Below are 57671 nucleotides of genomic sequence, written 5' to 3' on the forward strand. Positions count from 1 at the left end.
AGGGCTTTAAAACTACCGAAAAATCAAAAGGGGTTCGGAATAAGACTATTCCGAACCCCTTTTGTCGACAAACTGAGGGCTGTCTCTTTGCAGAGACAGCCCTTTTCTAATTAATCTAATAAACGATTATTTTCATCAACAGACATGATTCTGGCGGAATCATAGCTGTTCTCTGCGCTAATGTGTCCTGTTCCTCGACAAACACTGCAATTATATTGCCACCCTTCATCATCGGAAAGCATGCCAGTTCCCTCGCATGCTCTGCATGTATTTTCTCTGTCTACCATTTTCATCCCTCCATAGAGTTTCTAGACGCTGATTTATTCTGACAGAAGCTATACACTTTTCCTCTGCCTTGCTTTCACCCAGTTAATCATTCCGCCTTTCAGCATCACTTCAACCTGGCGCTCAGACAGCGAATGTTTCACATGTATAAGCTGAGTGTTGCCTTTTACATTAATAGTAAACTCATTCCCTTGCTGAATTTTGTTCCTTAACTCTGAAAGCTGTAAAACATCTCCCTGGTTGAGACTGTCGTAGTCTTCTTCATGTATGAACGTAAGTGGCAAAATGCCAAAGTTTACAAGGTTTTGCCAGTGTATTCTGGCGAAGTCTTTCACTAGGGCAACCCTTAAGCCGAGATATCTCGGGGCAAGGGCCGCATGTTCACGGCTTGACCCCTGGCCATAGTTCATTCCACCTACAATGGCATGCCCGCCGCTTGCAATCGTTTCCTTCCCGCGCGTGTAATATGTTTTATCGATAATCTCAAAAGAAAACTTGCTGATTTCCGGAAGGTTGCTTCTATAAGGGAGAACACGAGCTCCTCCAGCTAAAATTTCATCTGTGGAAATATTGTCACCCATCTTTAAGAGAATAGGTAGTTCCATCTCGTCAGGCATCTCATCCATTTCTGGAATAGAGGCAATATTCGGCCCCTTGTGCAGCTGTATATTCCTTGCTTCTTCATACGGCAGCGGTTGCTCCAGCAAATTAATATCTACCGTTGGCTTTTCTGGCTCTTTTATCTTCGGGTACGGAAAATCAAGCGTGCGCGGATCGGTAATTTCTCCTGTTAAGGCAGATGCCGCAGCAGTTTCGGGACTACATAAATAAACGCTGTCTTCTCTCGTTCCGGAGCGACCAGGAAAGTTACGGGGCGTTGTGCGCAAGCTGTTGCGTCCTGTTGCCGGGGCCTGTCCCATTCCAATACAACCGTTGCAGCCTGCCTGATGCAGACGTGCTCCTGATTGTAAAAGACTGGCGATATGGCTTTCCTTCACTAGATCTGTTAGCATTTGTCTTGAGGTCGGGTTGACGTCAAAGGAAATCCCTTCTGCTACTTCCTTTCCTTTAACAATTTCAGCGGCGATCGCAAAGTCCCGAAAACCCGGATTGGCTGATGAGCCGATATAAGACTGATAAATAGGCGTACCGGCGACTTCTGATACAGGCACAACATTGCCCGGACTTGAAGGCTTAGCGATGAGCGGTTCCACTTGTGCTAGATCCATTTCTTCATCTATGTCATAAGCAGCGCTCTCATCAGCCATTAACTCGATCCAATCTTCTCCCCGTCCCTGCTCTTTTAAAAATCGTTTAATTTCTTCATCCGATGGAAAAACCGTCCCGGTAGCCCCTAGTTCTGCTCCCATATTCGCAATCACGTGACGATCCATGGCACTGAGCGTTGCGACTCCCGGTCCATAATACTCAATGACTCTTCCGACGCCGCCCTTCACGCCATGTCGGCGCAGCAACTCTAAAATGACGTCCTTAGCGCTCACCCAGTCATTTAACTTTCCAGTCAGCTTAATTCCCCACACTTGAGGCATTTTCACGTAAAAAGGCTCGCCTGCAATCGCTAAAGCGACATCAAGTCCACCGGCTCCCATCGCTAGCATTCCCATACATCCGTTCGCACACGTATGGCTGTCCGATCCTAGAAGGGTCTTTCCCGGTTTAGCAAGCCGCTGCATATGCACAGGATGACTCACTCCGTTCCCCGGGCGGCTGTAATATAATCCGAAGCGCCGAGTAGCGCTTTGTAAAAACAAGTGGTCGTCTGGATTTTTGCTATCTACTTGAATTAAATTGTGGTCCACATACTGAGCGGATGCTTCAGTTTTTGCCCGCTCAAGCCCCATAGCCTCTAACTCCAGCATAACCATTGTTCCAGTCGCATCCTGAGTCAATGTTTGATCAATTTTCAATCCAATTTCTGTTCCTGGAATCATTTCACCAGAAAGAAGATGCCCTTTTATCAGCTTTTGAGTAATATTTAGTGGCATGTCACTCTCTCCTGTCCATAGATTTCCTTGCTTTTATGTACCTTCCTTTACTTTTATATAGCGTGGTCCGCCCGAGAAAAAATATACATATGATTTGCTCAATAAAAGGGAATGAATAAGGCCTTTGAAGAGACAAAAAAAGCAACAAAAAAAGACCGCTAGGAATTTCGCAGTCTTTCATGCTCTCCTTCAGCGATTCGTTAAATGAGGGGAGCTGATGGAAAAGTGATCATTTGGCAGATTATGTTCCTCTAGTTTTCTATATAAAGTGGCAAGACTGATGTTTAACCGGGCAGCGATTTGCTTTTTTGCTTTGACTGAATAGCCGTGTTTGTTAAGCATGTTTTGTAAAATATTCTTTTCATGAAGGCTGAGCATCGCCTTCAAGGAAGGATGCTCGGAGGTGTAATCTCTTTGTTCAAGCATCCGCACGGGAAGGCTTTGAACAGTAATACGATTGGTCTGTTCCATATTCACTGCATATTCCACTGCATTTTCTAATTCACGTACATTTCCAGGCCAGTGATAATTTTGAAACAACTCAATCACCTTTGGTTCAAACTCATGTATTTCCTTATTTAGAGAAGCGGTATGTTTAGATAAGAAATGATTCATTAAAATAGGAATGTCCACTTGTCTTTCCCTTAGCGGCGGCAAATAAAGCGGGATGACATTTAAGCGGAAATACAGGTCAGCTCGGAACTCACCCTCCTGCACCATTTTCTCCAAGCTTTGATTGGTCGCAGCAATCACTTTAATATCAATGGGGATAGGACTGCTCCCGCCCACCCGTTCTACTTTTTTATGCTGCAATACGTGCAAAAGCTTCACTTGCAAATGCAAGGGCATGTCCCCAATTTCATCAAGAAATATTGTTCCTCCATCTGCCATTTCAAACTTGCCAATCTTTCCCTCTTTATTGGCGCCTGTGAATGCTCCTTTAGCGTAGCCGAACAACTCACTCTCCAACAAAGTTTCTGGGATGGATCCGCAATTAACAGAAATAAAAGGGCCTGAAGCTCGATTGCTGGCATTGTGAATAGCCATGGCAAATACCCCTTTCCCTGTTCCGCTCTCCCCGGTAATTAAAATATTAGAATGACTATTGCTCACTTTCATCGCTTGTTGTTTTAAGCTCTTAATAATATTGCTTTTTCCTTTTACTTCAGCGAACGACAAATCCAGCTCACCTGACGTTAAAGAATAAGCGAGTTTTCTTACATCAGACATTTTGCGTATGGAGGCAACAACTCCGTAGACTTGATTTTGATTGAAAATAGGGGTGGCTGTTACAATAAAGTGGAAGTGTTGTTTAGGTGTTTGATAGATTTCTTCTTTTTCCGAATACCCTTTTCCTGTTTTAAAAACAGACAGCATCGGCGATTCCGGTAAAATATGCTCGAGCTGTTTCCCAATGATCTGCTCTTTATGCATATCTAGCAGCATTTCAACTGTGTAATTACAATGAGTAATGACTCCCTGGCGATCAATAGCCAAAATTCCGTCCTGAATGGATTCCAAGATCGTATTTAATTTATTTTTCGTTAGCAGCAATTGATTTGTCGTTTCCATTTCAGCTACTTTTCCAGTGATTAACTCTGCCATTCGCCACAGAAAATTCAACATTTGCTTTTTGTTCTTAATAAGCCTGCTATGTTGTTCCTGGTCAAATGCTAAAAGTCCGATTACGCCAATGGCTTTCTCTTTGTATATGATTGGACAGCAAATCTCTGCCACTTCTTCTAGCTCTCCCGTATTAACAAGCGGATCATACATTGGATCGTTGCGGGCGTCTTCTACTACGAATGCCTGTTTAGTTATAAGAACCCGTCCATACACATAACCCGCCTCTTTTTTTCCGCCCTCTTCTATCGTATTGATTCTTTTCCTGCACTCTCCTGTTCCAGCCATGACGGTCATTGTTTCATCTATTATTTCTGTTTCGACTTTCAGCGCTGCCGATATCGCATCTGCAATCTGTTGTACAAGCTCCTGTATCCCCTGTAAAAATGTCACGACCTCACTCCTATTCCTCTCAGATTTATCTACTCACTTACTTCTATTTTCCAATTTAAAAACCCTCTTATTTATGGAAGAGCTTACTATGTACGGCTTCTTAGTTCAGCCTTTTAAGGCCAAAAAAGCCCTCTACATTAGCAAAAGACAGGGATTCTCTGTGCAAGTCTAATATAAAAGGCTTTCTTGACTATTATGGACTTATAAACCATTTGTGTGAGAAAAGGTTATACCCGCTCAGTTTCAACCTGGTCTAGTTTTTTACTTTCCGTATGATAAAATTCCATTCTTCTATCTTTTAACGGTGTAACCGTTCCGATATTTCGGCTTCTTCTTAAAGTTTCTAAATCTACTTCCCCAACGATGATCGTTTCAATGTTTGAATTGCACTCACCAACAATTCCTTTTTCCGGAAAAGTAAAGTCACACGGTGAAAAAATACCTGATTGTGCGTATTGGACATCCATATGCGGAACATGTGTTAAATTCCCGGCAGTTCCAGCAATAACCGTATAAACTTGATTTTCAATCGCCCGGGCCTGTGAACAATACCGAATTCTCAAGTACCCTTGTTGGTCCTCTGTTGAAAATGGCGTAAAAATGATTTGTGCTCCCTTATCAACAGCGAGGCGAGCAAGCTCTGGAAATAAAATATCATAGCTAACTAACATGGCGATTTTCCCACAGTCTGTATCAAACACATGAATATTATTGCCCGGCTGTATCCCCCACCATTTTTGGTCATCCGCCGGGATATGAATTTGACGCTGCCTGTCAACCGTCCCATCCCGTCTGAATAGGTAGGCAATATTGTATATAGAATGATTTTCCTCGACAAAGTGAGAGCCGCCGATAATATTTACGTTATACTTGATCGCCAAGTCAGTAAATGTTTTTATATATTGTTCAGTAAAGCTAGTTAATTTTTTCACCTGCAAGCTAGGAATATCTTCTCCAAGAAAAGATAGAAGCTGCATTGTAAAGGTTTCTGGAAATACCACAAAGTCCGATCTGAAATTAGCGCTCGCATCGATAAAGTACTCGCATTGATTCGCAAAGTCAGTAAAGGAGTGGATCTGCTTCATCATGTATTGCACGACTGAAATTCTCACGGGAAAAGCCCTTTTATAATGATGTTGGGCTTTTGGCAAGTAATCGACGTTATACCATTCCATTAGTGTTGCATGTTTAAGAGACGCTTGATCATCTGATAAATAATCGGAATTTACTCGCTTTAATACGAAGCCATTCATCATTTGAAAAGTTAATACCGGGTCATATAGATTTTGCTTCATTACCTCATCAACGTATTCCCTTGCTGATAGCCGATGAGCATGCTTACTGTAGTTAGGAATTCTTCCGCCTATAATAATACTCTTTAAATTTCTTTCTCTGCAAAGCTGCTTTCTAGCTTCGTAGAGCCGCTGACCTATTTTCATACCGCGAAAATCTGGATGGACAGCCACATCAATTCCATAAAGATTCAATCCTTTCGGATCATGGTTTCTAATAAAGCCGTCGTCCGTAATCTCATCAAAGCTGTGGTCATCATCATATTCTTCAAAATCAACAATCAAACTTGAACATGACCCAATAATTCTTCCGCCGTATTCCACACAAAATTGCCCTTCAGGGAAGACCTTTAAGTGGCTTTCCAAATGTTGAGCTTCCCACGGCTCCATTTGCGGGAAAGCAATTTTGGATAACTCAATGATCTCATGAAAATCATCTGTTCGAATCGTACGGACAATGATCTTTTTATCAAAGTTTGATGGTTTTTTAACCGGCATAAAAACCGCCCTTTCCTCATTACATCGAAGATCATGCTAATTTATTGCTTTACCTCTGCCCACACACGGTCATAGATTGCTGTTGCTTCTCCTACATCCTTTGCATATATGCCTCTTTTCAGCTCATCTGTAGGCAGCTCGATCAAGCTTCGGAGATCCTCCGGCAGTAGCTTTAAAGCTTCCTTGTTCGGATTTCCATACGGGTAGCTCATAGTAATCTCCTTACTGATTTCAGGCTGCAGTAAAAAGTCAATAAATTTTTCAACGTTTTCTTTGTGTGGCGCTCCTTTTGGGATCACTAAATTTTCCTGCCATAAAAGAAGGTATTCTTTGGGCAGTACAAGCTTAATATCAGGGTTTTCCCTTTGTGCCAGGATAGCTTCACCCCCATATAAAATCCCTGCCTTCACCTCGTTATTTGCCAGAACGGTTTTAGGACTTTCGTTGTCAAACAGTTTAATATTGGGCAGCAGCTCTTTCATTCGCTTGCCCGCTTCTTCAATTTGTTTTTCGTCCTGTGTGTTTGGATCATTCCCTTCCATAGCGAGCATGGCACCTAAAACAAAGCGCATATCATCGGAAGCAACAATACTGTTTTTAAACTGCGGATCAAATAAATCCTTGTATCCTGTCACTTCCTTATCAATGAGCTTTTCATTGACGGCAATAATGCCTGTCCCCCACATAAAAGGAACAGAGTAGTCATTCTTGGGATCGACGTACAGACCCATAAAATCCTGGTCAATATTCTTCAGGTGAGGAAGATTGTCTTTATTGATCTTTTCGAGCATCCCCTGTTTCTCCATAATTTCCAGGTAATATAAAGTAGGAACCACAACATCATACCCTGATTGACCAGCGCTTAATTTTGCATACATTTCCTCATTAGATGCGTACGTATCATAGTTCACTTTTATTCCCGTCTCTTCTTCAAATTTTTCGATGACGTGATCCGGAATATACTGTGACCAGTTAAAAATATTTACAGCTTTTTCATCTTCTTTTGATTTCCCCTCTTGGTTGCAGCCGCCTAGAATGAACCCAGCCAATAGTATAAGTGAACTGATGCTAAACCAATATATGATCCCCCGCTTGCCTCTTTTCATCTTCTTTTCATCCTCCCGAAGAGTTGCTAAATGTAGAAGACTTTATTGAATAGCTAATTTTCCAGACAATGCCTGTTCATAAACAACAGCTCCGTCCATAATTGTCAGTTTTACTTTCGCCCGCAGGATTTCTTTTGCAGGCAAATTGAACAAATTCCGGTCTAAAACAGCAATGTCGGCCAGCTTTCCTTTTTCCAGCGTGCCAAGTTCATCCTCTGCAAAAACTCCGTAAGCAGAACCGGAAGTGTAGCATCTTATTGCATCAGCCAATTGAATTTTCTCTTCCGGGTTCCATCCTCCATTTGGTTCACCGCTATCATTCACTCTTGTAACCGCCCGATAAATTCCCGGGAGCGGGTTAATTTCAACGATGGGATAATCACTTCCAAAAGCCAGCTTGGCTCCGGAATCTTGTAAACTTTTAATCGGCCATGTCCGCTTGGAACGTTCTTCTCCAAGACGAGACAAATAAACGTTGTTCGCAAATTCTTCTGTGTTCATATGCTCCGGCTGCATGGATGCCATTACACCTAATTCAGAAAAACGGGGAATATCTGCCGGATCAATAACTTCAATATGTTCAATTGTATGTCGGGCATCCCGGCTGCCGTTGGCTTTCATCGCCTCTTCATAGATATCGAGCCCTAACCGTACGGCCCCGTCCCCACAAGCATGCAGACGAATTCTAAAGCCCTCTCGATCGGCTTCAGTAACCCACGATTTAATTGTTTCCGGAGGTAAGAAAGGCTCACCTTTGGTTGGGAAGTCTGTATAGTTCTCCAGCAGAAGAGCTGTATAAGTAGCCGGTACGCCATCCAGAAACTGCTTTAAGCCGGAAAACTTCAATTTACTGGAATTAAACAACTGGCGAACTTGTTTAGCATAATCCAGGTTTCCGTTCAACACAGTCAAAAAATTAATTCTTGCCGTTAACTTTTCTTCTTCTTCAAATTGTTTATATAAGTGGATATCGCCTAATTCATACCCTGTAAGCGGCAGCATGTCACTAACACTGGTGATCCCGAAGCTGGCCGCTTTTCTTAAAAACCTCTCCAGCAACCTCTTTTCTTTTTCTTTTGGCAATTGAAAAGCAGCCTGAGCTAAACTGATCGCCGTTTCATAGAGAACACCCGTCGGCTCCCCCGTCTCGTCTTTAAATATTTTTCCAAAAGCCGGTTCTGCAGTATGTCTGTCGATGCCTAGCATTTGCATGGCTCTCGTATTCAACCAGACACCATGGCCTTCTTCATTGACTAAAAGAACAGGCCGATCCGGAATCAACTCATCAAGGGTTTGACGGCTTGGGAGTGTATGATTATCCCAATGGACGTGATACCACCTAAAACCGAACACCCAGGGATCTTCCGGCCGCTGATCGGCAAACTCTTTCACTTTTATGGCGGCTTCCAGCTCCGACTTGGCATCGATGAGTGACACGCTGTCCGCATATAAACTTCCCAAGAATAAATGAAGGTGGAAATCGTGAAACCCCGGCATGATCAGCTCGTCATCAAAGCTATATACTTTCGTGTCGCTGCCAATATAATCTTTGCTTTTTTCTTTTGAACAAATGTCACTAATTCTATTGTCCTTAATAATGACTGCCCCCGAGACGGGTTCATCATTTACTCCTGTAAAAATAGCATTTCCTTTTAAAACGATATCTGCTTTAGCCACTGAGCCTTTTCCCCCGATCTTTTCTTAATTGGATACTATAGGAACCTTGCTATAATTAACTGTTTGTCAGATATGTCGTTGACTTCTCCCTTACATACCACTGCATTCCTCGCTCCTTTAATTTCTTCATAAATACCTTCGGCTCAATTAACTCAGGCGGAATGCAGCCTTTGGCAGCAAGTGTCCCTTCAGCAATCATATCGACGGCCACTACTGGCGGGATACCTGTCTGCCAAACTGTAGCCTGGAAGCCCGACTGTTTATAGACTTCATCATGATTGGCTAGCGTATAAATAAACAGCTCTTTATCTTTTCCATCTTTGGTTCCTTTAACAAGAGCCCCAATACAAGAAAAACCATGAATTTTACCAGCCAATTCTGCTGGTTTTGGCATTAAGGCAACGACCATATCAATCGGCGCTACCTTTACACCTTTGACTTCTATCTCCTCTTCGCTGTTCAGCCCCAGGTCTCGGATGACTTTCAAAGCATTTACCGTGTCATCAGGCAAGGCATATTTAAAATCAACATATTTACAACCTTTTTTTCTACCTATTGTTTCTCCAAGCGTTGTTTGTTCCTCGTGGTCGACGTTATACACATTCATCCGTCCAACCGGCTCCGGAAATTCAAATTCTTCCTTGTTTGCGAATGGAACAGGGTAAACCCGCTCGCCTTCTTCTATTGTCCAGTAGTTAGGCAGAGCGAGGCATTCTTCAATTGCTGTTTTAGGACTAAAGTACATGCAGAACCCTTCGTAATCCACATTTGAGCAGTCGCCGTCTCTAATGGAAATTTCAGTAACTGTATCCAGTTCATCCACACCGTAACGGGCAGCGATGTTGGCAAATCCCGGATCGCATCCCAGACCCATAATTCCGAGAATGCCTGCTTGTTTAAATTTCTTATCCCATGATAGCTGCTTCCACAATGAATCGTTCGATACTGAAGCCATATCAATGTAATTGGATTGGGCATTTATGCAAGCCTGCATGACATAAAAGTTATTTTCAGGCAATCCAGTGTGAAGAACTACATCAACCTCCTTAAAAGCAAGAGTCATTTCCTTTACGTTGCGGGCATCTAATTCTTTCACAAGAATTTCGCTCCTTGTCTGTGTCTGCAATTTCTCCCCAATGCTCATTGCAGCTTCTATACAAATGTCCGCTAGCACTAACTTTTCAAGAGACTCTTGCTTGACTAGTTCCGAAGCGCACACCTGGCCTACACCGCCTACGCCAACAATTGCTACCTTCACAGAAGAACCCTCCCTATTGATCAGACCAAAATAAAGTGGCTATTTGCCTTTATTGCTTTAACTCCGCCCACACTCTATCGTAAATAACCGTTGCTTCTCCTACATCCTTCATATATGTGCCTTTCTTTGCCTCTTCTGCTGGAATATCAATTTCTTTTTGAATATCTTCAGGCAAGAGCTTTACGGCTTCTGTATTTGGATTGGCATACGGATAATCCATTACTACCTCTTTGCTTACTTCTGGGCGAAGAATGTAATCAATAAATTTCAAGGCGTTCTCTTTATGCTTCGCTCCTTTTGGGATAACAAAGTTGTCCTGCCACAAACTTAAAAATTCTTCCGGATATATTTTTTCTATCGCCTTATTTTCTCGAATAGCGAGGCTCGCCTCAGCTCCGTAGACAATGCCGCCTTTCACTTCTCCGCTCGCCAATAGTGCTTTGGCGTTATCGCTATCAAACACTTTAATATTCGGCTTTAATTTCTCGAGCCATTTTCCAGCCTCTTCTATTTCTTTTTCATCTGTACTGTTTGGGGAATAACCTAGAACAGCCAGGGCGGCTCCAATGACTGTACGCGGGTCATCCAACATGACAAGACTATTTTTAAATTGCGGGTCCAGCAAATCTTTAATAGAAGTCACCTTTTTATCTACGAGCTCTGTATTCATGACGATCAGTTCCTCTCCCCATAAATAAGGGATGGAATACTTGTCATCGGGATCTGCATCCTTTCCTAAAAACTCTTTTCCAATATTTTCAATGTTAGGGATTTTCTCTTTATCTACTTCTTCAACAAGCCCTTCCTTTATAAGCACGTCAACATAATAAAGCGAGGCAACGGCCAAATCATACTGGCCTTGACCGGTATTTAATTTAGCAAACATCTCCTCATTGGAAGAGTAAGTCCCGTAATTGACTTTAATCCCTGTTTCTTTTTCAAAATCTTTAATAACTTTTTTCGGTAAATATTCGGCCCAGTTAAAGACGTTGAGCACTTTTTCGTCTGAGCTGTCAGTTGCTTCACTTCCACAGCCTCCCACAACGAGAGAAGTTAATAGCAGCAACACAAGCAGTAAACGACCCTTCTTTCTCGCTTTCACATTCCATTCCCCCCGATTCAGTAATTTTCCTTATAATCAACCACTCTTATCTTTTTTTCGTTTGTAACCTTTGAGCCACAATAACAAAGGTAAGAGTGACAACAAGCATTAAAGTCGATAAAGCATTAATTTCCGGCGTTACCCCGTGGCGGACCATCGAGAAAATTTGCAGCGGCAGCGTGGTGCTATCTGGGCCAGCCACAAAAAAGCTGACAATAACATCATCAATTGAAATGGTAAATGCCAGCATGGCACTTGCCGCAATAGCCGGGCCTAAAAGCGGAAAAGTAATTAAACGAAATGTCTGCCATTCGTTTGCTCCTAAATCTTTGGATGCTTCTTCGATGGATTGGTCGAACCCTTTTAACCTTGCATTAATGACAACCACTACAAACGGGATCGAGAAAGTTACATGCGCCACAAGCAGCGTGCCCATTCCTAATGGGATTTGTACCATCGAAAAGAACGCTAATAATGCAATGCCCATGACTATTTCAGACATTACAAGAGGAACATAGAGCATGGCATCTATTATTCCTTTTCCTCTAAATTGATATCGGTACATCCCTACAGCTACCAACGTTCCTAACATAGTGGAAATAGCAGTGGAGAAAAATCCGACGGTGAGGCTGATCTTCGCTGCTTCTAAAATGCTGGTATTGGTCCATAGCTTGGCATACCACTCAAATGTGAATCCTTTCCAAACTGCGTTGAGCTTAGAATCATTAAATGAGTAAGCAACTAATATAACAATAGGGACATACAGGAATGAGTATATAAACGCGGCATAAGCAACAGAAGGCAAACGAGTAAGTTTGCTCATATTACAACAACTCCGTATCATCAGTTTTTCCGCCAGATACTTTCAAATAGAAGAGGATCATCACCAAGGTAAGAACCATTAAAATAATCGAGGCTGCTGAACCAAATGGCCAGTCTCTAGCAGTAAGAAATTGATTTTTAATTAGGTTGCCAATGATCATCGTCTTAGCTCCGCCCATTAAATCCGAGATAAAAAACAGCCCTAAAGTTGGGATAAAGACAAGCAGAGAGGCGGCAACTACTCCGGGAAAGGTAAGCGGCAAAGTGACGTTTAAAAATGTTTGCCATGGCCTCCCTCCAAGATCGCTCGACGCCTCCAGAAATGTTCGATCCAGCTTTTCAATAGAAGCATATAAAGGTAAAACGGCAAAAGGAAACAATGTGTATACAAAACCAATCAAAGTTGCTCCACTGTTATAAAGCAAAGTAAGCGGCTCAGCAATCAGTCCAATTTTTAATAAAAGAGTGTTGATAACGCCCTCTGTTCTTAACAAAACGATCCATGCGTACGTACGGATTAAAGAATTCGTCCAGAAAGGAACAATAACAAGCAATAGCAGCAAGGTCCGGTATTTAACAGGTGACTTGGCGATTATATAAGCAAATGGATAGCCGAAGACAACACAGATGAAGGTAGTCGCCGCTGCCATAACAATAGAGACAACAATAATTCGAAGATACAGAGGTTCAAAGAACCGAGCGTAATTCTCAAGAGTAAATGTATACTCAATTCCTCCGTAAGTCCCTCTTGACATCACACTGACAATGAGTATGAAAAAGAGCGGTACAAATAAAAACAACAGCAGCCAAATCGTAACGGGGGAAAGTGTCCAAATCGCAGCAAAGTTAATTTTTTTTTTCGAGGTTTTAACTTTGGGCTTGATAGGAAGATCGGTAGCAATAGTCACATTTTCTTTTTTCAATCGTTCTCACCTGCTTTTCCGTAAATTTTAATGAGGGGCTGTTCCCGGCAGATACACACTCTGCTCTCCAGCCCCATCCATGTATAAAAGTATTTACATATCGAAAAATACGACAGAATATTCAGTTAATTAAGCGTTTGTTAGCTCTTTATTCTTTGCTTTATAGATCGGTGCCGTCTTCTCGATGATGTCCCAATTCATCCCTCTGGCCTTTATTTTTTCTAAGATAGGAGTGGGTTCAATTAACTCGGGCGGGATGCAACCTGTTTGATTCATCAAGCCGGCTGCCATCATATCAACTGCTGCCACTGGCGGAACCCCCGTCTGCCAAACCGTTGCCTGAAACCCGCTTTGTTCATATACCTCGTCATGGTTAGCCATTGTATAGATGAACAATTCCTTCTTCTTCCCGCCTTTTGTTCCTGTTACAAGAGCGCCAATTGCTGAGTACCCATGGATTTTGCCGGCTAAGTCTGCTGGCTTAGGCATGGTTTTCACCACTACATCGATGGGTGCAACGGTTGCTCCTTTCACATTAATTTCTTCCCTGCTATCCAGCCCCAGATAGCTTAGAACTTGAAGCGTGTTTACAAAGTCTGGATGAAGAGCATATTTAAAATCAACATATTTACAGCCTTTTTGCTTGCCGATTGTATCTCCAATCGTTACCGGTTCTTCATGTTCTACGTTGTAACAATCCATCCAACCGACTGGCTCGGGAAACTCAAATTCATCTTTATTAGCAAACGGTGTCGAATAATATTGAATTCCCTCTTTGTCTGTCCAGTAATTTGGCTTTGCCAAGCATTCCTCAATTGCCGTTTGCGGACTAAAGTAAGCACAAAATCCGTCATAATCAACCTTTGAATTATCCCCATCCCGAATGGAAATGGACTCTACTGTATCTAATTCATCAACGCCGTAACGAGCGGCGATATTTGCAAATCCAGGGTCACAGCCCAGTCCCATAATTCCCAATATTCCAGCTTGCTTGAAACGATCATTCCATGATAATTGCTCTTTCAAGCCGGCTGGGCTGGCTGCAGCCATATCTATATAATTGGTTTTAGTGTTTAGACAGGCTTCCATCACAACAAGGTTGTTATCTGGAAGTCCTGAGTGAATAACAACATCTACATCTTGAAAGGAGGCTTCGACTTCCTTTAAGTTACTTGCATTTACTTGCTTAACAATAATTTCAGCGTTGGTTTTTTTGCCGTACTCCTTTGCAAGCTCACCTGCATGATCTGTAACAATATCAGCTAATACTAATTTCTTAAGATAATCTGATTTAACTAATTCCGACGCTACCACCTGTCCAACTCCGCCTACTCCCATAACAATCGCTCTCATGAATATTCCTCTCCCTTTTGGTATTTAATGAAATACAAGTATTTGCCCAACAGATACATCTCTGCATTTACATAGTTTTCCGATTTTCCCACCTCCTTTAAAGCTGCTAGGACGTTAGCAATACAGCATCCTGCGGATGCCAGCCAACATAGAATTGCTCTCCTGTCGCCATTGCTTTTCTGCTTTCTTCTGTCTCATTAACCGTTACATGCTGTCCATTCGGCAGTGCAAAGATTAATTTCGTCACCGAACCAACATAAATCTTTTCTTGAAACAGGCCCTTTATAACCGTCATTTCTTTTTCCGGAGCAGCAAGGACTTTAATCTTCTCAGGACGAACCGCCACATAGGCTTCATCTGATATATGGCTGCTGAATTCGTGACAAACTTTCATTTCGTGGCTGTCGCAGTTAAGAAAGACATATTGATCGTCCGCTCGGACTATAGTGCCTTGGAATAGATTCGTTTCACCGATAAAATCTGCAATAAATCTAGTCTTCGGACGTTCATAAATTTCAGTCGGTGAACCAACTTGCTCAATAACTCCCTCATTCATGATGATAATTCGGTCTGACATCGTTAATGCTTCTTCTTGATCATGGGTAACGTAAACGAATGTAATTTGAAGTTCTTGCTGAAGATGTTTTAACTCTACCTGCATCTGTTTTCTCAACTTTAAATCAAGCGCTCCTAACGGCTCATCAAGCAGCAGCACCTTCGGGTTATTCACTAAAGCCCGTGCAATAGCGACCCGTTGCTTTTGGCCGCCGCTCAGCTGATCAGGCTTTCTTGAAGCGAACTTTTCCAGCTGTACGAGCTTAAGTATTTTCTCTACCCGTTCTTTAATTTCATTTTTAGGTACTTTCTTCATGCGCAGCCCGTACGCAATGTTATTGAATACATTCATATGAGGGAAGAGAGCATAGTTCTGGAAAACGGTATTTACATCTCGTTTATATGGCTCCACGTGATTGACCATCTGTCCATTCACCCATACCTCACCCTCTGATGGCTGCTCAAATCCCGCAATCATCCTCAAGGTTGTGGTTTTCCCACAGCCTGAAGGCCCAAGCAGCGTGAGAAACTCTCCAGGCTTTACAGAAATGTTAATATCTTCTGCAGCGACAAAATCTTTAAATCTTTTCGCTACCCTTTTCAATTCAACCATGGGCACACTCAAGTTATCCCCTCCCATTCCTCTTTTTGAAAGTGGTCAATCCGCGAACCACCCTGTCGGCTCTACCTTTAATGTATTAATAATTTGTTTCACTTCTGTATACTCATCAAATCCGTAGGTTCCAAGCTCTCTTCCAATCCCGCTCTCTTTATAACCGCCCCAAGGCCCCTCTACTAAATTTTGTTCATACGTATTAATCCACGTCACTCCCGCTCGGATATATTTGGCCATTCGTTCTGCTTTCGCCGTATTTGATGTGAAAATCCCTGCTGCTAGTCCATAAGGAGAGTCATTGGCGATTTCAAGCGCTTCTTCTTCTGTATCAAATGGAATCACACAAAGAACTGGGCCAAAGATTTCTTCCCGGGCAATTGTCGCTTGCGGATCCACATCGATAAAGATGGTCGGCTCAATAAAGTAGCCATATTCACGGCCTTGGTCAAGCAAGCGGCGGCCTCCGCAGAGGAGTGTTGCTTTTTCCTGCTTACCTACTGCAATATATCTTTCTATCTTTTCCATGTGCTGCTTACTGATAACTGGCCCCATCTGTGAAGAAGGATCGGCTCCGTTGCCTACACGGATTTTCTTAGTCGCCTCAGCTAAATCACTAGTAAAGCGATCATAGATTTTCCTTTCAACTAACAGCCGCGAGCCTGCCGAACACACTTGTCCCGAGTTGTTAAAAATAGCGAAGGCCGCATAATCTAAAGCGTTTTCATAATCAGCGTCAGCAAAAATGATATTTGGAGATTTCCCCCCTAATTCAAGCGATACTTTTTTTAAGTTTCCTACTGCTTCCTTCATAATCCTCTTTCCAGTGACAGTGCCGCCTGTAAAAGCGATCTTATCAACGAGAGAGCTAGTAACTAACGGCTGCCCCGCATCCGGACCTGTGCCGTTTATTAAATTGACCACTCCTTTTGGAAAATCAATTTCATCAATTAGTTCAAAGAGACGGATAGCTGTTAATGGTGTTAATTCTGAGGGTTTTAAAATACATGTATTGCCTGCTGCTAGTGCTGGTGCCAGCTTCCAGGCAGCCATAAGAAGAGGATAATTCCATGGGATGATTTGGCCGCACACGCCGATTGGTTCTCTTACTACACGCGAAACGAGAGGCTCGTCTGTCTCGAAGGTTTCACCTGATGGCTTCGTCGCTAATCCTGCGTAATAACGAAACGTTTTTGCTGCCTCCGCAACGTCTGCTTGTGCTTCTCTCAAAGTTTTTCCATTGTTAGCTGTTTCGATTTCGGCCAGTTCTTCCTGATGTTCTTCAATTTTTGCTGCCAATTCCATGAGCATGTTCGCCCGCTCGTGAGCTGACATGGTACGCCACTGGCCTTTATCAAATGCGGATCGTGCTGCGTGTATGGCTCTTTCTGCATCTTGCGCGTTAGCAGAGGCTACTTTAGCAAGCTCTTCACCTGTAGCCGGATTAATAACAGACAGGATCTCCTTGCTAATTGGCTCAATCCATTCACCGTTTATATAGAATTTCTGTAGATTTGTGGCATCTGTCCACTCACCAATTACTGATAACTTTTCTGCCTGGCTCATTCACTATCTATCTCCTTCTTCTTTATTTGAACAGGGCCTTCCACAGCCCTGTTATTAACTAGTTACAGCCGGTTTTTTTGCCAGATTGGCTACATGTTTGTCAATCGCACCAATAACCGTATCAATCTGCTCATACGTAATAACAGCAGGCGGCTCAATGCGGATCACCGTAGCATTATTCAATGTCCCTCCTATGAGGATTTGATCGTTAAATAATCGTTTGGCCAGCTCAAAGCCAATCTCATTCGTGGCGAACTCCATGCCAATTAACAATCCCTTTCCGCGCACGGCGACCATGACTTCCGGATAACTCTTTTGGATTTCAGCTAACTTCTCCACAATATAATCGCCTTTTTCTTTCGCTTGCTCGACGATATTTTCTTCTAGTATCGTTTTGATTCCCGCAATGGCTCCTGCACAACAGAGCGGGTTTCCGCCAAATGTAGAGGAACCGAGCAAGAAAGGATTTTCCTCCATCTTTTTCCATAAATGAGGGCGGGCAACCATAGCAGTGATCGGCATGACTCCGCCGCCAAACGCTTTGCCGAGTGTCATGATATCCGGAACCACATTCCAATGGTCTATACCAAACAAAGTTCCAGTTCTGCCCATGCCAGTTTGTATCTCATCAACGATCAGGACACAGTTATGCTCGTCGCAAATTTCTCTTAATCTTGGAAAATAATCAGCGGATGGAATGTTAATGCCGCCTTCTCCCTGGATCGGCTCAACAATAATCCCCGCCACTTTCTCTCCAGTCGCTTCAAGCTGGTTAATCATGTTCTCCATAGCATCGGCATCGCCGAACGGCACGTGGTGGAATCCAGGGACGAGCGGTAAATATGGCTCTCTGAATACTGCCTTTCCTGACGAAGATAGAGCCCCAAATGTTTTGCCGTGAAACCCATTTACAGTGGAAATAAAATGAGTTTTTCCTGTGGCGAGCCGCGCCAGTTTAAGTGCCATTTCATTAGCCTCGGCGCCTGAATTCGTGAAGTAAGTATACTGCATATCCCCCGGTGTAATAGCAGCTACAAGCTTAGATAAATATCCGCGCAGCGGATCAACTAACTCCTGGCTGTGCAAAGCATACCGCTTTAATTGCGCTTCTACTGCTTTTACCACTTTCGGATGACGATGCCCCAGCAAGTAAACGCCATAACCGCCAAGACAGTCGATAAACTCCCGATTCTTCGTGTCACGGAAAATAGCTTTCTCATCTTCCCACTCTACAAATGAAAAGTCGGTAGAAGCCGATTTACGGTGATCAAGAATTGCCTTATTTACAAAGTTAGTAAAGTTATAAATCGAATCTTCAATAATTTGATCTTTCTGCTTCTCACTAAGTGAATCGCTTTCAATTAACTCCAATATCTCAGTCGCTATTTGGAGTGCTTCTTCATTAGATTTCCTCATATTTTTCTTCCTCTCCTTTTATGTGTATAGCTACATTTCTATATAATGCAACTGCTATGCCAACTTCTAAAACAAGTGAAATCAGCATCAAACAGATGTGTCTTTCTCATTTATGAGAAGAGAAATACCCACCTTAAAAAATATTCTGAATATTCGCAGGCTTTTCTTTACCTTTTGCTTTTTTCTCATTTATGAGAAGTTATTATCAAAATTGATAAATTATTTATCAAGCTTACACTAACAATAAAAGCTGTCCGGAAAACCAGCTATTTACTGGCTTTCAGACAGCTATGTTAAAAAGCTTACTCAGAAAATGAATTAGAAAAATTTATCTAAAAGCTGATAATAATATTTCATGACACTAACGATCTTGGCGTGCTGACGGTAAAAAGGAATAGGGGTTAAGGTTGTTTTCTCTAGTGGGTTTTTCCCTTCTTCCAGTTGAAGGACGTTCGCTGCGAGTAGTTTCCCCATCAGCGTTGACATGGCTGCTCCATGGCCTGCATATCCAAAAGCAAAATGAGTTCCATCTTCAAGCTGCCCCATGTACGGGATTTTCTCTCTTGTAAAGCCTACCTTCCCGCTCCATTCATATTCAATACGGGCGGTTTCCAAGTCAGGAAATACCCGGTTCATCCCTTCACGAAGTTGGAAGAATAAGCGTCCAGCATCACGCCGGCTCGTTGTTCTCCCCGACCCGCCAAAGGCAAGACGATGATCAGCTGTTTTTCTAAAGTAATACAGCAAATTTTTCGTGTCGTAGACCCCTCGGTTTTTCTTGATTAATCCTTTTAATGTATCAGGTGGCAGCGGCTCCGTTGCAATCATAATACTTTCAATAGGAATAACAGATCTGCCAATGGCTTCATGGAGGCTTCCTGAGTAAGCATTCGTAACGATCACGATCTGATCCGCTGTGATTTTGCCTTCATTTGTTGTCACGGTTACTTTTCCATTCGGGATTCTGTCAATTTTAAGGGCCTCTGTTTTTTCATAAATCGTCCCTCCCAGCTCTTCCACCCGATTCGCCAGCGCCAGTGCATAGTTAAGCGGATGAAAAATAGCGCTGTTTCTATCAATGCATCCCCCAGCATAAAGCGGAGTATTCAACTCCTGCTGCATCTCCGCTTTTTCGACCACTTGCACTTCATAGCTAAAATCCTTCATCAATCTCTCCTGTTCACGCTTCAGTGTTTCTAAATGTGCTGGTTTATAAGCTGCATGCAGATGCCCCTCACGATAAAAGTCACATTTAATGTTATTTTCCTGAATAATCTCTTCAATAAGATCAATGGAATCCAACGTTAATTGCAGCATTTGCTTTGCTGCTGACAGCCCGTATTTTTTGGTAAGCTGGCTTATAGACAGCACATACCCGGTCAAGATCTGGCCCCCATTTCTTCCACTTGCCCCGCTGCCGACCTTTTCTTTCTCAAGGATAACTGTTTGGCAGTTATTTTTTTGTAAATGATACGCTGTTGATAAACCGGAAAAGCCCCCGCCGATAATCACTACCTCACACGTTCTGTCTCCCTGTAAATTCCCCCTATGTGTTCTCTCTCTTTCCGTCGCTTCCCATAATGATATTTGCTTCACACTTTCTCCGCCCTCCTTCCGCTAGCTCTTCTAGCTACATTTCCACGTATGGACCTTGCGAAGGTTTTCCAACGCAAACAAGCATTTTCTTCCCTGAGAGATTCATAATGATAGAAAAGATAGTTTCCATTCTTCTATGAGGAGGTAGCTTGTCGTTGATAAAATGATTGATTGAATCGGGAAAGTTATATTGATCTGAAAGCCATTGTTTAAAACTGGCTTCCCCCGCTTTTTTATTTTGAGCCGCCTGTCCCCTGATTAACTGTCTTGCCCGGTTCATTCTGACCAGTGAGTCTGTTTCAATGTATTCATTTTTATCTGCTATATGAGATTTAATAAATGAGGAACAAATATGGTTCGTATGAACAACATAGCCATCCACGCTTTCTTCAATATCAATGCCGGCTGGGCTCACTTCTACATTCATAACTATGCCGTTTTGATTTTCTGCTGAACCGATTAAAAAATTAGCAGCGGATGCCATGAGACCTTCATCTATTCTCAAAATAGCTTCTGAATAGGTAAAAGAATTTAATACACTTCTTAGCCCTAAATGTATAGGTATACGATTAGACTTCTTGTCTGTTAGCAAGGCATTTAAACAAACACCCAGCCCAGCGGAATTGCAACCGATCTTTCCAATGATCCCTCCCTCTGTCATCATTTTTATATTTGGCTTTCCTGTCTGCTCAATTTCTACATACAGAAGGCTCTCTGACTGTGCTGATTTCCAATCCCAATTCTGTCCAATGATGACACCCGAAGACATAGGGGGCATGACACCAATTGCTGTGCATCCATCAGAAAATTGGCTGTATTTACCGGATAAAGCTATTTCACTTCGTGTATTTAATGCCAAAATATCCTCAAAATCAACGCCAGCTCCAGCAGCGACTCCTTCCATTTCTTTAATTAAATCATCATCATACTTAGAAATGGCTTCCGCGTGCTTCAAAGCCATCTCCCTCGCTTCATTCCAACGAATTTGACTATAATCATAAAAGAGAGTTTCATAAGTTTCCAAACTTTTCAGCACTTCTCTTTTCCCTTCTGAACCATGCCCTTTTCCTATTTCTTTATAGGAACCTTTTAAGCGCAATTTTTTTATCATCCCATCACCATTTATTAAATATTCTGATTATTTTCCTCACTTTAGAACAAAGTTTATTAACGAAAAGATAAAGCTCTATACTCGGATAAATTATGGAGTAATTTTGTCTATGTTTCTTACAAGTTCTTCTTTCGCGAGTTCTTCTCTAATCGGAATCCGATCTATCTTAATGTTTAGATAGGCGTATACAATAGCGATCAGTGGACTGATCCAGGCAAGAAAAGCATATGGCGCATACTCAAAAGCGCTAACTCCGAGAACACCGAGCATAAAGACGCCGCATGTCGTCCAAGGAATTAATGGTGAACTCATCGTTCCTGCATCTTCTAATGTTCGTGCTAAGACTTTAGGATGAAGTCCTCTTTTTTTGTATTCCGCTAAGTACATACGACCTGGTATGATGATCGACATGTATTGTTCACATCCGACTGCATTGGCTGAAAAGCATGTGACAACTGTAGTGGCAATTAAGCTGCCCGTTCTCTTTACTTTCCTTACTAATACTTCCACAATTGTTTCAAGAATTTGCGCTTTTTCAAGCACTCCCCCAAAGCTCATGGCAATCAAAACTAAGGCAATCATGCTCATCATATTTTCAATTCCGCCCTGATTCAACAATTCATCTGTAATCGTATTTCCCGTGTCCGCTGTAAATCCAGTGTGCATGGCAGCAATAACATCCTGCATACCTGCTCCCTGTACAAACAAAGCACATAAAGCGCCAACAATGGACCCAATGGTCAGTCCCGGTATGGCAGGGATTTTTAAAACTAATATGACGATAATAAGGAGAGGCGGGATAAGCAAAAATGGAGAAATAACAAACTGGTCTGTAAGGATGTTTTGAATCAATTCTACATCATTCACACGGGAACCCTCGCCAAAATATTTGATGCCAAGAATGCCGTATAGAATGAGAGCGATGATTAATGCCGGCCCTGTCGTATAAATCATATTCCGTATATGTTCAAACAGACCAATTCCCACAACAGCTGGCGCTAAATTAGTCGTTTCCGATAAAGGAGACATTTTATCCCCAAAGTAAACGCCCGAGACAATGGCACCCGCTACCATTGGCAAAGGGATACCTAAGCCTTGTCCGATTCCCATCAATGCAATGCCAACTGTTCCTGCCGCTGACCATGCATTACCGGCTGCCATGCTCACAATACAACAAATGACACAAGCAGCAAGCAAATAATAGGCGGGAGAAATAATTTCTAATCCATAATAAATCATCGTTGGAACGATGCCCCCCGCCAGCCATGTACCCATGAGCGAGCCGATGATCATTAAAATTAATATGGCCTGAAGTGACAACATAATGGTCTTAAAAATACTTTTCTCAATATCTGACCAGCTATGGCCTAATTTTACAGCAATCACCGCAGCGACAATTGTACTAAGAAACAGTGGAATATGTGGATCAGCTTCAAATTTAATGACTGAAATGGATAAAGAAACAATCATAAATAAAACTGGTACTAAAGCTAGCCATATAGATGGCTTTTTTACTTCTCTCCTGGCTTTTTCCTTCATATTTTGACTCCTCTCTCCCCTTATTTTCTCCATCTGCTGTTTTACCAGATCGGCATTTTTCCTCAAAAATAAAACGCTTACAAAATTAATGCAAATTGCATACCAAAAAAACACAGCGCCTCTCTTTAAAAACTTTGCCGATTATTTCTCATTTTTAAGAAGAGAAAACAACCAGCCAACCTATTAGTAGATACTTTTGGTTGTTTTATAGGCTGTTACTAGCAAGAAGCTGCATTTCGCAATTTTTATAATCATTTCTTAATAATGAGAACTCAAGAAGCGATCATGCTCATTCGCTAGCTAATTTCTTTATAACGTATACTCACCGGCAGATTGCTGCAATTTCTTTTTACTCTTATTCTTCTTTACTCCTTATCTACACATCAAAAGAAAGAATGTATCATGCTTTATAAATGAAGAATCCGCGCCTCTTAACCTCCTCTTTCAAACTCCCAGCGCTATATTTTAGGTTTTGTTTCTACCTACATGGTTAGATAGGAAAGCTGCAATTAAAATTTCATCGTCACTCTAAGTGTGTTTTAGCCAGACTTTGTCTATACTCACATTAAGATGAGTTTGTATTTGGATTCACTCTTTGACTGCTCAAGTCACCATCACAGGCCTTTTTCTTTTCCTATGCTAAAATAAAAGATATTCAATTTATGAAAGGCTGATTTAAAATGAATAAATTTGATTCCATAAAACTAACTACTTTGTCTTCAAAAGGCGGCTGTGGATGTAAAATAGGCCCTGCCGACTTGGCTCAGGTTTTGCATACACTGCCGCCTGCTGTATCTGATCCCAATTTGCTTGTTGGACTTGATACGAGCGATGATGCAGGAGTATATCGCTTAAATGATACGACAGCTATCGTTCAGACTGTCGATTTTTTCACACCGATCGTTGACAGGCCCTATGACTTCGGACAAGTGGCGGCTGCCAATGCCATCAGCGACGTGTACGCAATGGGAGGAACACCCATAACAGCATTGAATATCGTTGCCTTTCCTATCGCTACACTAGATAAAGGCATCCTTACTGAAATTTTGCGCGGAGCGGGTGATAAACTACAAGAAGCGGGTGTTACATTGGTAGGCGGTCACTCTATTGATGACAAGGAGCCTAAATTCGGCCTTGCCGTTACAGGAGTCGTTCACCCAGAGAAGGTAAGAACCAATGCTGGAGCAAAGCCAGGAGATCGGCTCATCTTAACAAAACCGATCGGCGTCGGCATCCTAACGACCTCTCTAAAGAAAGATTTATTATCTGAAGAAGAAATCGCACGCGTAACCAAAGTAATGGCTACTCTTAATAAAACAGCCGCTGAAGTAATGGCAGACTATGACGTTCACGCTGCTACTGATGTCACTGGCTTCGGCCTTTTAGGGCATGCTTCGGAAATGGCAAAAGGAAGCGATGTCGGACTGCGAATTTATTCTGATCAAGTTCCTGTACTTCCAAGAGTGAAAGAACTGGCTGAAGCAGGTTCTGTGCCAGGTGGAACAAAAAATAACTTCGAACATGTAAAAGAGATCGTTACTTATCCTGAGTCGCTTGATCAAGTGGATCGTTGGATTTTATGTGATGCTGTAACGTCTGGCGGGCTGTTAATTTCAGTAGCGGGCCATGAAGCGGAGCAGCTTGCTAAGGAGCTTCAAGAGCGAGGCGTAGAGGCGAAAATTATTGGAGAAGTAACGGAAGAAAATAAAGGCCGTATTGTTGTACAACCGCTTAATTAACTATAGAAGGTGAACTAGATGTTTCAAGATATCTCGCTGCCTGATTTATTGGCCTCAAAGGAAAAAGAGACACATACACTGGTTGATGTTCGTTCTCCAAAAGAATTTAATGAAGCCACCATCCCGGGCAGCATCAACATTCCTATTTTTAACGATGAGGAACGCGCAGAAGTTGGAACCATATATAAACAGCAAGGGGTGGAAGCAGCAAAAGAAAGAGGACTGCAAATTTTTTCACAAAAGCTCCCCGCATTTATTGCTGAATTTAAACAAATTGAAACGCCTATGACTGTATTTTGCTGGCGCGGAGGAATGCGCAGCAAAACGGCCGCCACTGTTCTTGAATTAATGGGCATCCGTGCTAACCGTTTGATGGGAGGTATCCGCACCTATCGTCAATGGGTCGTCCAGGAACTAGAAAACCAGCAATTCAAACCGAAGCTATTCGTGCTAAATGGATACACTGGCTCGGGGAAAACTGCTATCTTGCAACGGTTATCGAAACATGGTTATCCTGTCATTGATCTTGAAAAAATGGCCGGTCATCGCGGGTCAATTTTTGGACAAATCGGCCTTGAGCCAAGCAACCAGAAAAAATTCGACTCCCTTCTTATCAGTGAAATCCGGCGTTATCAGGATGAACCCTTTGTTTTCATTGAAGGAGAAAGCAAACGAATTGGAAAAGTATATTTGCCTCCTTTTTTGAATGAGAAAAAAGAAAACAGCCTTCAGCTGTTTCTTCATCTGCCTGTCGAAGAAAGAGTACGAAATATTTTAGAAGATTATCAGCCCTGGGAATATCCACATCATTTCGAGGAAGCCTTTCAACTAATTAAAAAGCGCATTCACACACCTATCGCCAAGCAGATTGAAGAAGCGCTAGAAAGCCATGATTTTGCTTTGGCCATTAAACTTTTGCTTGAATATTATTATGATCCTAAATATGAATATTCAACTAAGCATTACCCTGATAAGCAAAGGATTACTATTGAAGCTGCAACTACAGATGACGCTTTTCAAAAAATCCTGCAAATGGTTAAAGTATCAAATCAGCATAGCAACTAAATCCTTATCTATCAAAAGCAGCTTTTATAAAAGCTGCTTTTTGTGTTTCTTCGTTCAAATGACACCCCTCCTCCTAAAACCGAAGAACTATTATCAATCTCATTTATAGATCCATTTACCCATCATCTCATTATTTACACAGTTCTTTTATGCACTCAAGGTTAAATTATTCAAAAATTCATAAAAATTATCTTTTTCTAATATACATGTTCACTATCCATTCAACGGATTTATCGTTTATTTAAACAAATTAAGCCTATGGGCTAATAAATACCACTAATTGGCGCGAAAATTGCAAATGTTTAAAGCGAAGAAATTTTGAAAGCAGCTATCAAAAGGAGGGACTAATGTATGATGAAACGCCCACCTTGAAGCCTCTCTGTAGTTCTGAGTATCCAATAAATGAAAGCGTTTCAAGTTGTTGAATGACACCTTGAGAACAAAAGGGAGAGTTGATATATGTCAGGAAATCATACACTTAAACGTTCACTTGGACTTTGGGCGATTGTTGGTCTCGGGCTCGGTTATATGACTCCAACGGTTGTCTTCGATACGTTCGGCATCGTATCGAAAGAAACAAATGGAGTGGTTCCACTTGCCTACATTGCGGCCCTAGTAGTTATGTTATTTACGGCTATTAGTTACGGAAAAATGGTCCAAGTATTTCCAAGCGCAGGGTCTGCTTATACGTACACAAGAGAAACAATGAACCCTCACCTCGGCTTTTTAGTCGGCTGGTCGTCATTATTGGATTATTTGCTGCTTCCCATGATCAATGCACTAATTATCCGTCTTTATATGGAATCTGTTTTTCCGGATGTTCCTTCATGGATTTGGGTTGTCGGTTACGTAATTATCATCACTGCTATCAACATGTGGGGCATGGGAAAAACATCCAGTCTCAATTCTATTCTCGTTGTATTTGAGGTAGTCTTAATCGCGGCATTTCTATTCCTTGCATTTAAACAATTATCTAACGGTATGGGGCAAGGAACTATTTTCACAACCGAACCATTGTTTCATTCCAATATACATTTAACTGCTATTTTGACAGGGGCCACAGTCGTTTGTTTTTCATTTATCGGTTTTGATGCGGTGACGATGTATACAGAAGAGGCCGTTGACCAGAAGATCATGCCTAAAGCGATTATGCTGACAGTTCTGATTGGCGGAGGAATCTTTTTTGTTTGTAGTTATTTTGCACAGGCTCTTTTCCCGGATTTGTCTGGCTTTAAAGTAACAGACGATACCTTGCCGGAAATCGGATTATTTGTCGGTGGATCTATCTTTAAGCTCTTTTTCTTATCAGGAGCTTTTGCTGCTACTGTCGCTTCCGGACTCGCATCTCATGCCAGTGTTTCCCGCCTTTTATACGTAATGGGCCGGAATGGCGTACTGCCGCGCAGACTGTTCGGCTACGTTCACCCCAAATTTCGAACACCTGCCTTTAATGTCATATTAGTCGGAGCCGTTTCATTGCTCGCCATCGCGCCAAGTCTAGAATTAATCTCAGCGGTCATCAATTTCGGTGCACTAATCGCCTTCACATTTGTGAATTTGTCTGTTATTGCTTACTTTGTGTTCCGGAAAAAAAGATATAAAACAGCAAAGGATATTTTTTCTTTCCTAATTATGCCTCTTATCGGAGCTGGATTAACAGGGATTTTATGGTATCATTTGCACATCGATGCCCTTGTAGCTGGACTTGTTTGGGTAGCCATCGGCATCGTTTATATGCTAGCTCTGGCAAAGTTCTCTAAAAATAAACTATCCGATCTAAATATGGAAGAAGAGAAGGACTCATCCGCTTCACTGTAAAATAAAAGTGAATACAACAAGAAAAGCCGCAGGATAGAAGTCCACCTTTCCTGCGGCTGCTTACTTTCTATCGCCCTTCTTGAGCTGTCTGTTCTTGGGCGATCTGCGGGGAACGGGCACGCTTGAAAGACACTGCTGTTGCTGACACGATCATTGTCACAAAAATCATTAATAGCAATTGTCCCATATTTCCACTTATATTTCCTGAATCCCCGCCAAAGACAATCGTGTAATAGCCATCGGCTGCATAAGTCGCCGGAAGAAATCCTCCAAGGCTACTATACCCATTGGCCAGTACCGCCTTTGGCACAATGACGCCAGAAGTGACTAATTGGAGAGATAACGCCAAAATATTAAATACCATTCCCCCGTTGCCGAACAAGAATACAAACATTTGGGCAAAAGATAGAAAAGCCCAAAATACTAAAGCTTGGAAAAGGTAGATGGCTATGAGTGAATGTTCACCACCAATCTTAAAAATAACCATTAACCCTACTGTTAGAATAACTAGCAAGAAGGATACAGCAATGTTCATGATCTGCCTTGAGAAAAAAAGTTCCCACTTCCCGAAAGAGCTCTTTAACTTTTGTGCTGCATTTTGCAGCTGCATCGTCAGCACCATCGCGCCTACAAATGATGAAAGCACAATCATCATCGGTACCATTGTAGCAGCGAATCCTTTTGCTTTATTTGTTTTTACAATAGAGCTTTTGACAGGCTCATCCTTTACTTGTTTAAGCAGCTCTGTAACCGACTGGCTAACAGCTTCAGCTGACTTTCCAGCAGGCATCATATGAGTAATCTGCTGTTGAAAAGCTCCAGATAACTCGCTCTTTTGGACTAAAAACAAGCTGTTATTCACCTGGCTGGTTACCTGACTAGCTGTGCTTTCCATCATAGACTTCGCCATACTTGCATTTGCTTGATTAATCCAATAAACGACATTTCCAGTGCTTCCAGATTGAATATCTTCACTAAGTGTCTTAGGTATTTGAATAATCATATCAATATGACGCTTATTCATATCCACTCTTGCCTTCGCCAGTGATTCATACTTTTCTAGTTTAAACGGCAGAGCCCTCGCTAAGTTTTGTTCGACGGTTCTTCCAACTCTTGTGTCTTCATTGACAATCCCGATCTGTAAGTTTTCAATCCGTTCATCTACTCCATCATAAGCAGTCATCCACACACAGAAAAAGATAATCTGAAAAGCTGCTGCTGCTAAAATACCAACAAAGGTTTCCGGTTGCCGAAAAAAATATTTAAGTGCATTCATTTTTATCCCCCTGTAAGCAAGTACATACTTGCATATTATTTAAAATTTTTTCTAGGGGGTGATCCCCCTAGAAAAAATATGTACACTGTTTTTTAAATAGTTTTCGATGGATAAAGACGATACTTTTGAGCCAAGCCTTGCCTTTGATAAAAAGAAGCCGAAATTCATATAGATGAACTGTAGAGCCGCTGATTCAATATCTGGACAGTCCACCTTCCCTTTTTCCTCCATTGCTTGAAAATAATCCATCATAACTTTCTTTAATTCTAATGGAATATTGGCGATCTCTTCATCTACTTCCGGAAAAAGCCCCGCTTCCTTAAACCCTATCAATACAAAGTCTTGAATGGAAACTAAATAATCCATATAAGCTTTTGACAGTAAATATAGATCCTCTTCCAACTCCCAGACGACTTTTTCGCGGATCGCTTTAGATAAAAGCGGCACATAAGAAAACCTTTGGACAGCAGATTCTAATATACTCTTCTTGCTGCCAAAGTGACGGAAGATGGTCACTTCATTCACACCGGCTTTTTCAGCGATGGCTTTTGTCGTCGTTGCTTTGTAGCCCTTTTCTCGCACAAGCTCAATGGTTGCATTAATAATTTTATCTGCGGTTTCCTGAGTTGCCATGACATTCACTTCCTCCAAAATGCAAGTATCCACTTGCAATACCTATTATAGCTATCTTTTTATAAATGTCAATATTCGTATCCAGTCTCTTCTTTCTTTCTTCAAATGCGGCTTCTCCGTGACCAAATAACAACTGGGATAAGCAAGAAAGAAAGAAGACCGCCGGTTATCGAAAGAGTGGCATAGCTTGAATGAGCAGCAATCACTCCTGAAAGTCCTCCACCTGCTGCTCCTGATAAAGCGATTAACACATCAACCGTCCCTTGTGTCTTCGCCCGTGTAGACGGGTGAGTAGCATCAACAATAAGCGCTGTCCCGCTAATCAGCCCAAAATTCCAACCAAGCCCCAGCAAAGCAAGTGCAGTAATCAACAGAAACATTGAATTAGCAGGTTCTAGAGCTGCCAATCCTCCAGCTGCAAGCAGAGTAATGCCAGAAGCAATCGCCATAGCCATGCGTCCAACCTTATCAACAAGAAGACCGGTCACAAGAGAGGGAAGGTACATGGCACCAACATGAATACCAATCACAAGCCCCACCTCATTTAATCCATGTCCGTGGTGACGCATATGGACTGGCGTCATGGTCATAATTGCCACCATCACTATTTGCGTTAAGACCATGACTGTTGCCCCCACAATAACTCCTCGACTATTGGCAGCAGGTACAGCGGCCTTTTTAGCCGAAATATCAGGTTCATTCATTATGCGCCTTTCTTCAATAGCTCTTGCCACAACAAAAGGATCGGGGCGCAGCAAGAAAAGAAGCACCAAACCGGCAAGAATGTAGGCTGCCGCCGCCAGAATAAATGGTCCAGATAATGCAGGAACACCAATAGATGTAGCAAATCGCCCTGTAACACCAACCAGATTTGGGCCTGCCACCGCACCGAGTGTCGTAGACACCATTGCCATACTCACCGCTGTTGCCCGCTGTGTAGAACTGGCTAAATCCGTACCGGCATAGCGCGCTTGCAAGTTTGTGGCAGTCCCGGCTCCATAGACGAACAACGAAATAAAAAGCAGGATAACATTGCTTGTTACCGCCGATATAACGACTCCAATGGCACCAATGCCGCCCGCTAAGAATCCTGCTCCAAGCCCTAAACGGCGTCCAAATCGCTGAGAAAGCCGGCCTACAAACAGAGCGGCACCAGCAGAGCCAAGAGTAAACAACGCTGTCGGCACTCCGGCAAAACTATCTGTTCCTAACATACTTTGGGCGAGAAGAGCGCCAACAGTGATTCCCGCTGCAAGCCCTGCCCCGCCAAAAATTTGTGAAAGAATGACAATCATTAACGTCCGCCGGTAGAGCTGGTGCTGCTTCTCGGGTGAATCAATATAGCTGTCCCATCGCCCCTCCTGATTAACTCTAGCAACCGCCCCCTCAGTTTTATGCTCCATTCCCTCGCCCTCTTTTCTTTGTGTAAGTTTTTCTGTCTGCCTTATCCCCCTGAATAATTGACAGGATATCTATTAAAAAGAGCCGTCATCAATAATTTCAGGAAAAAATTAAACAATTATTGTTGCGACTCGCCTTTCTCATTCATTTAAGTTATGTGTTAATTAATGATTGCATCAGGTAGTTAAGCTATCCTTGATATTTAGAGTATCAGAATCTTTAGTGGAAATCACAATTATTTGGGACACATAATTTTCACACACATATTACCAAAAATGGAAGATAAGAAGCTATACTGATTCTATATACATAAAAGAAAGCGAATTCAAATGGCAAAAAAGTATCTACAGCCACATGAAATTTAGGGGGTTTGAAATGTCTACCTATTCATTAATTGATTTAAGCAGTACAGCGTTATATATTTCTTTTCTCATCTATTTAGTTGCTATTGTGCCGTGGGGATTATCAGTAAAATCAAAAAAGAAGATTTTTTCTCAAATCGGGCTTTTACTAACAATAACTGGATTTCTCTTGCAGCTAGTATATTTTGCGAGTAGATGGTATGCTTCCGGACACGCTCCTGTAAGCAACCTTTATGAATTTATGACTTTCTTTGGAATCATGTTGGTGGGCAGTTTCTTAATCATGTATTATATATACCGCCAGAGTGTAATAGGTCTCTTTGTTCTTCCCATATCTTTGCTGGTCCTTGGTTATGCAAATGCTTTTTCAAAAGAAGTTTCTCCTCTGATTCCGGCTCTCCAAAGCAAATGGCTAACGATACATGTCATTACCGTTGCTTTTTCTAGTGCCGTTTTATCCATATCATTTATTACAGGATTAATTTTTTTATTGAAAACTGTTGATCCACACCGAAAAAGCAAGCAAACATTTTTTTTAGAATTAATTATGTATTTTTTAACAGTCGTTTTAGGATTTATCATTATTACGACGTCCTTTAATGTAACAGATTATACCAAGAGCTTGCGATTCGAGAACCAACAGCAACAAGTGGAGGTCTATCAATATCAGTTACCTGCTATCACTGTTCCTAAAGGATCGGTTGTTATAGAGTCACCAAATAGCACAAAAGTTCTTAATCATAAAAATGGTCTCATTGAAATACCGGTTTTTATAGATGCTAAAAAATTAAACGCAATTCTTTGGTCATTTTTCACTGGGACCCTAATTTATGCACTCATCCGCTTAACAACTAAACGCAAAATCACTTCTTTGTTAAAGCCCTTTTCACAAAGAGTAAATATTGACTTGATGGATGAGGTTACCTACAGGTCAGTGGTTATTGGCTTTCCTTTATTTGCTCTTGGCGGCTTGATATTCGCCATGATTTGGGCCCAAATGGCCTGGAGCCGGTTTTGGGGCTGGGATCCAAAAGAAGTATGGGCACTTATCACTTTTTTATTTTATGCTGCTTTGCTTCACCTGAGAATTGGCAAGGGATGGGAAGGTGAAAGGACGGCCTGGATGGCTATCATAGGCTTTGGAATTATTATTTTCAATCAAGTATTTGTTAATTTAATCATCTCTGGATTGCATTCTTACGCATAATGACAGCTCACCCCGGCCAAGTAATGAATTGGACGGGGTTATTTTTTATCGGCACAACCTTTTGGATAAACCATTCATTAATCAATTCCATGATCGCTTCTTTCGATGAAGGAAAGTGAAAGAAGCGCATCTCGAAAGGCAGATCAGGCTTTAGCATGTCAGAAAACAAGTCGATATCCCCTCTCTCACCTCAACCCACTTTCTGTTAAAATATACGCATATTGGAGGGGGATTTGTATGGAAGAGATTCACTTCGGTCTGTTAACTTTTTTAATGGTAGCGGGCTTTGCTGCTGCTTTTATTGATTCTGTAGTTGGAGGCGGCGGGCTCATTTCCATTCCTGCTTTACTATTTACCGGGCTTCCCCCGTCTATCGCCTTAGGAACGAACAAACTGGCCGCCACGATGGGCGCCTTAACAAGCACCATTTCTTTCTTGCGTTCAGGAAAGGTCAAGAAGCAATTGGTTCTGAAGCTACTTCCTTTGTCGATCATAGGATCTGGAATAGGTGTTTATATAGTTCAGCTTATCCCATCAGAATTTTTAAAACCACTCATCTTAATACTCTTAATTCTAGTAACGATCTATACGCTGTTCAAAAAAGATTGGGGAATGGAATCCACTTTTACAAAGCTGTCCTTTAAAATGACGCTATTTATTATTTTTGCGGCATTCATTATTGGGTTTTATGATGGGTTTCTAGGCGCGGGAACGGGTTCATTCCTTCTCTTTGCTTTTTTAATTTTGGGATTTGATTTTGTTGAAGCAGCCGGGAATGCAAAAGTATTAAACTTCGGGAGTAACTTGGCTGCACTCATTACATTTATTTTATTTGGTTCCGTTCATTTCGCTTATGGAATACCTATGGGCATAGCGATGATCATAGGAGCACTCGCAGGGTCAAGAGTAGCCATTAGAAGCGGTGCTGCCTATGTTAAAGTACTATTTATCGGGATGACGGTTATATTAATCGGCAAAAGCATTTGGGATTATCTACACGCTCACCTGCTTTCTTAATATGGAAAGGATGAGGGACTATACACATACTTAAGGCCTTTCTGCTTAATTTGTGTCTCCTTTCATCACGCTTGTATGCTTTATAATTAAGTTACCTACGTTACTTGAAAGGATGATGGGCAATGATGGTAAGGGATTTTTTGCAGTTGCCAGTGGCAAAGGATTTTTCTGTGGTAGCCGGCCGTAATGCATTGCGCAATGTCATTCAGACTGTCGAAATTTTAGACTTTGAATTTGCTGCAGGTATTCAGCAAGTAAGGGATACGATCTTCAACCCCCATAGCCTCGTACTCAGCAGCTTGTTATTTGCTAATCAAAATCCCGGATGTTTGATTGACACGGTGAAAAAACTGATTGACTTAAAGGTAAGTGCCTTAGCCTATAAGCCAGTCGTTTTTAAAGATCTACCCGATGATGTTCTAGCTTTTGCAAATGAACACAACTTCCCCATTTTGCGCTTCGGCGGAGATGAGTTTTTTGAGGACATCATTCTAGAAGTGGTGAACCATATAAAGAAAAGTGATCATGCGCTCTTTTTAGAAAATATGATGCGCTGCCTCATTGAAGAGGAGGTAGCAGCTGATCAAATACAGACCTTTCTACAGCAACTAAATAAATCATTCGACCACTATGCGTTTGCGGCGAATATTCATATGAAACAGACGGATAGCGACGAATGGATGTCTGCCTTTTCCCGCCTGGATTCTTTTTTAAAATCGGGCATTGTTTCTACATACAAACAAAGTGTGCTCGTCATTTTTACAGACAGAAACAAGCAGCTGCAATTTGAAAACATACTAAAGGAATGGATGGCGATCTATGCGATTCCATCAGGTGCATTAACAATTGGTTACAGTCAGGCTCACCTTACGCAGACCGGGCTCCACCTAGCCGTCAAAGAAGCTTACTATGCCCGTATTATTGCCGAAATTGAGAGCCGTCCTGTTTGCCATTATAAGCAGCTGGCGTCTGTTCGGCTGTTGATTGAGCTTTATCGAAAAGATGGGCAATTCGCGGACAATTATGTAAAAACGTACTTGGGAGCGCTGCTGGAGAAAGAATCAGACCGGGACTTACTAAATACTGCGATCACCTTTGTGATAAAAAAAGGGAATGTAAAAGAAGTAGCTTCCGTCCATCACTGTCACCCCAACACGATTCGTTACCGTCTGGCGAAAATACGCCAATTAATAGACCCTGTTAGCAACGATCTCGTTTTTTATGAAAATTTATCTTCAGCAGTGACATTATACTTGCTGCTCCAAACGATCGAAGAAAAGACTGTAACATTGGAATCCGTCCAAAAATAAACTCAAAAATTTAGAAAAACACTTAAATCATTGTATCCCTTCTCATGATATCCTTATTTTAGTCAGGAGGAGAAGAGATGAAACAATATATAGGGGACGGAATGCTGCTAATTACAGCAGTTATTTGGGGAAGCGGATTTGTTGTCACTGCCATGGCACTCGAATATTTAAACGCTTATCAAGTAATGGCAGGAAGATTTACTTTAGCTACACTCATCCTTGCACTGCTGTTTGGATATAAATTTAAAAAATTCACTAAATCGGTCCTATGGAAAGGAGCCGTTTTAGGAACCATTTTATATATTGCCTTTGCTTTACAGACAGTCGGTTTGCAATACACTACCCCTTCGAAAAATGCCTTTTTAACAGCCGTCAATGTTGTGGTGGTACCGCTTATTGCTTATCTCATTTACAAGCGCAAGCTTGATCGATATGAGGTAGCCGGCTCAATCATGGCTCTTGTAGGGATCGGTTTTTTATCATTGCAAGGTTCCATGACCATCAATATAGGTGATACATTGTCGCTTGTGTGCGCCTTTGCCTTTGCCTTTGATATTTTTTATACGAATCTTTTTGTTCAAAAAGAGGATGCCATTTCACTGACAATGATGCAATTCATCACAGCTACGCTGATTAGCATAGTTGTTGTCTTCATTCGAGGCGACATACCAACAACCATTGAGAAAGAAGCGCTATACTCAATTGGATATTTAGCGGTTTTTTCAACAGCGATTGCCTATCTTTTTCAAAATATTGCCCATCAGTATGCCACAGCTACAAAGGCAGCCATTATCCTATCGACAGAGTCATTTTTCGGTATGCTGTTATCTGTTTTAATTTTACATGAAGTATTAACGGCACGGATGGTAATAGGAGCTGTACTAATTATGACAGCGATCTTAATTGCTGAGGTAAAACCAGCCTTCCCTAAAAAACACGTTGTAAAGAACGTGCGTTAGCGACAAATGAGGTAGCTTATAAAGTATAAAAGGAGGAGAGTTGTTTCCAACAACTCTCCTCCTTTTTTTATCTGCTTATTGGAATTTTTGTTTCAATATTCTCTTCCACCCTATTTTCCTTATCCGAAGTAAGTGTAAGGAAAGCTAAACAACAAACAATGCCAAAGGCAACGAGCAGCCAGACGACTCCGTCATAGGAACCGTTAAAAAGATCAATCATAAAGCCGATTGATATCGGAGCAACAAAACCGGCTACCTGCATACCAAGGTTAATCATTCCGACAGCTGATCCACCCACCGCCTCTGGCAGGCGCTTGATCGGCAAGCTAAAAATAACAACTGATAGCACCCCCGCGAACATAGGCAATATCGATTGATAGATCACTAACCCTGTAATCGTCTGGGCATTGAACATTAAATACACCATCACTGCAATTCCTATTCCAGCAACAGCTCCAAACCATTTTTCATTGCCAGACTTGACTCTATCCAGTACATAACCAGCTAGAAGAAAGAAACCAAATCCCGTGACAGCAGGAATCATTTGTAAGATACCTAAAGCCCGCAAATTAAGCCCTCGTTCATTTACCAAATAAGTCGGCACCCACGAGGCAGTTCCCCAGCTAATAAAACCGTAGGCAAAAGAGGCTATCATTAAGCTCCATACAATAGGATTTTTCAACAACACTTTAAATACACCTTTTACCGGGGGCTCGGCTTGTTCAGCCATTGATGGTGAGCTCTCCTGGTGCGGACGCTCTCTTTTCGGCTTTAAGTAATACCAATACAACAAGCCGATTAAAGAGCCGCACACCCCAATGACCACGAACATCATCCGCCAGCCAATTTGAAGAAGCATCGTTGTAGCTAATAAAGGCGCGGCAACACCTGCAATCGTCAGTGCGGAAAGATAAAAAGACATCGCCCGAGATCTTTGCTCTTGAGGAATGGTGGAAGAAATTAATTTTGCCCCTGCAGGGAAAAAACTGCCTTCTGCCAAGCCAAAAATAAAGCGAATGGCAATGAGCGAAGCAAGCGACCAAGCTAATCCTGTCAAGCCAGTGAACAGGGAAAAACCAACGATGGAAAGGAAAAGTATTAATTTAGCACCAAATCGATCAGCTAACCATCCACCGGGAAGCTGCATAATCGCATATCCCAAGAAGAAAATACTTAATATCAATCCTGTTGAAGAAGCGTTCAATTGCAAATCCTTGGAGATGTGTACAATTCCATAATTAATAAGAAAGCGATCCAGACCAGAGATCAAATTACCCATAAATAGCAAAAATATGATCATTTTTGGATTAAGACCATATGTGGATCCGTTCAAATGGATTCCCCCTAAAGTTTATTGGTCCGTAAATAGCTTCAGCATACTGTAAATTGCCCTTAGTCCCTATCTTGCCATGAGAATCAATTTTTTGAGCCATCAGCCTTTTAATAGCCGGTTTAGGAAGTTTTTATCGCTTCATGTCCATAAACTGGTTGTCCGGCAATATAAGTAGCGAGGATGGAAACGTCTTTAATTTCCTCTGGGTGGATTGCTGTAGGGTCTGCCTCCAGCACAGCAAAATCAGCCTGCTTTCCAATCTCAATACTTCCTAAAACGCTTTCAGCAAAGTTTAGCTGGGCTCCGTAAATAGTCATGGCTTTTAACGCTGTGATGACATCAATGCGTTGCTCAGGTCCGAGAATACTGCCGTCCTTTTTCAAACGGTTCACTGCTGCCCACACAGAAAATAACGGTGAAATAGGCGTAATCGGGCAATCAGAATGAAGCGTAAACAACAAGTTGAACTTAATAGCTTCCGCTAACGGACTGATACGTCTTGCTCGCTCTGGTCCTAAAAAGATTTTTTCATGGCGGTCTCCCCAATAATAGACATGGTTAATGAAAAACGAACCAGCTATCCCAAGCTCCCTCATTTTTGCTAAATCCTCTGATGTAGCGGTCTGGACATGTTCAATGCGGTGCCGATGATCGCCGCGAGGATGCTTAGATAAAGCATATTCATATGCCTCTACTATCGAACCAATAGCGCGGTCCCCATTTCCGTGGGTCGCAATCCGAAAGCCGCGCTGATGAAGATCGGCCACCTCTTCATTAAAGGCTTCCTGTGGATGAATCAAACCACCAGTAACATCAGGATTCTGATAATATGGCTGTCGCAAAGCTCCCGTCAACCCCTGAATAGAGCCATCCTGAAACAATTTCGCACTATCAAGTCTGGCCATGCCGCCAGAGCGCTCCCTAATTTCTCTGTCCAGTTCAGCAGCCGAATATCCCTCGAACATGCCTCCTTTACGAAGAAGGTGATGCATAATCAGCAATTGCGTGCGCATAGGGTTTACCCCTTTTTCTGCCGCCTTTAAATGAGCTTCAAAATCATCCTTTCCGAAGATGGCTGCATCTGAATTCGTTGTAATTCCTTGTGCTACGTAGTCCTTTGCCGCTTCGCCTAATGCATTGACCATATCATCTACAGTCAGTTTAGGCATCTGATTCATAACTGGCTGCATGGCAGCTGATTCATACAGCACTCCATTCAAGCGGCCTTTCTCATCTCGTCCATAGTGTCCGCCTTGTGGATCAGAAATCGTGTCCGTTAAACCACCTATTTGCAAAGCCAGTGAGTTGACTGCAGCCAGGTGCCCGGAGGTGTGTGTAATGTAAACAGGATGATGAGGAGCCGCTTGATCTAAATCCTTTCTAGTAATATGACGCTTTTCCAGAAGAAGAGTGTCGTCATAGCCATATCCTTGAATCCATTCTCCGGCCGGTATTTCTTTGGCTTTCTCTCGAATAACCTCCACTATATCGTTTATTGTCCGGTTAGGCGGCGTGCCACAGTTCAACTGGTTTTTCATTTGTCCGTATGCCAAAATATGATTATGGGTGTCGATAAATCCCGGAATAAGCGTGGCTCCTCTTAAATCCACCACATCTGTTTGGGCTGTTATTTCCAATTCACTTTTTGAAGGTTCCTTCTCTTTCCAAATGCCAACAATCCTGCCTTCTGATACTGCGACGGAGCCAGCCCGATGATTTTTGCTGTCTAATGTTAGTACATTGGCGTTTTTAAATAAAAGATCGACTTTGCTCATTTGTCATCCTCATTTCTTATATGGATTTGAATATTTTACGGCAGACTCTACAGACACGGCCAACAAGCTTTCCCTCCTAGTTATTTGATCCTGCTTGATGAATTTTCAATACATTTAAGTTATTAAAATTTTAACGTCTAAATTTTGAATATTCAATAAATTTTTACCGTAAATTTATCTGACTACCTCATAACTATTATCGGGAATCTTAATGAATGGCAGAGAAAATGAGAACGCCAAAAGAATGGATTGGCATATAGTATTTTTTATTGGCTTTCAATAAAATATATCTTACCAACTCCTTCTAACTCTTCTCTAAAAAGGCATCAAAAGTACACATTGCCGGGAAACTTCTCTTGAGTTTTCCAACTAAATCTACCTCATCAGTAGTTACAATGACAACGGTCGTATCAAAAAAACCAAATTCAATTCTTGCTTCTTTAAGCGGAGACTTGTAATTTCTGCTCCAATAGTAACTGTTATCGTTAATAGAAGGAAATTCATTCACTTCATCTATATTAAAATCAAGGCTAACACAGGTAATGACTCCGAATATTAATAGAATGTTATATTCTTGAATAATAGAATAGAGTTCACTTCCTGTTAACACTACGAGATCCCCTTCAAGCTCTGGTAATGTAACCTCCTTCTCTTCATGAAAAATGTAGCCTTCAATATCAGTAAAAACCCAATTAAAGTCTTTAACTTCCTCACCAAAAACAGATAATACTTCGTCAACATAAAAAGGATACGAACCTTCGAAACTCTCTATACAAACTCTCATTTCTTCCCCCTGTTCTCTCCAAAAGAATGGATTTTTTAAGTTCAATCATATATATAAGAGCTGAACGAACCCGCTAACAGCGAATATGGCAGGCAGCCAATAGGATAAAGGCTCCTTGGCTATTGCAGTCTAGACCTCTAAAGTACACAAAGTAAGACTGGTGTCCCACCTTCCTCCTCCTTCACCTTAGCCGCATATTCAAATCTAAAGTTGCCCATATTATCGTACAAAGTATCGTAAATTCTAAAGTGCTCGCTAAAATTAGCTTTTAAATATCATTCTGCTTCCTTGCTTCTTCTTTGGCATTATTCAGCTTCATACTTACAATGATTTTCACTGCAAGCGGACGCTTTCCGTTACAATCGGCAATTGAAAAAAACAGCATGCCTCTTTAACAGAGCCCATTATTTAAGAAAGCAATAAAGCTTTTTCGGGCTTGTTCTTTCTTTATTATTATTGAAATTTGTAAATATCGTCCAGCCTCTCCACAAAATTACTATAAACTATTTGATACTGGTGATCATTTAATTTAGACAGTATTCTATAATTAGACGATAAAAATGAATGTAAGCAGAGGACTGATTACGTGTTTAAATACAATGTTTGTTTTTTTAAAAGTCATGATAGGATCTTAATGTTAAACCGCAAAAAGCCGCCTATCATGGGCGTGTGGAACGGTGTTGGCGGTAAATATGAAGCGGGTGAAACAGAGGATGAGGGTGCCATTCGCGAGGTGTTTGAGGAGACTAGCTTCAAAGTAAATCAATATTATTCAAAAGGGATTATTACCTGGGATACGAGTGATCGAAAAAAAGATGGATTATACGTGTACTTATTTGAAGTGGATCCCGCATTAGGAAATGAACCAATAAAAAAACAAGAGAAGGCATTCTCGATTGGAAACACATCGATTGGATAATGAACCCTGACAATTTAGGGATTGCTGAAATGATCAATCAGTATTTGCCTGTTCTATTAGCCGAAGAAGGCGATTATTTATTCGAATATAAAGATGGCAGGGTAACAGTCATAGAGTAAGAAGATTTATTTAAATGTTTCCCATTCAACCACTTGATTGAATGTTTGACTTTTACAGAAAGGAAGATGATTTTATGAGGACAGAAGAATGGGACCTAACGAACTTTAAGCTGCTTCCTTCAGCTAAACCTCCAATGTTTCACGGAAATACGGTCAGAAAGACGGTCACAGACCACCTTTGGAGGAAAAAATTGCGCCCGGCAGTATTGGAGCAGCAAGGAAAAAAATGCTCGATTTGTGGATGGGTCCCTGCGGCCGGGAAGGAAATGAGGCACCTTCATCTTCACGAGATAGAAGAATACGATTTTGCAAATAAGGTGTGCCATCTCATAGATATCCAACTTATTTGCAGAAAGTGCCACTCATTTCAACACATTATGAGAACTCAATTAGTTTCGACACAGGAGCAATGGGATGACTTGATGCAGCACTTCATAGAAGTAAACGGCTGCTCTCCTGACATCGCAGATCACTTTGATCTTATCATCGCAAGAGCATTACAGCTTGAGGGCTGGCTGAGATTACTTCCTTTGCAGGAAACAATGGGATTAACCCCAAATCCGGTCCGGTATACGATTCATCCCCATCTCCCCTTTGCTGAAGAATTAACCAAACAAATAGAAAAAAAGGGGCTTCTCTATCAACCTGGACTGCAGGGTTAATTGGGCGAGCTCAGAGAAATCAAAAAGCCGGCCTATAAAATCCAGCTCAAGCAAACTGCTATGAACAGTTAAAGATGCTTCTCCTATTAAATTTGGCTAAATTGAATTTCATCGATTATTTGAGCAATCTTTTGCTCTCCTTCTAGGGCCCAATTCGTTTTCCGATGTATTGGCGCATCCTTGTCATCCGGACTTTGGAATTGATCCAACCCGGTGGATGCAAGCGCCGGGCTTTCATCATCATCTAAGCCAATATTGGCGATATGCTTAATGACAAAAGGTGTTTTGAAGACGAGCAAGGCATCATCTTCATCCAGCATGCCCGACTCTACATCGAATGGCAGGCGCAAGTAAATCGATTCTCCCCCATCACTATACAAGGTCGTATCAAACATTCCATGATCAAATTCCCAGTTCCCGCCAATGACGAGCCCATGATGTTCGAATAAGCTACATACTTCTCCGTATAATGCCCTCTTTCCTTCCAATTCCGTTTCAAGTTTAATCATTTTGATCTCTCCTCTGCTGTTATTGATTTCCATTTACCCGCATAGAAATGTTTCAAAACTGCATGAATAGAGGAGAGATAATTGCTCCTATGAAGCGTAGAAGGTTTCGCTTTCCCTAGCTTAACTCCTTTAATCGTTTATTTAATAGTTCTGCTTGTATTAGCGCTTGCTGATCTTGTAAGATATCACCCGGCCGGTTGCCTTCTCCTAAAATATAGGTAGAAAAATGCATATTTAAGAAATCAAACGTATATTGGAATTGCTGGATAAGAGGCAGTCCTTTAATTTTTGGTTCATCGCCGCCGACAGCTAGAACGATGGCTTCTACAGATTGTAAATGTTCAGTGAACTGCGGAAACCGTTCATCCCGGATGGCCTGACTGAGCCGATCAACCATATTTTTCATGATCCCCGACATAGTGTACCAGTAGATAGGCGTAGAAAAGATAACGATGTCACTTTCTAAGAAAGCGTTGATGATGATGTCATAATCATCTTCTACTGATTGAAAGCCGCCCTCCGCGTGACGCAAATCGTGAATCGGTTGAATAAATAAATCCTTTAAATAAATTTTTTGATGTTTGATATCTTTCGTTACTAAATCTGCAAGACGTTCACTATTGCTTTCTTTTCTAGAACTGCCTATAAATGTTGTAATATTCATTGATTTCATTCCTTTCTGTATTGCCTTCTCTTCTTTAACGTCTATCAACTACGTAGTATTTCTCATGAGAAATCTTTAAGATGACATCTGGAAACCTTACACTGAAATTGGTTGTGTTCGTATGCATCATAAACGAACACAGCCAATTTAGGTCTATACTATATGACTCATCATGTGTAAAGAACATCAGTTAAATGAGTTTGCCAGTTTTCTCTTACGATAACTGTCCTTTAATCATCGTAATGCAGTCTCCACTCAATTCCACTGTGTCTCCTTGGATTGTCAGCTTTATTCCGCCCCCGCGCTTTGAGTCTTGATAGGCAATAAATTTCTCTTGGTTTAGGCGGCTGCGCCAATAGGATGCCAAGGCACAATGGGCAGAACCAGTCACATAATCTTCATCGATTCCTATCTTGGGGGCAAAATACCTTGATACAAAATCGTATGTATCTGCTCCTCGGCTAGTAATGATGAGGCCTGATCCTTCTAACTCTTTCACCGCTTCTATATTAGGTATGGTGTTGTGAACCATGTCTTGACTTTCCAGCTCTAAAATATAACGATCTTCTGCCCAGGCAGCTTCTTTTATAGGAAAATTAATAGCCCGCTGCAATTGAGCGGTTGCCTCTACATAAGCGGATTCTTTTATAGGAAACCTTAAACTAATTTGTTGCTCTAATCGCTCTGTTTGCAGGAGACCCGACTTTGTGTCAAACGTAATAACCTCGTCCGGAGAAGAAAAGCCCTCGCTCCACAGAATGTGCGCGGCTCCTAATGTCCCGTGCCCGCACAAATCAATTTCTTTAGCCGGTGTGAACCATCTAAGTTGATAGGTATCACTGTCCCCTTTTGTAATAAAAGTGGTGATCGGCTGATTTAACTCTCTCGCAAATAATTTCATCCATTGTTCCGCTCGCTCTTCTCTCAAGAAAACGATGGCTGCAGGATTTCCTTTAAACGCTTCTTTAGTAAAAGCATTGATCAAATAGAACTGATTTTTCATATACAGTCCCCCTAAATATATTAATTCTCAAAGTCTTCACAGAAAGCGAGTAATAAATCAGGATGTTTCTACTGATCTTTCTATTATACAATGAAATTTGAATACATTTACATTATTGGAATCTCCACTGTAATTAGAAAGAAGGGAAGCTTCCTGAAACAGTGAAAATGCAAAATAAGGAGTGTATAACGATGGATCGGATTTATTTTGTAGATAACCCTTGGCCAAATGGGCATCGAATAGCCCGATTTGAATGGCAGGCTCATTTCAAATATGAAGAAGAAGAGGCCTTAGAAGGAAAAGCAGGATTGTATTTTGATTTTCATTTAGAAACAGCGGATTATGATGAGGATGATTCGGAGGACGATTTAGAAGAAGAGGATCACGAAGAAGCAGACGATTGGCAAGCTAAGATTGTATGGAATAACTATCACAGCTGTACTTTGTCATCCGAAGCTTGGGATAATAAAGGTTTTCGTGTAGGAAGCGATCAGGCACCATTTGATCTGGCCGCATTAGACGGAATGGAATTTAAAATTGATTTTTTATCCGAGAAGCAACAAGAAGAGCTCAATCTAGACCTGACTGCATTTGATGTTTATTTGCTCGGTCACGATGCGTCCGCCTTTCATGAAATCAAATTTACAAAGACTGAACATCAAACTTACCAAATTGACTGGAAAGGAAAGCTGGCACTTGTGTATGCAGGGGATGATGAATTCAAGTATGATTTTCACACCTCTATTTCTTCGGTCTCATTTAGCGGAATTACAATCCCTGATGACATAACAGATGAGGCAGCCTATATACTTCTTAGTCGCTTCGTCAGCAATCCGGCACTATTTGAATTGCAAAATGATCATGGTGAAAGACGATTTATCTTTAAGTAATAAAAGCGCAAAAAGGCCTTCCACTGTTTAATCAGCTCCTGGAGGCCTTCTTGCTAACTGATACCTTTATTACCTGCATTTGGCTGATCGACGCCTCTCACACGGTGCCGCTGGCCATCAACTTTACAATAATAAACATGCCCGCCTTCAACGGAAGTGTCATCCACTAAACCATAAGTATGTTTTGGTATAAATCCATCAACAAAATCTGCCTTTGCAGTCTTCATCATATACTCACTTCTTCTAAAGATAAGAACTGTTAGCGCTGCTGCTCCGCCATTTTCTTATTCAGCCTTTCCTCTAGGACATGAATCATATACAAGAAATGATCCGCCTCCCGCAAAACATGGTCTGCTAATAAAGGATTGATTACATTACGAATCTGGCAAGAGCGAATCAGATCGAGCCCCGTTTTCTTGAATGCTCGCAGTTCTGTAGCAGCATTTTCGCTGTCTTTATTCATTCTGCCGATAATTGGGTATGTTGGCTGTTTATGATACAGCATGGATTCCACATCTCTTGCTTGATTTAATAGTGTCTCAAAATCGTCTCCAAATTTTCTCGCGGTGTTAACTAAGTTCCTTTCAGATTGGTCCAGTAATGAAGAAATAAAGCGGGAATGCTCCATCATGATTCTAAGCCAGAAGACATTTTCATTAATTATGGCATCCTGAATAGGCTCTAAAATTCCCTTATTAAACTTTTTTAACGTCCGCATAAAATACTCGGCTTCCCTTGCAATATGGTCAACAAGTAAAGGAAAATTAAAACCGCTCACTTTACAATTTATGATCATGATTAGTAAATTTCTTTTGAAGTTCCGGAAGCCATGGACTAGCTCTATGCTTTCCTCATTTAATTTTCTTACTAGCGCTACATTGTTTGGCACTTGGTGCGCCTTTTTTTCCTGCTGTTCAAAATAGTAGTGAAACCTGTCTGTTTGCTGTATGAGCTGTGTATCCTTACGATTAAACCCTTCTCCTAAAAACAAAGCATGTTCCTTCATAATCCTGAGCCAAAATCTATTTTCTGTCAGTGAACGCTCAACAAACATCTGTTCAGTAAGAGACTCGGGCTTCGCAGCAAATGATTCAGGAGAGACCAACATCTGATTAAACTGCTCAGCACTAACATGGCCAGGCAGCTGTGGCTGGTTCTGCATATTTCACCCCCATGACTTCCACTTTACTATTCATCATATTTAGCTGAAGATAAGATTATGATGTACATCCCAAACATTTATTATTTAAAAGGCAAATCTGTGTTTTCTTCCATCGGCAGGGCATCCATGTCCCCTCGTAACAAAATCGTTTTGCCATTGCCATTTCCGATGGTTACGACAAGACCGGCTTTTCCTACTTTTTTGGTTTCATTCCCATGTCAGTCAATATTTTTTCAACGTAAGCGACAGTGTTAGGAAGTTCAAATCCAATTTCGGGGTTTTGATGAAGATATCTGCGATAGCCTACTAGCTCATTCCTCATCTCATTTGCCTTTACTAAAATTTCATGACTCATTTTTCTCTCCCCTTTTCCTTTGAAACCTTTGCTCAATTCATAAACATATGCTTTCTGCATGGCCGCTAAAAACAGCTAGGCATGCTGCCTTATGTGTGAGCGGTTAACCCGTCTATCCATTCCGGCAATCGCTTTCAAAAAAGCACAGCTTATCTGCAGATTGATTTTTTTATCCACTTTATTAGATTGCAATCTTCATGACAACCTTTAACCCCTTAAGGAACCTTGTGATTGTAAGGTTTTATACAGAAAAGTAAAGTTTTTTACTTTTTGAGAGGGACAAATTTTCACCCCTTTATTTTATTAACTGTGAAAATCCCTCCTCATGTTCCATGCTCTTAAGTGCACAAACAACGAAACAAGCATCTTTTTCTTTAATTGAAGAACGAAAAAACCACATGCATTCCACTTTACGGTAAAGTGGAATGCATGTGGTTTCTTACACAATTGGAGAGATAAATGAAAATTCGTTCAGTGATAGGTCCTGATTATTACACCATTTCTCCCCTAATCAATGAATGGTGGGGAGGAAGGAATATGGCTGATATGTTACCAAAATTATTCTTTGACCATTTTACATATACAAGTTTCATGGCAGAAAAGGATGGCAAGCTTGTGGGCTTTCTAATAGGCTTCCTTTCTCAATCCCACCCAAATGAAGCCTATATTCATTTTGTTGGAGTTCATCCTGATTACAGAAGGCATGATATTGGAAAGCATTTGTATAATCATTTTTTACTGCCGTTATGCAACATGGCCGAAATGTAGTCCGCTGTATAACCTCCCCTGTCAATAAGGCTTCGATTGCCTATCATGCCAAGATGGGCTTTGCTATTGAAGAAGGCGATAAAAAAATCGATGGCGTTTCAGTTTACTCTAACTATGACGGACTGCATCGAGACAGGGTTTTATTTGTGAGACATTTAGTTTAATCAAGTGCTCCTTCTCAAGTGAGGAAATACGTTTGAGCTTTTCCTATTTTTCTAAGTACAGTAAAATCCCCTCTCACTTCCAGTGTAATGCCTGCAAACACTGGAAGTGAGAGGGGATGACCATTTATTCACTGCTCGTTTACTTCAAATAGGTTCTTTTTCTCTAGTTATTTCTTGTCCTTGCAATCAGGACATCACAGGTAGCATGACGGATAATCGCTTCTGATACACTTCCGATTAATAATCTTTCTACCGCATTTAAACCCGTTGCCCCTACAACAATCAAATCTGCTTCATATTTGGCTGCAATGTTTTTTGGAATTTCCATTCTAGGAGAGCCAAACTCAAGGACTGTGCTAATATTCTCTGCGCCAAATTTTTTTGCTTCTTCTTTATAGTTATCAAGCATCTCGCGACCATGTTTTTCTGCCTCAGACACGATAGAACGCTCATACAATTCCAATCTAGTAAGATATCTAAGGTCCGCTACGTGAACAATAATTAAGTGGGCATTATTTTCGGCTGCCATGCCTGCTGCTTTTGTTAATGCCCGCTTTGCTTCCTCTGATCCATCCACAGCGACGAGAATGTTTTGGTACTTTTCCATAAGTATCTCCCCCATAAAAATGTTGTGTTCTCGGTTCTTATAATAGAGGACAGAATGTTCTTCAGGTATCGGGATATTCCCTGATTCTGCATCAATACTTGCTTATCTAACGCTTCTTTTTATGATTACTCTCTCGCGATTAAAACATCACATGGGGCATAGCGAATAACTGCCTCCGATACACTTCCTAATAAGAAGCGCTCTAGTGCATTTAAGCCAGTCGCGCCTACGACAATCAGATCCGCTTCATATTTTGTCGCCACCACCCCCGGAATCTGTCCTTTGGGAGAACCAAATTCAAGAGCCGTCCTAACGTTCTCTACACCAAATTCTTTTGCTTCCTTTTCACAGCGGTCAAGCAGCTCCCGGCCGTATTCCTCTGACCCTGCTGTAATGATATCTTTGTATTGCTCTACCGGAAGGAAAACTGTAGCATCTACTACATGCACAATCGTTAAGCGGGCCTTCTGGTTAACTGCCATATCTAATGCTTTTGCGAACGCCCGCTGTGCTCCCTTCGAGCCATCCACAGCGACGAGAATATTCTCGTACTTTGTCATATATATCTCCTCCATTATCTTCTTATTGTTCTTCATTCCATCATATAAAAAAGAACACCTTTCGGGTATCAGGGCATTCCCTTAGTTACGATGAAATTTCCCTTTATTTCCTGATTTCTAAACACAGATTTATGGAATGGCCCATTATTTTTTTGTAAAATGAAACGAAAAAGAACGCTTGCTAACGAAAAGGAGAACACAATGAATCCTAAACAGGAGCATGGATGGGAACAAATTGCCCAATTGGTCATTGATCATGTAATAGACGGAATTATTACGATCAACCGGCAAGGACTTATAGAATCATTCAACCCAGCTGCAGAAAAGATATTTGGCTATTCTTCTGGGGAGATTATTGGAAAAACAGTAAATACATTAATGCCCGAGCCTTATAAAAGCCAACATGATACGTATATCGACAACTACATGGAAACCGGTGACGCCAAAATTATTGGAATAGGGCGTGAAGTAACCGGGAAGCGCAAAGATGGGACCACTTTCCCGATGGATTTAGCTGTTACACAGTTTTTCATTGAGGAAGATATGCATTTTGTAGGTATTGTAAAAGACATTACAGAAAGGAAAAAAACAGAAGCAGCTTTGGAAAAAGCACTCAGAGATAATTTTGAGCACACGGTAAAAAACCTGCAAAATCTAATATTTAAATTGAAAAAAGATAGAAACAGAAAAATCGTTTATACGTTAATGGCAGGACAAAACGCTCAAGAAATTGGCTTGACGACCATGAACACTTTAAACAAAACGCCATCTGACATCTTTCCTAAACATGTAGCTATGGAATTAGAAAGCTATCATGAACGAGCCTTTCAAGGAGAAAATGTAAACTATGAATGGTCGTTTGCCGGAAAGGTATTTTACATCTCCCTTTCCCCTATTTTTGAAAGCAACTTTGTCATCGAGGTAGTCGGATCTGGCATTGATATTACAGACCGCAAAAAAATGGAAGAGGCGCTAGCACTAGCCCGAGACCACGCTCTTGAAGCTTCGAAGTTAAAATCACAGTTTCTTGCAAATATGAGTCATGAAATCCGGACACCGATGAACGGTATTATTGGAATGGTTGATGTATTAATGGATACACCCCTCAATCATAAGCAACGGGAATATATCAGCATTATTCGAGATTCGTCTCAAGCTCTCCTGACGATTATTAATGATATTCTTGATTACTCCAAAATGGAAGCGGGAAAAATGACGATAGAGCACGTCTCCTTCACCCCTACTTCATTAGTGGAAGGAATTGCAGAAATCTTATTGCCAAAGGCTCGCCATAAAGAGATATCGCTTCTAACCTATATAGATCCTTCCATTCCAAACGTGCTTATTGGTGATCCCGGGAGGCTGCGTCAAGTTCTTTTGAACCTTTCCGACAACGCCGTTAAATTTACGGAAAAAGGAAATGTCCTTATACGCGCGATCTTAAAGGAAGTCAAGGACGGGAAAGCCGTTATCCATTTTGCCATTATTGACACAGGAATTGGCCTTTCAGATGAAGAACAGGATGGCTTGTTTCAACCTTTTGTCCAGTCAGACGGTTCGACCACTCGCAAATTCGGCGGGACTGGCCTTGGACTGGCCATATCAAAACGGCTAGTAGAACTGATGGACGGAGAGATAGGCGTAGAAAGCGAGAAAGAAAACGGATCAACTTTTTGGTTTAACCTGCCGTTTTCGATCGAGGAGTCATCTAAGCAAATGGAACAGCGCATGGTCGATATGCCCTTGGAGCATCTGCGCCTATTAATTGTAGATGATCATCCAGAGGAATGTGAGATTTTGCAAAAGTATGTTAGCTCATGGGGAATGATGAACAAAAGTGTTGATAATGGCATCGATGCACTGGCAGAGCTGCAAAGAGAAGCTGTTAACGGACAGCCTTATCACCTCGTTATCGTTCATCTGGAGAATCTCGGAATGAACCCTGCTACGTTTATCCAAATCGTTAAGCAAACTCCCTATTTGTCAAAGCTTCATCTCATTTTAATTAATGATTTTAATGAACAAAACAACGATTTAATTGTCTCTGAGTATGACGCATGCCTTTCAAAGCCAGTGAAACAATCACAGCTATTCGATTGTATAGTCAGCCTAGCCCATCCTCTACCAAAAAAAGGCACAAATGAGGAAAGGAAAACGAATAGCATGACCGGTCAGCATGAAAGAATAAATAGGAACCATCCAATTCTTCTAGTAGAAGACAACCCGATGAATCGCAAGGTGGCCTTATTTCAATTAGAAAAACTAGGGTATACAGCGGATGTCGTTACTAACGGGCAAGAAGCCGTTAAAAAAATAACTACACATGACTACGCTTTAATTTTAATGGATATTCAGATGCCCATAATGGATGGAATAGAAGCGACAAAAGCAATCCGAAACAGTCCCTCGTCAGAGAAACGAATACCAATCGTCGCCATGACCGCCAATGCTATGAAAAGCGACAGAGAAAAATATTTGAAGGCAGGCATGGACGATTATTTAAGCAAGCCGGTCAAACTTGAGAAGCTGCGTGAAGTCCTTGAGCATTGGATGCCGAAAAGCGAGTCGTCTCTCCCGGAGACAAAAGTGGATGTACTTAGTAAGGGTCAGGAAAGTGCCCCTATTGCTATCCATCAGCTGGAGAAAAGCTACGGAGACAGCAGCATGGTAAAGGAGCTTCTGGAGATGTTTTTATCAGCAACTCCAGATTTAATGGAGCGCCTTCATCAATCGATTGTGAAACGTTCAGAAGATTTGGCTGTAAAAACTGCGCATAATTTAAAAGGCTCTGCAGCTATCATTTATGCAGAGCAATTCACCCAATTGAGCAAAGATATAGAACAAGCGGCCAAAGCAGAAAATTGGGATACAGCTTTATCCACTTATAAACAGCTCGTGCAACATTTCAGACACTTACAAAACTTTATACAGCAGTTAAAATATTAATCCTCATGGTTGTTCTTTAAAGTGAAAACAGGACATTTTGCTTTTTGTGTAATTAACTTTACACTCTCTTCACTTGCAGTCTTTGCAATAACCAACAAATCGTAGCAATCCGACTGGGTGATTAAAGCGATTTCTTGGGAAGGGTTCCCCATTCGAACCATTTTCTTGTGGTTTATTTGTAATTCGTTGAGATAGTTGCCTGCTTCCTGAAAAAATTCTGAGTAGTCATGAAGCTTCTCCGCAAGCTTCACTCCCTCCTGAAAAACTTCCTGCAGATGGTCGGAAACAGGAAGGATATAAAGAAAAGTAATGGTTGCTGTGGAAGGGCCGGACTCGCACTTTACAACACGCTTAACAGCTTCTAGTGCATGCTCGGCATTATCTGCATAGACCAATATATTGTTATCCATACTTCATCCTTTCCTTTCATAACTTTTTATTTATTATAAAGGCAGAAAACACAAAAAAATATCAGGGCTTTCCCTGATATTCTCTGGTTCGTTATATAGTTTATAAGGGATGATCAAGACTGAGCATCCCCTTTTTCATTGCATAGGCAACTAGCTCATGTCTTTTTTGAAGGCCAAGCTTATCCATTATCCGGCTTTTATGAGTCTCCACCGTTTTTACACTAATATATAAGATCTCAGCGATTTCTTTATTGCTGTAGCCTTTTGCAATGAATACGAGTATTTCCTCTTCCCGGTTGCTTAACAATTTATAGGTAGAAAGATCTTCCCCGCAGTTCACTCGTTTCAAAAAATCTTCCACTAATGATTTAGCTGCAGAGGGATGCAAGTAAGCTTGCCCTTCCCATACGGCATTAACGGCGGTAAGCAATTCTGAATCAAGTGCGTTTTTCAAAATATAGCCTGAAGCGCCTGCTTGCAGCACCTGAAACAAATAATCTTCATCATCATGCATGGTAAGTATTAAAACCTGGGTTTCAGGAAGGGATTGTTTTAATTCTCGTGTGGCTTCTAAACCATTTTTGCCAGGAGGCATGCTGAGATCCATAATAACGAGGTCCGGCTTTAGAGACAACGCCTTCTCAACAGCTTCTTGCCCATCAGCCGCTTCACCCACCACTTCAATATTTTCCTGCTTTCCGAGAAGCATTTTTACACCCATTCTAACGATAGCATGATCATCTACAATCAAGGTGCGAATAACCTGCATCACACTTTACCTCCCCTGCCTCTAAACCTCTGTCACTTGTATTCTATCATTTACCAGCAAAGGTGACGAGCCAAATCCGGTTAACTATAATAAGTAAAAAGAAGGCTTTTAACAAGGGGATAGAGTAGGGATTAGCTTCTTTCTCTATTACCCAATCCCTTTTCCTATCAGGCCTTGGATAGTTTTTTTACCCTTAGAACTAAAAGAAGAGAGATGATTAATAACCCTATAGTAAAGCTTGTCACTCCAGACCACCCAAAGAGCGACCAAAACACACCGCCTGTTGCTCCACCGACACTTGATCCTAAATAATAGGCAAATAAATAAAGGGACGAGGCTTGAGCAATATCGTGCGTGGCATGTCGGCTTACTAGCCCGCTCGCAACAGAATGGGCGCCAAAGAATCCGAATGTAAATATGACAATACCAATCAGTTTATAAAATATTGGTATGGGCAAGGTCAGTAACACACCGCACAGCATAAGCACCGTGCCCGTCAGTATCAATAAAGGGCGTCCATACCTGTCAGCAAGTATGCCAAACCAAGTTGAACTAAATGTGCCTACTAAATAAACAAGAAAAATCCAGCCGATAATTGTCATGCTTAAATAATAAGGCGGTTCCGTCAGCTTAAAACCAAGATAATTAAACACAGTTACAAAACTACCCATCAAGAAAAAAGCGATTAAGAACAATGACACTAAGACCGGGTCTTTCAAATGAGACATGAGCGACCGGAACAGCGGCCTTAAAGCTAATGGCTGTGAGACAAAATGCTTGGAAGGCGGAAGCGCCCACATAAAATACACACAGGCAATTAGACTGATGCTTCCTAGCAAAATCATACCTGCTGTCCAGGAAACAAGATCAGTTATCGTTCCCATAAGCACTCTTCCTGCAAGTCCACCGATGGAATTTCCACTAATATAAAGACCCATGGCCACACCTAAGCTTCTTCCCTCTATTTCTTCCCCTAAATAAGCCATAGCAATAGAAGGAATTCCAGCAAAAGCAAACCCCTGTATAATCCTCAGCGTAAGAAGAAGCTTAAAAGACGGTGAAAATGCGACGACCAAAGTTAACAGAGAGGCTATGACAATGCAAATGGACATGATATTTTTTCGTCCCCATGCCTCGGAAAGAGAACCGAAAATAAGCAGACCAAATGCCAGCGAAAGTGTAGTTAACGATAAAGACAAGCTGGCCATTGTTGGTGTGACATGGAACTCCTTCGTGAAGATTGGCAAGAGCGGCTGGGTAATATATAGGTTGGCAAACGTAATAAAACCAGCGGCAAATAATGCAAAATTAGCTTTTTTGAAGGCTGGCGTGCCTTGTTGGATATGCTCTTTGTTCATGGCAGCCTGTTTGTCTTTACTCATGGTTATCATCAGATTCACTCTGTCTTTTCCATTCGAGGGAATCTAGAAACACACGGACGTCTTCATACACCTGTTGGCGTTCCTTCCCTAGTGTAATAATATGACCCGAATCTTCATACCAACGAATAAGCTTATTTTCTACATTCACTGTATTGAAGATAATATCCGCACTTTCTCTATAGACAGGATGGTCCAATCTCCCCTGCAAAACAAAAACAGGAGAGGCAATCGCCTTTAAGCTATTTTTCACCTGACTAATAAGTTGCTGTAAGTCCTGCAAAGAAGCCACTGGCATGTTAGTGAAGTCTTTCATTTCAACTCGTATTTGTCCATCACTTTTCCCTTCAAATTTTTTATATCCTTCTGCGTAATCGTTCACACGTCTATATAAACCCTCGATATCTTTTGCTAAGACAGGGGCACATATCGAGACAACCGCCTTCACTTTTAAAAAAGAAGCCAATTTTAAAGCGAAGGTTCCTCCCAATGAAATACCAATAACAGCGATTTCCTCATATCCCTCTGAAGTCAGATGGTCATACCCATCTACTGCATCTCTCCACCAATCTTCAGGACCTGTTTGAATGAGTCGATCTGGATCTGCTCCATGCCCTCTATATAAGGGAGCATGACAAGTATAACCGTATTCCTGCAAATACCTTCCGAGCATTTTGACATCAATCGTATTGCCGGTAAAACCATGAAGTAAAAGAACAGCTCTTGTCTTTGCCTTATACATAAAAGGCTTTGGTACAACAATTTTCATGTTTATAACTCCCTGTTAGTCATCTGTTGTGAAATCTGTAGATTTTTATTCCTCTATATAAAGAATACAAAAGTAAAAACAATAAATATAATATATAATTTATATTGTTTTATAAATTATATTTATAGGTAGGGATTTAAAGATGAATATACACGCACTTCGCTTATTTACAAAAGTGGCTGAATTGAAAAGTGTTTCCAAAGCAGCAGCTATCCTTAGAATTAGTCAGCCAGCTGTTACCATTCAAATTCGGAATTTAGAAAAAGAAATGGGATTTACGCTAATTGAATCAAAAGGAAGAGGAATCACCCTTACACCTAATGGTGAGTTTCTCTATAAACAAGCACAGAGACTGTTTGATCTGGAGAATGACATAGAAAATAAGATAGACCAAATAAAAGATTCAGGAGTAGATGACTTAAATATTGCCGCCTCCTACGTGCCGGCCAATTTCCTATTGCCTAAATGGTTGTGTCATTACAAAGAAACGTATCCATCTGTCATGATTAATGTAAAAACAGAAAATACACAGCAAGTCATCGAGCAGCTGCTTCACTATAAAGCCGATCTAGCTTTCGTTATTGAAGAAAGCAAGCATCACCCCGATTTGGATTATCAATTCCTAATGGATTTGGAATATTGTTTTATTGTTCCCTCCCATCACCATCTTGCTGAAGAAACCATTTCATTTGAAAAGTTAATGGATGAGCCATTTATTTTAAGGGAAAAAGGCAGCTCCACTAAAGATTTGTTGCTTGCCTTATGCAATCTTCATAAAACCCCTCTGCCAAAGATCGGCATGCAGCTATATGGATTAAATGAATCGATCCGAACAGTTGCCGCGGGTTTTGGCGTCATGCTGGCTCCCTCCATCGCTGTAGCCGACTATATTCAGCAAAAACAGGTCGCAAGGGTCTATGTTAAAGATATTGATATTAAGCGGCCTACCTATCTTTGTACAAGAAAAAAGGAAATCGACATGCTGCCTCATGTCTCTCATTTTGTGGACATTGTCATGAATAATTAATGCTTTGCTTATCGTTGTGTAATGGACTAAATTTACGAACAGCTTAAAACAAAAGATGAGCGATACACGGTGCCCTGTAGAAAAAGGCAAATAACTCAGTACAAGCATCCATACATCTGTCCTCCACCGTACATATCTTAACAGTAGATAAATGATTAAGGAGGGGTTTAAGTGGCAGGGAAATTTGGCAAACAACAGGATTCAATCACAAGAACCAGTATGGACCTTTTGATTGGTGAATTGTTTAAGAAGCATGGGGCAAAAATGAACAAACCAAAACTAAGTGCACGTGAAAAGAAAGAATTACAAAATCTCTTAAAAGATTTAAAAAAGAACGTAGAGAATCTAACAAAAAATGTCGAGAAATAGGTCATTAGGAAAAATAAAAAATGATAAGGAGAAATAAAGAATGAAGGAAAGTAGGGTATGGGCCGGTGAAGCCCCTGAAGTGCAGGGTATGGATCTAACTGAAAGAAGATGCCATAGAAGTTGGAGTGCGTTAGACCCCTCATCAAGTCATCCATTAAGCAATGAGAATCAGGATTTAACTGGGACAATTGAAACAATCCAACAATCTTTTGAGCAGATTATCGTCATTGACTCGGCAGATGTGGAGATTGTAACAACTGACACACAAGCTTCACTCTCTGTGCAAGTAGCGCTCCAAGCTGCCATCGCATTAGTTATCAGCATATCAATTGCGGATAGTGAAAAAGCCGAAAGAATTACACAAGATTTATTGGGAAGACTAAAATCAAGCCAAGTAAATCGGCAGCAAACATACGTTGAGAACTCAAGAGGCGTCAGAATTACAACAACTGATACTGACCTAGTTGTAAATATTCAATTGCTGTTGCAAGTCCTCATTGCACTTCTTGTAAGAATTAACATTTTATAAAGTTTTTATTACTCTCTTTTGTGTCCCCTTATGAATAGCACTAGTAGAATAAGATCCATCGCAGAATCATTATATTAGAAAATAAGGAAAGAGAGAATGATTGGTTATATAGATGAGAAAGTCATCAGTGTGTTGATGTGTGCTTCTCTTTGACTGTCAAGATATCCCACGAAAAGTCATTTAGCAAGCCAGAAACACAAGCACTCCCCAGGATCATGTTTAATAGACGTTGCTCTTTGGATTTAAGTCCTCTTTAAATGCTTCCTACTCAATACACTCTATCACAACAACTTATTAATACGAGTCTGTCTAAGCTGCGGTACCGCATAATCTCTGTTGTCCCCTATAACAAGACAAGATCATAAAATGCTTTTCCCCCTTATTCCTTAACTATCATACTTTGAAGGCCAGGTAGTCCGCCTGGCTTTTTTACCTTTTCTCTAAAGATTATTTTTCCTTTATGGAAATATATTCAAACCCATAGGAACGATGTTTACTATAGAAAAAAGAAGCTGTTCTAAAAGTCATGTTTACTGACTAATAGAACAGCTTCCTCATTTTATTTATTATCATCGTCGTTCTCACGCTGTTCAGCGCGTGCTTCGCCGCCTTTTTCTCCGATTTCCTGGTAAAATTCCTTGCCATGTTTACGGGCTGTAGTCTCTCCGCCTTTGCGGCCAGCCTCTTCGACTGTCATTTTATCTTTCTCATTGTTATTAGCCATGAAAGACTCCTCCTTCTATCTATTTTCTTCCGTCCTACGCTTTTCCCTTTTCTCTATTTCCTTAAACCAATGTTAATCGAATAGCTATCATTTAACCTTTATATTTAAATCGCCCTTTGTAACCGGTTCAAATGCCGCTTTCTTTTTGACTGTTATACTTCCATCCTTTTCTAAATACGCATGTTCCACTTCATTGATGGAAAAGATGCTTTGCTTTCTTAATGCTTCTTTTAAATCTCTCAAATCTAGGCAATTCTTTTCGAGCATCTTATGATCAAGTTCTCCATCACGAATAATTAAAACTTCCTTTCCAGATATAAAAATTTCCACCTTATCTGTATGAAACATAATTTTATCAAACAGTAATTTGATCGCACACCATGCCAGGAGCATGATCAACACGACATACCATTTCACTTGTGGATCATAAAGGCCGTTTCCAAATATTTCCGAAAGCATAATACTTCAGATAAAGTCAATAGGAGTCAAATTAGAGATTCCTTTTGTACCTGTCCACTTCATACAAATCACAAGAGCCACAAAACCACTGGCAAGTTTAATTAACATCATTCCAAGTCCCATCTTTTTACCCCCTTCTCTCTTTTGTAAAGAAAGCAGAAGCCAAGAAGATCATTAGAACAATTCCCAGACTGATAAATAGGCCATATCGCTCATTAGCTCGGAGAAGCGCGCCGCATAGAACAAAGGCAATTAATAAAATTCCAGTATAGGAGGTAAAAGGTGCCCCCGCCATTTTAAAAGTGTGTACAGCTTCCCTGGTCATATAAGTCTTCCGGTGTTTAATTTGGGAAGATAAAATGATACACCAATTCAAAATCAGCGTTACTCCTGCTGCGGTGGTTAGATACTCATACACGGTACTCGGCAGAAAGAAAGAAACAATAACAGACGCAGCCAGCCCGGATATTCCAAGGATCAGCGCTCGCAAAGGAA

The 57671-nt window shown here is 41.2% G+C and carries 53 protein-coding genes and 2 pseudogenes (1 of these 55 running past the window's edge); 15 read left to right on the forward strand and 40 right to left on the reverse strand.

The window, feature by feature from the left end; genetic code table 11:
* Positions 1-110: 110 nt before the first annotated feature.
* The 17 genes and pseudogenes from ACH0BF_RS21310 to nhaC all read right to left on the reverse strand — a co-directional run bounded on the left by ACH0BF_RS21310 (position 111) and on the right by nhaC (position 22734).
* A complete protein-coding gene (locus ACH0BF_RS21310; RefSeq protein ID WP_182917083.1) occupies positions 111-287 on the reverse strand; it encodes a hypothetical protein in 177 nt (58 codons plus the stop codon).
* A gap of 48 nt (positions 288-335) precedes the next feature.
* Positions 336-2291: an aconitate hydratase gene (locus ACH0BF_RS21315; RefSeq protein WP_120036161.1), complete on the reverse strand. Its 1956-nt coding sequence runs from the start codon at positions 2289-2291 to the stop codon at positions 336-338.
* A 189-nt stretch (positions 2292-2480) separates the two neighbouring features.
* Positions 2481-4307, reverse strand: a complete 1827-nt coding sequence (locus ACH0BF_RS21320; protein WP_340851249.1) for a sigma-54-dependent Fis family transcriptional regulator — start codon at positions 4305-4307, stop codon at positions 2481-2483.
* Between the two features lie 227 nt (positions 4308-4534).
* A complete protein-coding gene (locus ACH0BF_RS21325) occupies positions 4535-6097 on the reverse strand; it encodes a GNAT family N-acetyltransferase (RefSeq protein ID WP_406910230.1) in 1563 nt (520 codons plus the stop codon).
* Positions 6098-6138: 41 nt separating this feature from the next.
* Complete coding sequence (locus tag ACH0BF_RS21330) at positions 6139-7203, reverse strand: ABC transporter substrate-binding protein (RefSeq protein WP_406910231.1); 1065 nt, start codon at positions 7201-7203, stop codon at positions 6139-6141.
* Positions 7204-7245: 42 nt separating this feature from the next.
* Complete coding sequence (locus ACH0BF_RS21335; protein ID WP_406910232.1) at positions 7246-8880, reverse strand: amidohydrolase; 1635 nt, start codon at positions 8878-8880, stop codon at positions 7246-7248.
* 55 nt (positions 8881-8935) lie between these two features.
* Positions 8936-10138, reverse strand: coding sequence for a saccharopine dehydrogenase family protein (locus ACH0BF_RS21340; RefSeq protein WP_406910233.1), 1203 nt, complete (start codon positions 10136-10138; stop codon positions 8936-8938).
* Positions 10139-10187: 49 nt separating this feature from the next.
* Positions 10188-11240 carry an ABC transporter substrate-binding protein gene (locus tag ACH0BF_RS21345; RefSeq protein ID WP_406910234.1) on the reverse strand — a complete coding sequence of 351 codons (1053 nt, stop codon included), beginning with the start codon at positions 11238-11240 and terminating at the stop codon, positions 10188-10190.
* A 46-nt stretch (positions 11241-11286) separates the two neighbouring features.
* Positions 11287-12063: an ABC transporter permease subunit gene (locus tag ACH0BF_RS21350; RefSeq protein ID WP_120036154.1), complete on the reverse strand. Its 777-nt coding sequence runs from the start codon at positions 12061-12063 to the stop codon at positions 11287-11289.
* A gap of 1 nt (position 12064) precedes the next feature.
* Positions 12065-12898 (reverse strand): ABC transporter permease, encoded by an 834-nt coding sequence (locus tag ACH0BF_RS21355; RefSeq protein ID WP_259455814.1) that lies wholly within the window; start codon positions 12896-12898, stop codon positions 12065-12067.
* A 216-nt stretch (positions 12899-13114) separates the two neighbouring features.
* Positions 13115-14338: a saccharopine dehydrogenase family protein gene (locus ACH0BF_RS21360; protein ID WP_120036153.1), complete on the reverse strand. Its 1224-nt coding sequence runs from the start codon at positions 14336-14338 to the stop codon at positions 13115-13117.
* Positions 14339-14444: 106 nt separating this feature from the next.
* Positions 14445-15533, reverse strand: a complete 1089-nt coding sequence (locus ACH0BF_RS21365; protein ID WP_406910235.1) for an ABC transporter ATP-binding protein — start codon at positions 15531-15533, stop codon at positions 14445-14447.
* Between the two features lie 18 nt (positions 15534-15551).
* Positions 15552-17072, reverse strand: coding sequence for an aldehyde dehydrogenase family protein (locus tag ACH0BF_RS21370; RefSeq protein WP_406910236.1), 1521 nt, complete (start codon positions 17070-17072; stop codon positions 15552-15554).
* A 54-nt stretch (positions 17073-17126) separates the two neighbouring features.
* Positions 17127-18491: pseudogene (locus tag ACH0BF_RS21375) on the reverse strand (putrescine aminotransferase); the annotation flags it as partial.
* A gap of 315 nt (positions 18492-18806) precedes the next feature.
* The gene (locus ACH0BF_RS21380) at positions 18807-20084 is read right to left on the reverse strand and encodes an NAD(P)/FAD-dependent oxidoreductase (RefSeq protein WP_406910237.1); all 1278 of its coding nucleotides are present in this window, start codon (positions 20082-20084) and stop codon (positions 18807-18809) included.
* Positions 20085-20118: 34 nt separating this feature from the next.
* On the reverse strand, positions 20119-21195 hold the full coding sequence (locus tag ACH0BF_RS21385) for a C45 family autoproteolytic acyltransferase/hydrolase (protein WP_406910238.1): 1077 nt from the start codon (positions 21193-21195) through the stop codon (positions 20119-20121).
* 90 nt (positions 21196-21285) lie between these two features.
* Positions 21286-22734, reverse strand: a complete 1449-nt coding sequence (gene nhaC / locus ACH0BF_RS21390; RefSeq protein ID WP_340851259.1) for a Na+/H+ antiporter NhaC — start codon at positions 22732-22734, stop codon at positions 21286-21288.
* A gap of 680 nt (positions 22735-23414) precedes the next feature.
* On the opposite strand from nhaC, the gene selD reads away from it, so the two are divergent.
* The 3 genes from selD to ACH0BF_RS21405 all read left to right on the forward strand — a co-directional run bounded on the left by selD (position 23415) and on the right by ACH0BF_RS21405 (position 27356).
* On the forward strand, positions 23415-24473 hold the full coding sequence (gene selD / locus ACH0BF_RS21395; protein WP_120036148.1) for a selenide, water dikinase SelD: 1059 nt from the start codon (positions 23415-23417) through the stop codon (positions 24471-24473).
* Positions 24474-24491: 18 nt separating this feature from the next.
* Positions 24492-25538, forward strand: coding sequence for a tRNA 2-selenouridine(34) synthase MnmH (gene mnmH, locus ACH0BF_RS21400; RefSeq protein ID WP_406910239.1), 1047 nt, complete (start codon positions 24492-24494; stop codon positions 25536-25538).
* A 459-nt stretch (positions 25539-25997) separates the two neighbouring features.
* Positions 25998-27356 (forward strand): APC family permease, encoded by a 1359-nt coding sequence (locus ACH0BF_RS21405; RefSeq protein WP_340851262.1) that lies wholly within the window; start codon positions 25998-26000, stop codon positions 27354-27356.
* 67 nt (positions 27357-27423) lie between these two features.
* Here the strand turns inward: ACH0BF_RS21405 and ACH0BF_RS21410 are convergent, their stop codons facing one another.
* The 3 genes from ACH0BF_RS21410 to ACH0BF_RS21420 all read right to left on the reverse strand — a co-directional run bounded on the left by ACH0BF_RS21410 (position 27424) and on the right by ACH0BF_RS21420 (position 30668).
* Positions 27424-28632 carry a YhgE/Pip domain-containing protein gene (locus ACH0BF_RS21410; RefSeq protein ID WP_120036145.1) on the reverse strand — a complete coding sequence of 403 codons (1209 nt, stop codon included), beginning with the start codon at positions 28630-28632 and terminating at the stop codon, positions 27424-27426.
* A 51-nt stretch (positions 28633-28683) separates the two neighbouring features.
* Positions 28684-29265 carry a TetR/AcrR family transcriptional regulator gene (locus ACH0BF_RS21415; RefSeq protein WP_120036144.1) on the reverse strand — a complete coding sequence of 194 codons (582 nt, stop codon included), beginning with the start codon at positions 29263-29265 and terminating at the stop codon, positions 28684-28686.
* Between the two features lie 101 nt (positions 29266-29366).
* The gene (locus tag ACH0BF_RS21420) at positions 29367-30668 is read right to left on the reverse strand and encodes an MFS transporter (RefSeq protein ID WP_406910240.1); all 1302 of its coding nucleotides are present in this window, start codon (positions 30666-30668) and stop codon (positions 29367-29369) included.
* 373 nt (positions 30669-31041) lie between these two features.
* On the opposite strand from ACH0BF_RS21420, the gene ccsB reads away from it, so the two are divergent.
* On the forward strand, positions 31042-32235 hold the full coding sequence (gene ccsB, locus ACH0BF_RS21425; RefSeq protein ID WP_340851264.1) for a c-type cytochrome biogenesis protein CcsB: 1194 nt from the start codon (positions 31042-31044) through the stop codon (positions 32233-32235).
* Between the two features lie 7 nt (positions 32236-32242).
* Here ccsB and ACH0BF_RS21430 read toward each other — a convergent pair whose 3' ends face one another.
* Positions 32243-32404 carry a hypothetical protein gene (locus ACH0BF_RS21430; protein WP_340851266.1) on the reverse strand — a complete coding sequence of 54 codons (162 nt, stop codon included), beginning with the start codon at positions 32402-32404 and terminating at the stop codon, positions 32243-32245.
* Between the two features lie 68 nt (positions 32405-32472).
* On the opposite strand from ACH0BF_RS21430, the gene ACH0BF_RS21435 reads away from it, so the two are divergent.
* From ACH0BF_RS21435 to ACH0BF_RS21445, 3 genes are all read left to right on the forward strand, one after another.
* On the forward strand, positions 32473-33252 hold the full coding sequence (locus ACH0BF_RS21435; protein WP_406910241.1) for a sulfite exporter TauE/SafE family protein: 780 nt from the start codon (positions 32473-32475) through the stop codon (positions 33250-33252).
* Between the two features lie 122 nt (positions 33253-33374).
* Complete coding sequence (locus tag ACH0BF_RS21440) at positions 33375-34562, forward strand: PucR family transcriptional regulator (RefSeq protein WP_406910242.1); 1188 nt, start codon at positions 33375-33377, stop codon at positions 34560-34562.
* Positions 34563-34639: 77 nt separating this feature from the next.
* Positions 34640-35521 (forward strand): DMT family transporter, encoded by an 882-nt coding sequence (locus ACH0BF_RS21445; RefSeq protein WP_120036139.1) that lies wholly within the window; start codon positions 34640-34642, stop codon positions 35519-35521.
* 67 nt (positions 35522-35588) lie between these two features.
* Here ACH0BF_RS21445 and ACH0BF_RS21450 read toward each other — a convergent pair whose 3' ends face one another.
* From ACH0BF_RS21450 to ACH0BF_RS21460, 3 genes are all read right to left on the reverse strand, one after another.
* Positions 35589-36854: an MFS transporter gene (locus ACH0BF_RS21450; RefSeq protein WP_340851270.1), complete on the reverse strand. Its 1266-nt coding sequence runs from the start codon at positions 36852-36854 to the stop codon at positions 35589-35591.
* A gap of 119 nt (positions 36855-36973) precedes the next feature.
* Positions 36974-38629, reverse strand: a complete 1656-nt coding sequence (locus ACH0BF_RS21455; RefSeq protein ID WP_406910243.1) for an amidohydrolase — start codon at positions 38627-38629, stop codon at positions 36974-36976.
* 304 nt (positions 38630-38933) lie between these two features.
* Positions 38934-39413 carry a hypothetical protein gene (locus ACH0BF_RS21460; protein WP_406910244.1) on the reverse strand — a complete coding sequence of 160 codons (480 nt, stop codon included), beginning with the start codon at positions 39411-39413 and terminating at the stop codon, positions 38934-38936.
* Positions 39414-40047: 634 nt separating this feature from the next.
* Between ACH0BF_RS21460 and ACH0BF_RS21465 the strand changes: the two genes are divergently transcribed.
* Both ACH0BF_RS21465 and ACH0BF_RS21470 read left to right on the forward strand, forming a co-directional pair.
* Positions 40048-40332, forward strand: coding sequence for an NUDIX domain-containing protein (locus ACH0BF_RS21465; RefSeq protein ID WP_259455685.1), 285 nt, complete (start codon positions 40048-40050; stop codon positions 40330-40332).
* Between the two features lie 193 nt (positions 40333-40525).
* Positions 40526-41113 carry a hypothetical protein gene (locus ACH0BF_RS21470; protein ID WP_120036135.1) on the forward strand — a complete coding sequence of 196 codons (588 nt, stop codon included), beginning with the start codon at positions 40526-40528 and terminating at the stop codon, positions 41111-41113.
* An 86-nt stretch (positions 41114-41199) separates the two neighbouring features.
* Here ACH0BF_RS21470 and ACH0BF_RS21475 read toward each other — a convergent pair whose 3' ends face one another.
* The 3 genes from ACH0BF_RS21475 to ACH0BF_RS21485 all read right to left on the reverse strand — a co-directional run bounded on the left by ACH0BF_RS21475 (position 41200) and on the right by ACH0BF_RS21485 (position 43289).
* A complete protein-coding gene (locus ACH0BF_RS21475) occupies positions 41200-41622 on the reverse strand; it encodes a YugN family protein (RefSeq protein ID WP_120036134.1) in 423 nt (140 codons plus the stop codon).
* Positions 41623-41737: 115 nt separating this feature from the next.
* Complete coding sequence (locus ACH0BF_RS21480; protein ID WP_120036133.1) at positions 41738-42286, reverse strand: flavodoxin family protein; 549 nt, start codon at positions 42284-42286, stop codon at positions 41738-41740.
* A 214-nt stretch (positions 42287-42500) separates the two neighbouring features.
* Positions 42501-43289, reverse strand: a complete 789-nt coding sequence (locus tag ACH0BF_RS21485; RefSeq protein WP_340851277.1) for a PhzF family phenazine biosynthesis protein — start codon at positions 43287-43289, stop codon at positions 42501-42503.
* Between the two features lie 191 nt (positions 43290-43480).
* On the opposite strand from ACH0BF_RS21485, the gene ACH0BF_RS21490 reads away from it, so the two are divergent.
* Positions 43481-44179, forward strand: a complete 699-nt coding sequence (locus tag ACH0BF_RS21490) for a hypothetical protein (RefSeq protein ID WP_340851278.1) — start codon at positions 43481-43483, stop codon at positions 44177-44179.
* A gap of 53 nt (positions 44180-44232) precedes the next feature.
* On the opposite strand, the gene ACH0BF_RS21495 is transcribed toward ACH0BF_RS21490, so the two are convergent.
* The 3 genes from ACH0BF_RS21495 to ACH0BF_RS21505 all read right to left on the reverse strand — a co-directional run bounded on the left by ACH0BF_RS21495 (position 44233) and on the right by ACH0BF_RS21505 (position 45696).
* Positions 44233-44409 (reverse strand): hypothetical protein, encoded by a 177-nt coding sequence (locus ACH0BF_RS21495; RefSeq protein WP_340851279.1) that lies wholly within the window; start codon positions 44407-44409, stop codon positions 44233-44235.
* A 29-nt stretch (positions 44410-44438) separates the two neighbouring features.
* A complete protein-coding gene (locus tag ACH0BF_RS21500; RefSeq protein ID WP_120036130.1) occupies positions 44439-45341 on the reverse strand; it encodes a DUF2935 domain-containing protein in 903 nt (300 codons plus the stop codon).
* 193 nt (positions 45342-45534) lie between these two features.
* Positions 45535-45696 carry a hypothetical protein gene (locus tag ACH0BF_RS21505; protein ID WP_182917080.1) on the reverse strand — a complete coding sequence of 54 codons (162 nt, stop codon included), beginning with the start codon at positions 45694-45696 and terminating at the stop codon, positions 45535-45537.
* A 459-nt stretch (positions 45697-46155) separates the two neighbouring features.
* Between ACH0BF_RS21505 and ACH0BF_RS21510 the strand changes: the two are divergent.
* Positions 46156-46628 (forward strand): annotated as a pseudogene (locus ACH0BF_RS21510) (GNAT family N-acetyltransferase).
* A gap of 163 nt (positions 46629-46791) precedes the next feature.
* Here ACH0BF_RS21510 and ACH0BF_RS21515 read toward each other — a convergent pair.
* Entirely contained in the window at positions 46792-47235 is a 444-nt protein-coding gene (locus ACH0BF_RS21515; protein WP_120036129.1) for a universal stress protein, read from the reverse strand.
* A 125-nt stretch (positions 47236-47360) separates the two neighbouring features.
* Complete coding sequence (locus tag ACH0BF_RS21520) at positions 47361-47795, reverse strand: universal stress protein (protein ID WP_340851283.1); 435 nt, start codon at positions 47793-47795, stop codon at positions 47361-47363.
* 201 nt (positions 47796-47996) lie between these two features.
* Between ACH0BF_RS21520 and ACH0BF_RS21525 the strand changes: the two genes are divergently transcribed.
* Positions 47997-50741: a response regulator gene (locus tag ACH0BF_RS21525; RefSeq protein ID WP_340851284.1), complete on the forward strand. Its 2745-nt coding sequence runs from the start codon at positions 47997-47999 to the stop codon at positions 50739-50741.
* Here ACH0BF_RS21525 and ACH0BF_RS21530 read toward each other — a convergent pair.
* From ACH0BF_RS21530 to ACH0BF_RS21545, 4 genes are all read right to left on the reverse strand, one after another.
* Positions 50738-51151 carry a universal stress protein gene (locus ACH0BF_RS21530; protein WP_340851285.1) on the reverse strand — a complete coding sequence of 138 codons (414 nt, stop codon included), beginning with the start codon at positions 51149-51151 and terminating at the stop codon, positions 50738-50740. The genes ACH0BF_RS21525 and ACH0BF_RS21530 overlap by 4 nt on opposite strands.
* Positions 51152-51251: 100 nt before the next feature.
* Positions 51252-51920, reverse strand: coding sequence for a response regulator transcription factor (locus ACH0BF_RS21535; RefSeq protein WP_406910249.1), 669 nt, complete (start codon positions 51918-51920; stop codon positions 51252-51254).
* 167 nt (positions 51921-52087) lie between these two features.
* On the reverse strand, positions 52088-53311 hold the full coding sequence (locus ACH0BF_RS21540) for an MFS transporter (RefSeq protein WP_406910250.1): 1224 nt from the start codon (positions 53309-53311) through the stop codon (positions 52088-52090).
* On the reverse strand, positions 53295-54068 hold the full coding sequence (locus ACH0BF_RS21545; protein ID WP_340851286.1) for an alpha/beta hydrolase: 774 nt from the start codon (positions 54066-54068) through the stop codon (positions 53295-53297). Before ACH0BF_RS21545 ends, ACH0BF_RS21540 begins: the two co-directional genes overlap by 17 nt.
* 142 nt (positions 54069-54210) lie before the next feature.
* On the opposite strand from ACH0BF_RS21545, the gene ACH0BF_RS21550 reads away from it, so the two are divergent.
* The 3 genes from ACH0BF_RS21550 (at position 54211) to ACH0BF_RS21560 (ending at position 55993) form a co-directional block, all read left to right on the forward strand.
* Entirely contained in the window at positions 54211-55095 is an 885-nt protein-coding gene (locus ACH0BF_RS21550; protein ID WP_120036122.1) for a LysR family transcriptional regulator, read from the forward strand.
* Positions 55096-55266: 171 nt separating this feature from the next.
* Entirely contained in the window at positions 55267-55464 is a 198-nt protein-coding gene (locus tag ACH0BF_RS21555) for a hypothetical protein (RefSeq protein ID WP_120036121.1), read from the forward strand.
* 40 nt (positions 55465-55504) lie between these two features.
* Positions 55505-55993 (forward strand): spore coat protein, encoded by a 489-nt coding sequence (locus tag ACH0BF_RS21560; protein ID WP_406910245.1) that lies wholly within the window; start codon positions 55505-55507, stop codon positions 55991-55993.
* Positions 55994-56552: 559 nt separating this feature from the next.
* Here ACH0BF_RS21560 and ACH0BF_RS21565 read toward each other — a convergent pair.
* The 4 genes from ACH0BF_RS21565 to ACH0BF_RS21580 all read right to left on the reverse strand — a co-directional run.
* Positions 56553-56717 (reverse strand): KGG domain-containing protein, encoded by a 165-nt coding sequence (locus tag ACH0BF_RS21565; protein ID WP_120036119.1) that lies wholly within the window; start codon positions 56715-56717, stop codon positions 56553-56555.
* An 87-nt stretch (positions 56718-56804) separates the two neighbouring features.
* Entirely contained in the window at positions 56805-57176 is a 372-nt protein-coding gene (locus ACH0BF_RS21570; protein WP_406910246.1) for a DUF421 domain-containing protein, read from the reverse strand.
* A 6-nt stretch (positions 57177-57182) separates the two neighbouring features.
* Positions 57183-57299, reverse strand: coding sequence for a DUF421 domain-containing protein (locus ACH0BF_RS21575; protein WP_406910247.1), 117 nt, complete (start codon positions 57297-57299; stop codon positions 57183-57185).
* A gap of 4 nt (positions 57300-57303) precedes the next feature.
* A protein-coding gene (locus ACH0BF_RS21580) for an amino acid permease (RefSeq protein ID WP_406910248.1) crosses the window boundary here: on the reverse strand, positions 57304-57671 show its 3' portion. It continues 1033 nt past the right edge of the window; only the last 368 of its 1401 coding nucleotides appear in the window; its start codon lies off the right edge, out of view; the stop codon is at positions 57304-57306.

Source organism: Pseudobacillus sp. 179-B 2D1 NHS (assembly GCF_045370945.1).
Lineage (GTDB): Bacteria > Bacillota > Bacilli > Bacillales > Domibacillaceae > Pseudobacillus.

Coding starts and splice junctions, on each gene's coding strand:
- ACH0BF_RS21570 (WP_406910246.1), bottom strand. CDS start 57,176: ATGCTTTCGGAAATATTTGGAAACGGCCTTTATGATCCACAAGTGAAA.
- ACH0BF_RS21360 (WP_120036153.1), bottom strand. CDS start 14,338: ATGAGAGCGATTGTTATGGGAGTAGGCGGAGTTGGACAGGTGGTAGCG.
- ACH0BF_RS21405 (WP_340851262.1), top strand. CDS start 25,998: ATGTCAGGAAATCATACACTTAAACGTTCACTTGGACTTTGGGCGATT.
- ACH0BF_RS21500 (WP_120036130.1), bottom strand. CDS start 45,341: ATGCAGAACCAGCCACAGCTGCCTGGCCATGTTAGTGCTGAGCAGTTT.
- ACH0BF_RS21350 (WP_120036154.1), bottom strand. CDS start 12,063: ATGAGCAAACTTACTCGTTTGCCTTCTGTTGCTTATGCCGCGTTTATA.
- ACH0BF_RS21325 (WP_406910230.1), bottom strand. CDS start 6,097: ATGCCGGTTAAAAAACCATCAAACTTTGATAAAAAGATCATTGTCCGT.
- ACH0BF_RS21470 (WP_120036135.1), top strand. CDS start 40,526: ATGAGGACAGAAGAATGGGACCTAACGAACTTTAAGCTGCTTCCTTCA.
- ACH0BF_RS21440 (WP_406910242.1), top strand. CDS start 33,375: ATGATGGTAAGGGATTTTTTGCAGTTGCCAGTGGCAAAGGATTTTTCT.
- ACH0BF_RS21525 (WP_340851284.1), top strand. CDS start 47,997: ATGAATCCTAAACAGGAGCATGGATGGGAACAAATTGCCCAATTGGTC.
- ACH0BF_RS21370 (WP_406910236.1), bottom strand. CDS start 17,072: ATGAGCCAGGCAGAAAAGTTATCAGTAATTGGTGAGTGGACAGATGCC.
- ACH0BF_RS21540 (WP_406910250.1), bottom strand. CDS start 53,311: ATGATAACCATGAGTAAAGACAAACAGGCTGCCATGAACAAAGAGCAT.
- ACH0BF_RS21475 (WP_120036134.1), bottom strand. CDS start 41,622: ATGATTAAACTTGAAACGGAATTGGAAGGAAAGAGGGCATTATACGGA.
- ACH0BF_RS21385 (WP_406910238.1), bottom strand. CDS start 21,195: ATGATAAAAAAATTGCGCTTAAAAGGTTCCTATAAAGAAATAGGAAAA.
- ACH0BF_RS21545 (WP_340851286.1), bottom strand. CDS start 54,068: ATGAAAATTGTTGTACCAAAGCCTTTTATGTATAAGGCAAAGACAAGA.
- ACH0BF_RS21560 (WP_406910245.1), top strand. CDS start 55,505: ATGAAGGAAAGTAGGGTATGGGCCGGTGAAGCCCCTGAAGTGCAGGGT.
- ACH0BF_RS21495 (WP_340851279.1), bottom strand. CDS start 44,409: ATGATGAAGACTGCAAAGGCAGATTTTGTTGATGGATTTATACCAAAA.
- ccsB (WP_340851264.1), top strand. CDS start 31,042: ATGTCTACCTATTCATTAATTGATTTAAGCAGTACAGCGTTATATATT.
- ACH0BF_RS21420 (WP_406910240.1), bottom strand. CDS start 30,668: ATGGAGCATAAAACTGAGGGGGCGGTTGCTAGAGTTAATCAGGAGGGG.
- ACH0BF_RS21460 (WP_406910244.1), bottom strand. CDS start 39,413: ATGAGAGTTTGTATAGAGAGTTTCGAAGGTTCGTATCCTTTTTATGTT.
- ACH0BF_RS21410 (WP_120036145.1), bottom strand. CDS start 28,632: ATGAATGCACTTAAATATTTTTTTCGGCAACCGGAAACCTTTGTTGGT.
- ACH0BF_RS21485 (WP_340851277.1), bottom strand. CDS start 43,289: ATGAAAAATCAGTTCTATTTGATCAATGCTTTTACTAAAGAAGCGTTT.
- ACH0BF_RS21520 (WP_340851283.1), bottom strand. CDS start 47,795: ATGACAAAGTACGAGAATATTCTCGTCGCTGTGGATGGCTCGAAGGGA.
- ACH0BF_RS21575 (WP_406910247.1), bottom strand. CDS start 57,299: ATGGGACTTGGAATGATGTTAATTAAACTTGCCAGTGGTTTTGTGGCT.
- ACH0BF_RS21465 (WP_259455685.1), top strand. CDS start 40,048: ATGTTAAACCGCAAAAAGCCGCCTATCATGGGCGTGTGGAACGGTGTT.
- ACH0BF_RS21565 (WP_120036119.1), bottom strand. CDS start 56,717: ATGGCTAATAACAATGAGAAAGATAAAATGACAGTCGAAGAGGCTGGC.
- nhaC (WP_340851259.1), bottom strand. CDS start 22,734: ATGAAGGAAAAAGCCAGGAGAGAAGTAAAAAAGCCATCTATATGGCTA.
- ACH0BF_RS21530 (WP_340851285.1), bottom strand. CDS start 51,151: ATGGATAACAATATATTGGTCTATGCAGATAATGCCGAGCATGCACTA.
- ACH0BF_RS21330 (WP_406910231.1), bottom strand. CDS start 7,203: ATGAAAAGAGGCAAGCGGGGGATCATATATTGGTTTAGCATCAGTTCA.
- ACH0BF_RS21445 (WP_120036139.1), top strand. CDS start 34,640: ATGAAACAATATATAGGGGACGGAATGCTGCTAATTACAGCAGTTATT.
- ACH0BF_RS21365 (WP_406910235.1), bottom strand. CDS start 15,533: ATGGGAGGGGATAACTTGAGTGTGCCCATGGTTGAATTGAAAAGGGTA.
- ACH0BF_RS21550 (WP_120036122.1), top strand. CDS start 54,211: ATGAATATACACGCACTTCGCTTATTTACAAAAGTGGCTGAATTGAAA.
- ACH0BF_RS21310 (WP_182917083.1), bottom strand. CDS start 287: ATGGTAGACAGAGAAAATACATGCAGAGCATGCGAGGGAACTGGCATG.
- ACH0BF_RS21515 (WP_120036129.1), bottom strand. CDS start 47,235: ATGGAAAAGTACCAAAACATTCTCGTCGCTGTGGATGGATCAGAGGAA.
- ACH0BF_RS21315 (WP_120036161.1), bottom strand. CDS start 2,291: ATGCCACTAAATATTACTCAAAAGCTGATAAAAGGGCATCTTCTTTCT.
- mnmH (WP_406910239.1), top strand. CDS start 24,492: ATGTTTCAAGATATCTCGCTGCCTGATTTATTGGCCTCAAAGGAAAAA.
- ACH0BF_RS21415 (WP_120036144.1), bottom strand. CDS start 29,265: ATGGCAACTCAGGAAACCGCAGATAAAATTATTAATGCAACCATTGAG.
- ACH0BF_RS21435 (WP_406910241.1), top strand. CDS start 32,473: ATGGAAGAGATTCACTTCGGTCTGTTAACTTTTTTAATGGTAGCGGGC.
- selD (WP_120036148.1), top strand. CDS start 23,415: ATGAATAAATTTGATTCCATAAAACTAACTACTTTGTCTTCAAAAGGC.
- ACH0BF_RS21480 (WP_120036133.1), bottom strand. CDS start 42,286: ATGAATATTACAACATTTATAGGCAGTTCTAGAAAAGAAAGCAATAGT.
- ACH0BF_RS21535 (WP_406910249.1), bottom strand. CDS start 51,920: ATGCAGGTTATTCGCACCTTGATTGTAGATGATCATGCTATCGTTAGA.
- ACH0BF_RS21505 (WP_182917080.1), bottom strand. CDS start 45,696: ATGAGTCATGAAATTTTAGTAAAGGCAAATGAGATGAGGAATGAGCTA.
- ACH0BF_RS21455 (WP_406910243.1), bottom strand. CDS start 38,629: ATGAGCAAAGTCGATCTTTTATTTAAAAACGCCAATGTACTAACATTA.
- ACH0BF_RS21490 (WP_340851278.1), top strand. CDS start 43,481: ATGGATCGGATTTATTTTGTAGATAACCCTTGGCCAAATGGGCATCGA.